We start from the raw sequence: 57,247 nt of genomic DNA on the forward strand, positions 1-57,247 counted from the left end.
GCGTGGATCAACGACCCAGCAAAGCGGAGGGAACCCGCGCGACAGATCTCATAGCATTACAAGCGTCTCAATTGACTTGACATCCACCGCCCGGCTGATGGCCGAGTCGCACCCTGCGGATCGCGCCCACGAATACCTGTGGATGATCGGAGTGGCACCGGGCCACCAGGGCGAGGGCCTGGGCACCGCGCTCATCCAGCACGTCCTCGACCGCTGCGACCGTGAGGGCCTGCCCGCCTATCTGGAGGCGAGCAGCGCCCGCAGCATTCGGCTCTACGAACGCCTGGGCTTCGCCCGTAACGACCGCACCCTCGATCTGCCGGACGGCCCCCGGATGTGGCCGATGTGGCGCGATCCGCGCTGATCCGGCACACGGGGGAGCGGCGAGCCTGTACCCGCCCTACCCTGAGGGCATGGGCAGCGCGGACCAGGTCTGCCCGGCGTGCGGGCAGCCCGTCGACACCGTCGTACGGCGCCACAAGACGCTGGGCGCATTCGTCCCCGTATGGCGCCCCGGCCCCTGCCGCAATCCGGCGTGCCGGGCGTACGTGGCGCCGGAGCCCGGGGAGCCGTACCGCTCCGGGCCTAGGATGGGCGGCAGGTCCGAACCTCTGCTGCACCTCACCGAGCGCTCCCTGTGGGAGGCTGCCCGCGCGACCGGCACTTACGAGATGTCGACCCGAGGCCGCACCCTTCAGGAGGAGGGCTTCATCCACTGCTCGCTGCGACACCAGGTCCCCCTCGTGGCGAGCTGGGTGTATGGGGCGTACGAGGGTCCCGACGACCTGGTCCTGCTCGTCATCGACCCGGAGCGTCTGACGGTCCCCGTGCGGTACGAGTCCGCGAAGCCCGGCGGCGAGGAGTTCCCTCACGTGTACGGGCCGATACCGGTGTCCGCCGTGGTGGACGTGGAGGTCTGGGACCGCGGGGCGGCGGCACAGACGTGACGGGAACGGGGGGACGGCGCAGGACGTGGCGGTGGGCGACCGGGGCGTGGGTGGTGCTCGTGCTCGTGGGTGGGGGCCTCACCCTGTGGCTGCCGGGTGCGAACGAGCCGGACCCTCCGGCCCGGTGGGACCGAGCGCCGGCACCGCTGCTGTCCGCCGACGCCGACCGGTAGACGCCGTGCGACGCGGCCACGTGTCTGTGACCGTCTAGCCCGGCAGCCCGCCCGTCCAGGGGTCCCCCGTCAGGCAGTACGTGCCGCCCGCCGGGTCACGATGTGGGATCGGCTCGTGGTTCGAGTCAGTCAGCAGAGCGGCGGATCAGCCCGGCGTCACCGCACCCTCTGGCACTCCGAACCACTCCACCAGCGCCTCGTGAAGCCGTGGCGAGCTGTTAGTGCTGGTGCTCTCGCGCTTGGCAGTCAGGATGGCTGGACTTGGTCGAAGTGGGCGAGGGCTTCGGCTGGGTCCGGGCTCACTAGGCGTTCCAGACCGGCCGTCGTGATCTTCGCCCACCTGCCGGCCCGTGCCCACATCTGTTCCTCGAAGGCGCGGACGGCCTCGTCCAGATCTCCAGGGCCGGTGGCGACGGACTCGGCGAGTTCGGCGCCTTCCAGCATCGCGAGGTTCGCGCCCGCCCCCAATGGGGGCATCAGATGGGCGGCGTCGCCCAGTAGCGTCACCCCGGGGACGTGGGTCCAGGTGTGGGACACGGGCAGGACGTAGAAGGGGCGGTGGACGAAAGTGGTGCCGTGGCGGAGGAGGTCGAGGACGGGAGCGGCCCAGCCGTCGAACAGAGCCAGCAGGCTCGATCGCACGGCCTCGACGTCGGCCAGGTCCAGGTTCGTGTGCCAATCCAGCGGCGCGCGGAACTTGGCGTACACCTTGACGTGGCCGCCGCTGCTGCGCTGGGCGACGAGGGAGCGGTTCACGCCGTACACAGCCACGGAACCGTCGCCGATCAACCGGGCGAGGTCAGGGTGGCTGGTGTCGACGTCGTCGAGGGAGGTCTCGACCGAGGTGACGCCGGTGTAGTGCGGCGTCGCCGACGAGACTGCCGGGCGGATCCGGGACCAGGCGCCGTCCGCGCCGATCACGAGGTCGAACGTCTCCTGTCGCCCGTCCGCGAAATGAACCAGTACGCCATCCCGCTTCCCCGGCACCACCTGCGTCACGCTCCGGCCCCACTGGACGTCGAGAGGGCCGAGCAGCAGGTCACGGAGTTGCCCGCGGTCGATCTCGGGATTGGCCCGGTCATCTGGACGGGGGCGCCAGTCGCGCAGGACGGTCCCGTCCGCGTCCAGGATGCGCATGGCCTGCCCCTCGGGGCGAGACAGCGCCTGGAACTCCGCTAGCAGCCCCGCCTTGGCCAGCGCGAGCTGGCCCAGCCCTTCGTGCAGGTCCAGCGTGCCGCCCGGGGGGCGGGCGTCGGGGGCGGGATCGCGTTCGAGGACGGCGACGGGGTAGCTGTGGCGGTGCAGCACACGGGCGAAGGTGAGTCCGGCGGGGCCGCCTCCGACCACAGCGATACTATGTCTCATGTCGATACACTGTATTCCTTCAATGCGATGCATCGCAGCAGAACGGTGATGACCATGACTGTCTGGGACCGGCCGGAGCCGCCAGCTCGCCCCGTGCCGCTGGACCGGGAGCGGATCGTCGTCGCCGCCGTCGCGCTGGCTGACGAGGGCGGGCTGGAGGCGGTGTCGTTGCGCAAGGTCGCCGCCCGGCTGAACGCCGGCCCGATGCGGCTGTACGGATACATCTCCACCAAGGAGGAGCTGTTCGACCTCATGGTGGACGAGGTCCAAGCCGAGATTCTCCCCGAGGAGTACCCCGGTGACTGGCGGGAGGCGCTGTGCGTCCTCGCCTGCCGCACCAGGCAGGCCGCTCTCCGTCACGAATGGCTGGGCGACCTGCTCGGCGGTCGCCCGACCCTGGGCCCGAACGGCCTCGCCGTGACCGAGGCCAAGCTGGCCGCCCTCGACGGCCTCGCCGACGTCGACACCGTCATGCGCGCTGTGGAGACTGTCAGCGCCTACGTCATTGGCGCGATCAGGCGCGAGATCGCGAACTTGCGGGCCGAGCGCGCCACGGGCCTGTCCAAGCGCGACTGGCAGCGCGCCTCCGGCCCGCATGTGACGAGGATGTTGGCCACGGGCCGCTTCCCGGCGCTGACCAAGGCCGTGTACGACGGCACGGACGTGGACGCCGAGGCGTCCTTCGCGACCGGCCTGGACTGGGTCCTCGATGCTGTGGCCGCCAAACTCACCCGGCCGCCGGCGTGACGCTCAGCTCTTGCCGAAGGTGAGCGAGGTCGGGGTCGGTGTCCATGGGCCGTGCGGGCTTGCGCCGCCACCACTTCCTAACGTTTGGGCGGCCATCCCCCGATCGTCTTCGAGGAACAGGCTGGCACCTCCAGCCGCCTCCACCCGCTGGAACGACCGAAGTTCGGCGAACTGCTCGCCGACGCGCGGCCGGGCGACACCGTGCACATCTCCGAGATGTTCCGCCTCGTACGCGGCACCGGGCACATCCTCGACGTGCTCGACGTCCTCCACCGCGACCAGGTGGCGCTGCGCATCCACGAAGGGGCGTTCTCCGCGATGGACCTCACCGCCCGCCTCCCGCGCACCTGCGAGCTGCTGTCCACCGTGGAGTTCGTGGTGCAGACCCTCGCCGCCGCCGGCGAACTCCAACGCGACCTCCAGCGCGAGCTGACGGATGACGGGCTGCGGGCCGCCGAGGCGAAGGGCAACAAGGGCGGGCGCCGCCCGCCATCGCGGCCGACAAGACCGACGACGTCGGCCCCGAGCCGCCGCGCCCGCCGCCACGAGCGCGGGCACGTCCTCGACGGCGAGGTCGAGATGGGCGCCCCGCCCGTGCCCACGGCTTGCGCCTTCACACAGGCGTCGCCCGCCTGCGGCACCAGTGTGACGAACTCGCCGCGTTCGCCCCGGGGTTCGGACAGTTGCGTCGCCGTGACGGCGGTCCAGAAGTCACCGGCCCGCCGGAACTCCTGGGCGGGCCGGTCGACGAAGGCGTACGTCCAGCGGATCGGTTCGCTCACGAGGCGCTCCTGGCAGACGGTGCGGACGGTTCACGGGGCTCGGACCGCCTCCTGCCCGGCCGGCACGTGCAACGGTGTTTGCAGGCCCGGTCCCACGCGGCCGCGATCCCCGTCAGGCGGAGCGGCGCTGGTTGAAGCGCAGCAGATTGCCCGCCGGGTCACGGAAGGCGCAGTCCCGTACGCCGTACGGCTGGTCCATGGGCTCCTGGAGGACCTCCGCACCGGAGGCCTCGACGCGGGCGAAGAGGGCGTCGCAGTCCTCGGTGGAGAAGATGACGCCCCGCAGGAGGCCCTTGGCGAGCAGCTCCACCATCGTCCGGCGGTCGGCGGGGGAGGCGTCAGGGTTCGCGTCCGGGGGTTCCAGGACGATCTCCACGTCCGGCTGGAGCGGTGAGCCGACCGTCACCCAGCGCATGCCCTCGAAGCCGACGTCGTTCCTGACCTCAAGGCCGAGGACGTCCCGGTAGAAGGCGAGCGCCTTGTCGTGGTCGTCCACGGCGATGAAGCACTGCGAGAGTTTCACGTCCATGGCGCCACGCTAGATCTGCGCGCGCGGATCCGTCTGCGTATTCGGCGCTTTCCCCCGCTGTGGCCGTGTCAGTCGCTTCGCCACGCACGGTGGTATCGCCGCCCCCTGCTCGTGCGACCGCGCCCGGTACGCGCTCGGCGTCTCGCCCACCAGCTCCGTGAACCGCGAGCTGAACGACCCCAGCGAGGTGCACCCCACTTCGAGGCACACCTCCGTCACGGTGAGGTCGCCGCGCCGTAGCAGCGCCTTGGCGCGCTCGATACGGCGGGTCATGAGATAGCCGTACGGCGTCTCCCCGTAGGCCGCGCGGAAGCTGCGCTGGAAGTGCCCCGGTGACATCAGCGCGGTGCGCGCGAGCGCCGGCACGTCCAGCGGCTGCGCGTACTCACGGTCCATCCGGTCACGCGCCCGCCGCAGCCGGACCAGGTCGTCCACGTCCACGCCCACAGCATGGCACGCACCACCGACAGCAGGGGTGCGAACCGGACGGCCCGGTGTCCCGCACGGCGCCGGAACGACCCCGGAACCGTCGGCTGCGGGTGGCTGGCTTCAGGTCCGTGCTTGCGTGGGCGCGAGGACCTCGGTGGGCTGTTCGGCGGTGTCGAGTTCTCGCCGGGTCCTCGGCCACGCGTCCGCCGTCATCACGCTGCGGATCTATGCCCACCCGTGGCGGGGCGAAGAAGACCGCACCCGGACCGTCATGGACGCCGTGTTCGGCGGCCTGCGGACCGGGTGCGGACAGGCAGACGCTGCAACTAAAGAAAATCGCAGGTCAGAAGGCATAAGTGAAGATCAGGCCTTCTTGGTCTCCCAGAAGATCTTGTCGATCTGGGCGATGTAGTCCAGCGCCTTCTGGCCCGTCGCCGGGTCCGTCGACGCCTTGGCGGCCGAGAGGGCCTTCAGGGCGTCGTTGACCAGCTGGTGCAGCTCCGGGTACTTCTCGAAGTGCGGGGCCTTGAAGTAGTCGCTCCACAGCACCGAGACATGGTGCTTGGCGAGCTCGGCGCGCTGCTCCTTGATGACGGTGGCGCGAGCCTGGAAGTGCGGGTCGTCGTTGGCGGCCATCTTCTCCTGCACGGCCTTAACCGACTCCGCCTCGATGCGGGCCTGGGCCGGGTCGTAGACGCCACAGGGCAGGTCGCAGTGGGCGCTGACCTTGACCTTGGGGGCAAACAGGCGGGAGAGCATGAAGCTGTCCTTCCTCGTGATCGTCTTCTCAGGTGGGACATTACTCCGTAGGGGACGGGTTTTCGCGAGTGCCCCCATGGGCTTACGTCAAAAGTCCAGGGTGACACTGGGACTGGTGGAGGATCGGACCGGGGAGGTGCCGGGTGATGCCGGAGCTGTCACAGGAGATCGAGCGCACGAAGGCCCTGCTGCCGCTCGGGGCGGCGGAGGTGACGGGACCGTCCATGGTGCCCACGCTGCAGCACGGGGACCGGCTCCTCGTCCAGTACGGGGCGCGCGTCCGGCCGGGTGACGTCATCGTCCTGCGGCACCCTTTCCAGCAGGACCTGCTGGTCGTCAAGCGCGCCGTGGAGCTCCGTGAGGGCGGCTGGTGGGTGCTCGGGGACAATCCGTACGCAGGCGGGGACAGTACCGACTACGGCAGCGTTCCCGAGGAGTTCGTCCTCGGGAAGGTGAGGCTGCGCTACCGGCCGCGCAAGGAGGGTCAGCGCTCGCTGTTCGCCCTGGTGCGCTGGGCGCTGTCCGCCGCCAGGCCGGTGCTCTCCGACCGATCCGTCTCCAGGCGCTTGCGGGCGCGGTAGGCGGCCACGTTCGCGCGCGTGGCGCACCGGTCCGAGCAGTAGCGCCGGGAGCGGTTCGTCGACGTGTCGAGGTACGCGTTGCGGCAAGGGGTCGCCTCGCACAGGCCCAGGCGGTCCACGCCGTACGCGGTGAGGTGGAAGGCGAGCCCCATCGTGGCGATCGCCGCGTAGCCAGCGGTCGCGTTCGACGGGTGATCAGCGAGGTGCATGTGCCACAGCGGGCGGCCGTCGTCGTCCCGGTGGTCGTGGCCGGAGATCTGCGGGCTCACCGGGAACTCCAGGAGCAGCGAGTTCAGCAGGTCCACCGCGAGCGTCTCGTCGCCCGTGTCCGCCGCCTCGAAGACCGCACGAAGGCGGGCCCTGACCGAGCGGAACCGGGTCACGTCGGCGTCGGTGGCGCGGCGGGCCGCCGACTGGTTGACCCCGAAGAGGTCGCGGACGGCCTCCACCGAGGTGAGCGAGTCCTTGCCCCGGGCCGGTTCCTCACTGTTCACGAGGCGGACGGCGTAATCCGAGTAATAGGCCAGTTCCACTTGTAGTCCTTACGGAGGCGCTCTATGGTCGTGGGGCGGTCGGGTAACAGACGGTCGTGCTTCCAGGGTATTACGTGGCGGACGTAACGGAGGGCAGCGATGGCGGACACGGACACCACGGCGACGACCGACTGGCCCGCCTGGCAGGAGAGCGGGACCGCCAGCAGGAGTGGTACATGCCCGATCGTGAGGAACGCTTCCGGACCATGCTCGACATGGTCGAGGCGTTCGTCGGCAACGAGCCCCGCGTGCTCGACCTCGCGTGCGGCACCGGCAGCATCACCGCCCGGCTGCTCTCCCGCTTCCCCCAGGCCACCAGCACCTGCGTCGACCTCGATCCGGCGCTGCTCACCATCGCCCGCGGCACGTTCGCAGGCGACGACCGCGTCACCTTCGTGGAGGCAGACCTCAAGGACCCCGACTGGACCACGCGCCTGCCGTACGACGTGTACGACGCGGTCCTCACCGCCACGGCCCTCCACTGGTTGCGCACCGGCCCCCTCGAGGCCCTCTACGGTCAGGTCGCGGAACTCGTCCGCTACGCCGGTGTCTTCATGAACGCCGACCACATGATCGACGACACCACCCCCCGGATCAACGCGGCCGAGAGCGCCCAGCGGCACGCCCGCATGGATCAGGCCATGCGCAGCGGAGCCCTCGACTGGGCCGAGTGGTGGCAGCTGGCCGCCGAGGACCCCGTCCTCGCCGCACCGACCGCCCGCCGCTTCGAGATCTACGGCACCCACGCCGACGGCGAGACGCCCTCCGCCGCGTGGCACGCGCGCGTGCTGCGCGAGAAGGGCTTCTCCGAGGCCCGCCCGGTGTGGTGCTCGCCGTCGGACACGCTGCTGCTCGCGCTCAAGTAGGCCCCGCTGCGTCCTGTGCACCCTCCCACCGCACTGGAGACGTTCCCGCTGGACCGGACGCAGCTGCGCGAGCTGGCGCTGAAGCCGGAGCTGCTGCCGTAGGAGCACACGCGGAAGGGGCGGTACGCGGACCCCGGGATCCGCGTACCGCCCCTTCCCGCAGTGGTGCGTCAGAGGACCTTGGACAGGAACGACTGCGTCCGCTCGTGCTGCGGGTTCGTCAGCACGTCCCGGGGGTTGCCGGACTCGACCACCACACCGCCGTCCATGAAGACGAGCGAGTCGCCCACCTCGCGGGCGAAGCCCATCTCGTGGGTGACGACGACCATCGTCATACCGGACTCGGCGAGGTCGCGCATGACGTCGAGGACGTCACCGACCAGCTCCGGATCCAGGGCCGAGGTCGGCTCGTCGAACAGCATCAGCTTCGGGTCCATCGCGAGGGCCCGGGCGATGGCCACACGCTGCTGCTGGCCGCCCGAGAGCTGCGAGGGGTAGTTGCCGGCCTTGTCGCTCAGGCCCACACGGTCCAGGAGCTGCATGGCCCGCTCCCTGGCCTGCGCCCTGCTGATCCCCTTCACCTGGACCGGGGCCTCCATGACGTTCTCGACGGCCGTCATGTGCGGGAACAGGTTGAACCGCTGGAAGACCATGCCGATGTCACGGCGCTTCATCGCGACCTCGCGGTCGCGCAGTTCGTACAGCTTGTCGCCGTGCTGCCGGTAGCCGACCAGCTCGCCGTCGACGTACAGGCGCCCGGCGTTGATCTTCTCCAGGTGGTTGATGCACCGCAGGAAGGTCGACTTGCCGGAGCCGGAGGGACCGATGAGGCAGAAGACCTCGCCGGGTTTCACCTCCAGGTCGATGCCCTTGAGGACCTCGACCGGGCCGAAGGACTTGTGGACCCCCTCGGCCTTCACCATGGGCGTGCCGGAGCCGCTGTCCTTGACGATCTTCTCGGTCATGCCGTGACCCCCTTCCGGCCCGACAGGGAGAACACGTTCCGCTTGACCTTCTGCCACGGGGTGGGCGGCAGCTGGCGGCTGGAGCCGCGGGCGTAGTACCTCTCGAGGTAGTACTGGCCGACGCTGAAGACCGAGGTCAGCAGCAGGTACCAGGCGGCGGCGAGGAACAGCATCTCAGCGGGGGCACCGGACGTCTGGCCGATGTCCTGGGCCACCCGGAACAGCTCGGAGTACTGGACCACGGAGACCAGCGAGGTCGTCTTCAGCATGTTGATGACCTCGTTGCCCGTCGGCGGCACGATCACGCGCATCGCCTGCGGGATGATGATCCGGCGCAGGGTCTTGCCGTGGCTCATGCCCAGGGCGTGGCTGGCCTCGGTCTGGCCCTCCTCGACGGAGAGCAGACCGGCACGGCAGATCTCGGCCATGTACGCCGCCTCGTTCAGGCCGAGGCCCAGCAGCGCCGTCAGCAGCGGCGTCATGAAGCTGGACCAGTAGTCCTTGTAGATCGGGCCGAGGTTGATGTAAGTGAAGACCAGGCCGAGGTTGAACCAGACCACCAGCTGCACGAGCACCGGGGTGCCGCGGAAGAACCAGATGTAGAACCACGCGATGGACGAGGTCACCGGGTTCTTCGACAGGCGCATCACGGCGAGCAGGATGCCGCCGATGATGCCGATCGCCATCGAGGCGACAGTCAGCAGGAGGGTCTTGCCGACGCCCTGAAGGACACGGTGGTCGAAGAAGTAGTCGGGGATCGCACCCCAGTTGATCTTGCCCTGGGAGAACGCGTAGACGATCGCGAACAGCAGCGCGATCGCGACGACGGCCGAGACCCAGCGCCCGTAGTGCCGGACCGGAATGGCCTTGATGGCCTCCGGTCCGGCCGGGGGCGTGTCCGCCGGACCCGTCGTCTTGTCGATGTCAACAGTCACGGGTAGTGCCTTTCAGTGCCGCGCTGTGCGGTCACTTGCCGCCGTTGATGGCGGCGGCCGTCACGGCGCCGTCCGCGACGCCCCACTTCTTGATGATCTTGTCGTAGTCGCCGTTCTTGATGATCGCGTCGAGGGCGGCCTTCAGGGCGTCGCGCAGCTGGGTGTTGTCCTTGGCCACCGCGATGCCGTAAGGGGCGGCCTCGACCTGCTCGCCGACGAGCTGGAAGTCGTTGCCGCCGCCCGAGGTCTTCACCGCGTACGCGGCGACCGGGAAGTCGGACGAGCCGGCGTCGGCACCGCCCGCGCGCAGCCGGGTCTGGGCCTGCTGGTCGTTGTCGAACGACTCGATGGAGATCTTCTTGCCGCCCGTGCACTTCTTCGTCTCGGACTTGGCGAGGTCCTCGGAAACCGTGCCGCGCTGCACGACGATCTTCTTGCCGCACAGGTCCGACCAGGTCTTGATGCCCTGGTCCTTGCCCTTCTGGGTGTAGATCGAGACACCGGCCGTGAAGTAGTCGACGAAGTCGACGCCCTCGCCGACCTTCTTGCCCGTGTCGGAGTCGATGCCCTGCTGGCGGTCCTTGGTGTCGGTCATCGCGGACATGGCGATGTCGTAGCGCTTGGAACGCAGACCCGTGATCAGGGTGTCGAAGGTGCCGTTCTGGAAGTCGAACTTCACGCCGAGCTGCTTGCTCATGGCGGCGGCGAGGTCCGGGTCGATGCCCACCGTCGCGCCGGAGCCGTCCTTGAACTCGACCGGCGCGTACGCGATGTCCGAGCCGACCTTGATGACGCCGGCCTCGCGGATCGACGCGGGGAGCTTGTCGGCCAGCGGGGCCGAGGCCGCTGTGCTGCTGCTCGAACCGTTGTCCTTGTTCTTCGTCTGGTCACCGCAGCCGGCGACCAGCAGGGTGCCAGCGACCGCGAGGGCGCCGACCGCGGCTATCCGGGAGTGCGTGGCGGTCGTACGACGGGTGGAGCTTGCGGTCATGGTGGCTTCCTCCGGCGAGATGGGTTGTGCCGACGGGTCGACGAGAACACACACCTTCGGGTGTCGCGACCTCCTGTGACTGAGGCATCTTGCCATTTGGACTCACGCATTCAGGGGACCGGCTATGTCAAAATCGGATAACGGGTGACCCCCGAACCGCCTCGAACGGCCGATCGGCGCCGGACCTTGTGCGGGAATCCTTCCTTCCGGCCGGAAGATCTCCGGTGCATCTCACAATGCGGTCGATCGCGCTCCGTACAGGTGATCATGAGAGCGTGCATTGTTGACTTGTCCACATTTTCAGCCATGAGTCATCTCACCGGCGTGTGACCTTAGGGTTATGGACTCGTCCGGGACACCATCCGTCCGGTAAGAAGGTTCCTTACACCCCTCATCCGGGGCTCAGGGCGCGTGTGCGGCGCGCCCGTCGCGCATGCACCCGTACGCATCAGTTCTCAAGGGTCATGCGCGGTCCCGCCCACCCCTCAACCAGGAGTGGTCACCCTCAAACCATGAACATCTAAGGGGTACGACACAGTGGCAGCGGAGATCGTCAATCCTCGCAGCGACAGCAGTACGGATCAGGACGGCGGGGCCGAGCCCCACGATTCCTTCGATCCCGCGTTCGCGCTGCACCGCGGCGGCAAGATGGCCGTGCAGGCCACCGTGCCGGTCCGCGACAAGGATGACCTGTCCCTGGCGTACACGCCCGGCGTCGCCCGGGTGTGCACCGCCATCGCGGAGCGGCCGGAGCTGGTCCACGACTACACATGGAAGTCGTCGGTCGTCGCCGTGGTGACGGACGGAACGGCAGTCCTCGGCCTGGGCGACATCGGCCCCGAGGCATCCCTCCCGGTGATGGAGGGCAAGGCGATCCTGTTCAAGCAGTTCGGCGGGGTGGACGCGGTCCCGATCGCCCTCGACTGCACGGACGTGGACGAGATCGTCGAGACCGTGGTCCGGCTGGCGCCCTCCTTCGGGGGCGTGAACCTGGAGGACATCTCGGCGCCGCGGTGCTTCGAGATCGAGCGCCGGCTCCAGGAGCGGCTCGACATCCCGGTCTTCCACGACGACCAGCACGGTACGGCCGTGGTGACGCTGGCGGCGCTGCGGAACGCGGCGAAGCTGACCGGGCGCAGCCTGGGCGAGTTGCGCGCGGTCATCTCGGGTGCGGGCGCGGCGGGGGTCGCCATCGCGAAGGTGCTGGTCGAAGCGGGGATCGGCGATGTGGCGGTCGCCGACCGCAAGGGTGTCGTCTCCCCTGACCGGGACGATCTGACGCCGGTCAAGCGGGAGCTCGCCGGGTTCACGAACAAGGCGGGACTGGCGGGGTCCCTCGAACACGCCCTCGCGGGCGCCGACGTCTTCATCGGCGTCTCCGGCGGCACGGTGCCGGAGGAGGCCGTGGCCTCGATGGCCGAGGGCGCCTTCGTCTTCGCGATGGCCAACCCGAACCCCGAGGTGCACCCGGACGTCGCGCACAAGTACGCCTCCGTGGTGGCGACCGGGCGGTCCGACTTCCCGAACCAGATCAACAACGTGCTGGCGTTCCCGGGCATCTTCGCCGGAGCCCTCCGGGTGCGGGCGTCCCGCATCACCGAGGGGATGAAGATCGCGGCGGCCGAGGCGCTGGCGGCGGTCGTCGGGGACGACCTGGCGGCCGACTACGTGATCCCGTCGCCCTTCGACGAGCGGGTGGCCCCGGCGGTCACGGCGGCGGTGGCCGCCGCGGCGCGGGCCGAGGGAGTCGCTCGCCGGTAGCTCCGCCGGGTGGGCGGACCGCGTGTGCCCGCCCACCCGTGTGGGTGATCTTCCGCTGTGCGTGCAGCCTGGGCCGTTGCGCCGCCGGGGCGACAGGGTCGCCGGGCCCGAGCGGAGCCGAGAACGGGGGCGGTGGGCGCAGGGCGCCCTGCCGACGCCCGTAAGCGACAACTCCGGTCGGCGGGCGCCGCGCCGGGCACCTCGCGAACGCCGGGCGGTGACAACCCGGCCGCGCACCCCGGCGGGACGCGCGTCACAGCCGGCTCCGGTTCCGTACGGCAACCGCGGAGCCTATCGTCAAGGTCATGTTCGCTGCCTACGCCGCCCGCATCGACCGCGACCACCCCCTCACCGGCCTCGAGTTGGGAGAGCGCCCGGCCCCCGGGCGCAGGCCCGGCTGGACGACCGTGAACGTCAAGGCCGCCTCTCTCAACCACCATGACCTCTGGTCCCTCCGGGGTGTCGGCCTCTCCGAGGACAAACTCCCGATGATCCTCGGCTGCGACGCCGCCGGCGTGGACGAGGACGGCAACGAGGTCGTCCTCCACTCCGTCATCGGCCAGACGGGCCACGGTGTTGCTCCCGACGAGCCCCGCTCCATCCTCACCGAGCGCTACCAGGGCACCTTCGCCGAGCAGGTCTCCGTTCCCACGTGGAACCTCCTGCCCAAGCCGAAGGAACTCTCCTTCGAGGAGGCTGCCTGTCTCCCCACCGCATGGCTGACCGCGTACCGCATGCTCTTCACCAATGCCGGCGTGCGTCCCGGTGACTCCGTCCTCGTCCAGGGCGCGGGCGGGGGCGTGGCGACGGCCGCGATCGTGCTCGGAAAGGCGGCCGGTCTGCGGGTCTTCGCCACCAGCCGTGACGAGGCCAAGCGGAAGCGGGCCCTCGAACTGGGCGCCGTGGAGGCCCTGGAGTCCGGGGCGCGGCTGGCGCAGCGGGTGGACGCCGTGATCGAGACCGTCGGCGCCGCAACCTGGTCCCACTCCGTCAAGTCCCTGCGCCCCGGCGGCACGATCGTCATCTCGGGAGCCACCAGCGGTGACCGTCCCTCCCACGCCGAACTGACCCGCATCTTCTTCCTGGAGCTGAAGATCGTCGGCTCCACCATGGGCTCCAAGGACGAACTGGAGGATCTGCTCTCCTTCTGCTCCGCCACCGGAGTGCGTCCCGTCATCGACGAGGTCCTTTCGCTCGACCGCGCCCGGGAGGGCTTCGAACGCCTGGACGCGGGCGACCAGTTCGGCAAGATCGTGCTGACCGCCGACTGATCGCCGCTCACCTTTTCGCCCGCGGCGGGCTCGGACCACGCTTCCGAGCCCGCCGTCGGCATTTCCGCAGACTGTGCCTGTCAATCGAGGTTGACATACCCCCTCCTGTCAACCTAAGTTGACAGCATGACCGAAGCAACGGATCTCGCCGAGCGCGCGGGCGACCGCGATCCGCGGATCGGGCTGCGGGCCGTCGCCGCGCTGCGGAGGCTGCTGGAGCAGCTGGAGGCGGTGCAGGTGCGCAGCGCGCGTAATCAGGGCTGGTCGTGGCAGGAGATCGCCGCGGAACTCGGAGTCAGTAGGCAGGCTGTGCACAAGAAGTACGGGAGGCAGTGATGTTCGAGCGGTTCACCAAGGACGCCCGCGCGGTGGTCACCCAAGCGGTCGAGCACTGTGAAGCGGCCGGTGAGGAACGTGTCGACGAGGCCCACCTGCTGCTCGCCCTCCTCGACCGCGAGGGCAGCCGAGCCGCGTTCGCCCTGGCATCGCTCGGGCTCACCGGGCGGCGTGACGCGGTCGTACGGGACCTGACCGAGGCCCGCCGCCACGGTGGACTGTCACGGGCCGACGCCGATGCCCTCGCCGGACTCGGCATCGATCTCACGGAGATCGTCTCCCGGGTCGAGGAGGCACACGGCGAGGGCGTGCTCGCGGCGGGCCGAACGGGCGGCGTACGGCGATCAGGGCGCCGCCCGTTCAGCCGCGGTGCCAAGGATCTCCTCACCACGTCCCTGCGGACCGCCCTCGCACACGGGGACCGGCACATCGGCGACGAACACCTGTTGCTCGCCCTCACCGTCCGACCCGGCGTCCCCTCCGAGGTCCTCGCCGATCACGGAGTGACCTACGCGGCCGTGGAGCGCGTGCTGTGGGGCGGGGGAGAGGCGAAGGCCGGGTGAGCGCCACGGCGGTGGTCCTCGTCCTCCGGAGGGGCCCTTGGGGTGGGTACCCCGGTTGTCCCGCTTGTCTGGAGTGCCCGCTCCCGAAAGCGTGCCGTCGTCCCCGCCCGAGCCCGTGGAGTTCGTTCCCGCGGCCGCGCCCGTCCGGGAGGCGGTGACCAAGTTCGGCGGACAGCCCGTGGGACTCGCGGAGCCGCAGTGGCCGCTGTCGCGCCGGACAGGCGAACCCACACGGTTCCTCGAGCAGTTCACCCTTGCGGGTGGTGCGCTGGGCTACCTCTTCATGGCGGGGCACGACGCCGGTGAGTCCGTCGACGGGACGTACGACCCGGAGGGCGGGGAGAACGCCCTCCTCGTGCGGCCCGGCCGCCGCCTCCCCGGCTTCGTCACCGTGCGGGCCGGGGCGCAGGGGCCGACGGTGGGCGCCGACCATATGCCGCGCCCGGCCGGTGAGGGCGGGACCGGCCCGGACGGGCACGCCTGGCAGTTCCTCGGCGGACCGGGGATCGAACCCCGCCGGCTCCAGGGCGAGGAGACCCTGGGCGACGGCCGGCGCCTCATGGTCCAGCTCGAGCCGGGCCGCCTGCCCTTCCCTGTCGACTTCGGCGACTCGGGCGTCGGTTACGTCTTCACCTCAACGGAAGTCAGGGAAGGCGTTTCCTGTGGCAGTGCATATGAGGACCCCCTCGACCGGACCCGTGATCCCGGCGTCAGTCCTTCCGTGACCGCAGCGTCACCCCGATGTGCGCCGCCGCCGTCGACAGGTGGCGGCGGGTGTCGCGGAGTTGCTCTTCCGTCACACCGTGGTCACGGGCGGCATCCCGGATGTCATCGCGGAAGCGGTCCAGGAGCCGGTCGAGGGCGCGGGCCGGGTCGCCCGAGAAGTCCTCGTGCGCCCAGGAGGGTTCGTACGTACCGGGGAAGTCCTGTGGTGTCGTCGAGTACTGCGGTTGCCTGGGCGTCTTCGACGTGTCCGCCGCCCCCGTGCGCCCGAAGCCGTATTCCTTTCCGAACTCACCGAACTCCTTGGCCAGTTCGGCCAGCCCCTCCCTTACACCCGTCGGCCAGTCGCCTCGCGCGAAGTGGTCCTGCACCTGCTCCTGCACGCGGCGGGCTATGCGCTGCACGTCCTCCTGCGCCTGGGCGCGCGCCCGCTCCTGTGCCTCCTTGGCCTGGCGGCGGGCCTGTTGGGCCTCCTCACGGGCCCGCCGGCTCTCGTCCTTGGCGCGTCGCGCCTGTTCCTTCCACTCCTGCTTGACGCGGCGCATCTCCTCCTTGGCGGCGCGCCACGCCTCCTTCTCGGACTGGTCGGCGTACTCCTTGTACGCGCCCCCGTGCCCCTTGGAGCCCCGCTGGGCCTCGGAGACCGCGGCCCTCATCTCGCGGCGCAGATCGCCCGCCGCCCCCCGGACGTCCGCGCGGATCTCGGCCGCCAGCTCCGCGACCGACTCGCGGATCTCCAGTTCCAGATCAGCCAGCTCGCCGCTGCGGTCGGCCAGTTCGGCGCGGCCCGCGTCCGTGATCGCGTACACCTTGCGGCCGCCCTCGGTGGTGTGCGTGACCAGACCCTCGGCCTCCAGCTTGGCCAGCCGCGGGTAGACGGTGCCGGCGGACGGCGCGTACAGCCCCTGGAAGCGCTCCTCGAGCAGCCGTATCACCTCGTATCCGTGGCGCGGTGCCTCGTCGAGCAGCTTCAGCAGATAGAGCCGCAGACGTCCATGGGCGAAGACGGGAGGCATGTCAGAGCCCCTTCTGCTCGGTCGGCCCGGCGGTCGTGCCGTTGGAGGAACGATCGGACGAGGCGGTGGTGTCGGTGCCTGCGCCGGGGGACGCGGCCGCGGGTGGCGCGTCCCATGGCTCGTCCTCCGCGGGCGGGCGGCGGAGCAGGGCGATGGAGCCGGAGACCGTGGTCGCCTTCAGGCGGCCGTTGCCCCCGCCCAGGCGGCCGGTGATCTTCTTGGCGCCCCACTGGCCGGTCACGCGCAGGTCGTCGAAGGCGTTGGACACCGCACCGCTCGCCGTGTTCGCCTCGACCTCCGCGTCCGCCGGGTGGGGGAGGCGGATGGCTATCTCGCCGGACACGTTCGTCAGGCGGGCGTCAGTGGGGCCGCTTGTGGGATCGAGGTCCAGGATGATCGAGCCGCTCACGGAGTCGGCCTTCACGAACGGGCAGGCGCCCTCGATGACGGTCAGGTCGCCGGAGACGGAGTTGAGCCGCAATTCACCGGTGACGCCCTGGGCCTCCACGCTTCCCGACACCGTCGTGGCGCGGACCGGTCCGGACAGGCCGACGAGCGTCGTGTCGCCGGTGACCCCCTTCACGTCGGCGCCGCCGTCGATCCCGGAGACCACGGCGTTGGCCCCGACCACTCCCACCTCCACACGGGTGGACACCGGAACGGCCAGGGAGACCACCGCGCTGCGGCGCCAGCCCTTGGGGTCGAGCCACTTGAGGAGGCCCTTCCAGGGGAGGTCGTCGTACGCCACCGTGAGGGTGCCGTCCTTCTCGGTGACCGAGAGCGGCGGCCCCTCGATCTCCGAGACCTCCAGACGCGCGGAACCTTCGTCGGTGCCCACCACGTTCACCGTTCCATTGACGATGCGCACGTGGAGTGCCGTCACGGGGGCGTCGAAAGTGAGCTTCCGCGGCTCTGCGACGGACCACTCGGACATGGTGTTGACCTCCTCGGCCGGGGCGGACACGGCGTACGCGACGGACACGCCATATCGCGTCTTCTGCAATTCACGATATATCGCGGCCCCGGAAAGTCAAGGCACCCTTTCCGGGGACCTGCGAGGAGGAATGCTGACGAAACCGCCAGAGGTAGGCGCATGCCGACGGAGGGCGCGGAGCCACACCGGCTGTCTCACGGCCCGGGCGAGGGGCGACCTCGTGGCCCGTGGGCCATGTGCGACTCGCACGCGGCACCGCGGCCGGTGAGGAGTGAGGACGCGATGCGCACATCCGCGGCCCGGCCGGGACGACTCGCCCCAGGGTGAGGGCCACGCGTGAGGCCCGCACGAGGACGGAGAGGAGGTTGAGGACGCGGACGCATGCGTCCGGCCTCGCATCGGTGCGCTCAGCCGTTCGAGTGCCTGCATGCCGAGGACGGCCCACGAAGCGGCGGCGGGCTGGGCGGGGTGCGCCCCTGGCGAAAACGGCGTGCGCAGGGCCCGGTGTACGACCCGGGCCGCTACCGGGACCGACCCGGACGCCCGCCGCGGGCCGGTCCCGTCGTTCGTCGGCGCGTCGTGCCGGCCAGGCGCTATTCGTTGTGCGCGTTGTCCTCGTCGTGCTCGTCGTGCTCGTCGTCCTCGTCGTGCTCGTCGTCCTCGTTCGAGTGCCTGCATGCCGAGGACGGCCCACGAAGCGGCGGCGGGCTGGGCGGGGTGCGCCCCTGGCGAAAACGGCGTGCGCAGGGCCTGGTGTACGACCCGGGCCGCTACCGGGACCGACGCCGGACGCCCGCCGCGGGCCGGCCCCGTCGTTCGTCGGCGCGTCGTGCCGGCCGGCAGGCGCTACTCGTCGTCCTCGTCGTCTAGCCGCGCCAGCCAGGTCGCCAGCCGCTCCACCGGCACCTCGAAGTCCGGATTGAGATCGACGAACGTACGAAGCTGCTCGGCGAGCCACTCGAAGGTGATCTCTTCCTGGCCGCGCCGCTTCTCCAGCTCTTCGATGCCGCGGTCGGTGAAGTACATCGGTGGTGCTCCGTCGGTTCGCTGAAGGGGTAGGAGAGGACAAGAAAAGGATAGGCGGGAGTGCGGCGGCCCCGCGGGCCGCCGGCGGCGCTCTCGCGCGACGACCACTGTGTCGCTAGCCTGCGCACCGGCAGACGGGATCACGAGGGTCAGGGGGAACGGGGGAGGCCATGGCGGACGAGTCGACGCGGATAGCGCTCATCGAGATGCCGGACGGAACGCCTGTGTGGGCCCGGATATCAGGGGCCGAGGAACTCGCGGTTCCGTCCGGGGAGCTGTCGTACACGGACACGGGCTTCGCCGACCGGGTGGAGGCGCAGGTCGAGAGCCTTCACTCCGTCGTGACGAGCGTGGCGCGTTCGCTGGCCGGACCGCTGCGCGCGGTGCGGCCCGACGAGGTCAGCGTCGAGTTCGGGATCGAGCTGACCGCGAAGGCGGGCAAGGTGGTCGGGCTGCTGGCGGACGGTGAGGCCAAGGCCGGCATCACGGTCACCCTCACGTGGCAGGGAGCCCCCCCGTCCCCCGACACGCCCCGGGGGATTCCGGGCCCGGGGATCGACACGCCGGGGAACGCACCGGCCGCCCCGGCGGGTGACCCGCATGCGAGCGCGTCCCCCGGCGCTCGGGCGCACGGTGGCGCCGGTGACGTCGGCGCCGGGGGCGGGGCATGACGGACGGGCACGCGGGGGGCGCATCGAGCGGCCTCAACGCGGCCCATCGTGCGCTGCGTGAACTCGTCATGGCCGCGACCGTGCGCATCCATCGCGCGGGGGTCGGGTATGCCCTCGACGAGCCGGAGACGTTCCTCGGCAGCGGGTTCTTCATCGCGCCGAACTGGGTTCTGACCTGCGCGCACGTGGCACGGGGCGGGAAGGGGGGCGAGGTGACCGTGGTCTATGAGACGGGCCCTGGGCGCGGCAGGTCCGCCGTGGCCGGTGCTGTCGCGGCCACCGTCCCCGAGCACGCGGGTGCCGAGGCGCGCGGCAACTGGCCGGCCCCGGACCTCGCGCTCGTGCAGCTCCGCGAACCCGTCGACCACGACTGCGTCTACGTCTCCGAGCGGCCCGCCGCGTATTACGGCGAGGGCAGGGTGTTCTACGCGGGGTGGACCGTGATGGGCGGTCAACTGCAGGTCCTCGACGGGCCCCTCTCGGTGCAGGGCACCCTGGGAGGGTGGTCGTCGGGCGTGCAGATGCGCCTCGGCCAGAACGACCTGCCGCGGGGTGTCTCCGGAGGGCCCGTCATCGACCCGGTCCGCGGCGAGGTCATCGGCGTCCTGAAGTCGAGGTCGGACCAGGGCAACGGCGGTACGTCCACGGGGATCGAGCAGTTACGGGCGCTGTCCGTGCCCCGGGACGGGATACGGAGCGAGCACGCCGACCTCTACCAGGCCGTCTTCCACGCCCATGACCGCTACCACCGGGACCGGCAGCGGCACCCCGACTCCGACCGTCCGACCTGGGCCGATGTGCAGGGCGAGCTGGGGGCGCGGCCGGGACGCGCGCTCAGCCCCGACGAGCGGATCCAGCTGCTCGGGCGCCTCGCGGACCTGCCGCCGCCGGCCAGCACCCGCAGTCTGCTCGACATCCTGGAGTCCCTGCCGGACCTGCGGGCCGCTGTCCCCCAGCCGGCTCCGCGCGGCTGGCGCGACGGCCTCGGCGCGCTGTACGAGGGTGCTCGCCAGGACGGCGCGCTGGAACTCGTGCTCGACTATGCGATGCGGGTCATGTCCGCCGACCGGCCCTTCGAGACGCCCCGTACGCAGGACTCGGAACAGGCGCTGTGGGAGTGGGTGCGGCAGAGCGCGGAGGGCCTCAGCCTGCGGTACCGCAGCAGCCTGGCTCAGCGGCGCATCGAACTGCTCCGCCCGCGGCACCGCCCCGGGCCTGCCCAGCTGCCCCGTCAGCACGGGAGGCACGACCCCCTGGACCTCGTACCCGCCGCCTCCCCCGGAGCGCCTGCGGTGTCGGCCGGTCCAGCCGCACTCGCGCCCCCGAACGACCTTTCCCCCGCATTCGAACCGTATGTGGTCCAAGACCCGGCGCGCGGCGAGGTCACTCAGGCGCACACCGTCGACCGCGCACCCCGCCCGTGCGCCTTGCTCGAACTCGTGCAGCGGGGCTGGGAGCCGGACCGCTGCGACTGGCGGATCTCGGTGGCCCGTCCCGACGGAGAGGTCGTGCGCCTCGACGAGGCCGAGCGCCTGCGGCTGGACGAGTTGCCGGGCCCCCTCACGCGCTCGCTCGCGGAGGCGTTCCGCCACTGCGACCAGCCCGGACGGCCCGCCGTGCTGCAGGTGGCGCTGCCCCGTACGCTGCTCGGACTGGACGTGGACACCTGGCAGTTGGGGCCTGGCGACGCACCCCTCGGCGCCGAACGTCCCGTCGTCGTGCGGTGCGCCGACCGCGATCAGCTGCCCGACGGGGACGAGTTCGGGCCGTTCGAGAAGGAGTCGGTCGCGGCCGACGAGGAGCAACGGGAGCGCGAGGCCCGCTGGCGCTGGGTCCACTCGCACGACACCCAGCCCGAAGTCCTGGACTGCGACGACGGATTGCGGATACCCGTACCGCCACTGAACCGGCTCCGGGGCCTGCCCCATGGCGCGGTTCCGATCCTGTGCCGCTACGGAGACCAGCGGTTCGAGGACGACACGGTGGCGCTCGCGCGCATCGTGCACGGCGGCTTCGGCGTCGCCCTGTGGCGTCGTTGGAGTGGTCACCGGGACGCCGTGTGCGGAGAGTTCCACCGCCGGGCGGGCGACACGGTCGCCGGGGCGGGCAGCGCCGAACGGCTTCCGGAGTTGGTGTACAAGTTGCGGGCAGGGCTCCGTTCGGGTCGTGCGGAGACGTACTGGGCCGACGGCATCGCCCTGTTGTACGACGATCCGCACCGGCCGCTGCCGGGAATCGACGACCTGCTGGAGGCACCGTGAAGCGACCGCGGCGAAGGCCGTACCGCGCTCTTACCAGGCTTCCTGCGGATCGATACCGTGAAGCACGTTCGACGGCTGCCGTGGCGGACGAGTGACGACGAGGACCGGATCATGACCGAATCCAGTGAGTGGCTCATCTACCGAGGCGCCGGGGAACCCCACGACGGGATCGACCGGCTGCCCGCGCCTCCGCCCTGGCGGGACTTCACGGGCCGGGAGGCGGCCTCCGGGGGCGACGGGTCCGAGGACCGCAGGCTCGGCGGGCACCGGCATCTCGCCGAGCTGCACCGGCCCGGCGCCGAGGAACTGGAAATGATCAACGCGGCGCTGTATCTGCGCCGTCCCCTGCTCGTCACCGGCAGCCCCGGGGCGGGCAAGAGCACCCTCGCGCACTCCGTCGCCTACGAGCTGGGTCTCGGCAACGTCCTGCGCTGGTCCATCGTCAGCCGCTCCACGCTCCAGGACGGCCTCTACCACTACGACGCCATCGCCCGGCTCCAGGACGTGCAGATCGCGGCGCAGGGGGGATTCGGCACCGCGGCCGGTTCACCCGGCGCGGCGGAGAGCATCGGCAGCTACATCCGTCTGGGGCCCCTCGGCACCGCCCTGCTGCCCTCCGACACCCCGCGCGTACTGCTCATCGACGAGCTGGACAAGAGCGACATCGACCTGCCCAACGATCTGCTCAACGTGCTGGAGGAAGGGGAGTTCGCGATCCCCGAACTGGAGCGCATCGCCGACCGGTTGCCCGACGGGGAGGCCGAGGTGCTCACCGCCGACGGCACCAAGGTGCGCGTGCGCGACGGAAGGGTCCGCTGCCGTGCCTTCCCCTTCGTGGTCCTGACGAGCAACGGAGAACGGGACTTTCCGGCTCCGCTGATGCGCCGGTGCATCCACCTGCAGCTCGGCCGCCCCGACCACAAGAGGCTCGCCACGTTCGTACGCGCCCACCTGGGCGACGAGGCGGCCCGCGCGGGCGACGACCTGATCACCCACTTCCTGGAGCGGTCGCGCAGCGAACTCCTCGCGGCCGACCAGCTGTTGAACGCGATCTACCTCACCGACGCGGCCGCTCCGCCGAGCCGCGACCGCCTGGCCGACCTGCTCATCCAGCGACTCGACCGGCCGAGGTGACGCCGATGCCCGACGCAACGGCGCGCCACGGTCCCGTCCGCCCCGGCGAAGGGCCCGGCGCAGGGCACCTCGTCACCCCCGTGGCCGACCCGATCGCCGAACTCGTCGCCCGGCTGCGGGAGATCGGGCTCGATCCCGACGCCGAGCAGCTGTGCGACGCACTCTGGCTGGCCCGCTGGACGCGTCCGGCTCGTTCCGGGGAGGCGGCGGAGCAGCCGGCGCGGCCCGTCCCGCGGGCCGTGCGGCCCGGCGAGCAGCCCTCGGGCGGCGTCCCGGTCGCCGATCCGGCCCACCCCGCCCCGGCCCCACCCGAGCCGCTGACGTACGAGCCGGAAGGCGACCGGCGCGTCGCGCTGTACCCCGTGCCCCAGCACGGCGGGGGGCAGATCCGAGGGCGGGGACGAGCCACGGCGCTGCCGGTCGGCGTACCCGTCGCCACCGCGTTCCCGGCCCCGCTCGAACTCCAGCGCGCATTACGGCCGTTGCAGGGGTACCGGAGTGCCGCCCCACCGCTGCGGTCCGTGCTCGACGAGACGGCGACCGCGGAGCTGAGCGCCCGGGCCGGCGGTCTGGTGCTGCCCGTCTTCCGCGCGGTGACCCGGGCCGACGCACGGCTCCAGCTGGTGATGGACGCCTCGTCGTCGATGCGTGTGTGGGACCGGATGTTCGCTGAACTGGAGCAGGTTTTCAGTCAGTTGGGAGCGTTCTGGGACATCCAGGTCAGTCATCTGCACGAGGGCCCGGACCGCGAACCGGCGGTCAGCCGCAGCCCCGAGCCCCACGCCGCCCCGCTGCACTCCGCCGACCGGCTGAGCGACCCCACGGGCCGCCGCATCACCCTCCTGGTCAGCGACTGCGCGGGTCCGCTCTGGCGCAGCGGCCACGCCCACCGGCTGCTGCACCACCTGTCCCGGCAGGGTCCCGCCGCCGTGCTCCAGCCGCTGCCGCAACGTATGTGGAACCGCACCCGGCTTCCCGTCACCTACGGTGAACTGACCCGAGGCGAGACGCTGGCCGGCGCCGCCGCGCTGCGGGTGCGCACCCCGGCCGGCCCGTCCCCGGAGGCCCGGCGGGGTGCCCTCCCGGTGCCGGTGCTGCCGCCCGAGCCGGTGGCTCTCGGCGCCTGGGCACGGCTGCTGTCCGGGTCGGGCGCGGGTCCGGTGGCCGGCGCCGTGGGCTGGGTGCGCGCCGATCAGCCCCCCGCCCCGGCGGCGCGCCCCGGCCGCCGCCCGTCCGCGCTCGAACTGGTCAGCCGCTTCCGCTCCACCGCCTCCCCGGCCGCGGGCCGGCTGGCCGTCTATCTCGCCGCTGCCCCGCTGTGCCTGCCGGTGATGCAGTTGGTGCAGCGGACCATGCTTCCGGACTCCGGACCTTCCGAGCTGGCCGAGGTCCTGCTCAGCGGCGTGCTCTCGCGTGCCAAGGAGGACTACGGCACCGACGGCGTCCAGTGGTACGAATTCGCGCCCGGTGTCCAGGAGTCGCTGCTGTCACCGCTCGGCCGGGACGAGGCCATGCTGGTGCTCAAGCACTGCTCGGAGTACATCGAACAGCGCTTCGGAAAGGGCGGTCCCAACTTCCCCGCCCTCGCCCTTGCGCAACTGGGCAACGGCGGTTCGGGCCGCCCCTACGTGCCTGGAGCCGCGTATCCCGAGGAGAACGGGGACAACGGCGGCGCGACCCTGGTCCCCCAGCCCTTCGCCGAGGTGGCGGCACGCGTCCTGGAGCGTTTCATGCCGCTTCCCCGGCAACTGGCCCTCTACGGCAGTCGGGGCCGCCCGGGGCAGGCCGCGGAACGCCCCACGCACCCGGCCGTCGTCCGGGCCCGCTCGCTGGTCGAGCAGTTCGACCAGGAAGGCATGGTGCAGGACCTCATCGACGCGGTGCAGCTGCTGCGCGGTGCCACCGAGCACGAGCCGGGCATCGGCACCGACCCCGAGCTGTGGGCCGAGTACGCGCACTGTGTGCTGCGGTTGTGGGAGGTGCTGGGCGGCGCGGACCTGCTGCGCGAAGCGGAGACGGCGGCGGACCGCGCGGTGGCCCACCCCCGTGCCCTGCGTGAGCGCGCCGTGCTCGCCCGGGTGCTGCGCGCCGCCGCGGCCGACCGCAGGCGCCACGGCGACCAGCACGGGGCACTCGAACTCCTGCGCCGTGCGGACCGGGAGTACGCCGTCGCCTGCGCGGCTCCCGAGCTCGACGAGAAGGAGGCGCTCAGGCTCACCCTGGAGCGCGTCGGCGCACTGGAGTCGCAGTGGCGCCTCGGCGGCGACAGCGCGCTGCTGCAGGGTGCGGTCGGCATGCTCGAGGCGTTCGCCGACGCCTGGCCCGACCGGCGCCACCGGCCGCCCGAACTGCTGCTCGCCCACGGCCGCATCCTGCTGCGCCTGTCGGGCGCCACCGTCGACCCCAAGCAGGCCCGTCTCTACGCCGAACAGGGCGCGCAGTCGCTGCGCAACGCGCTGGAGACCGGCCCGGACACGGGCGACGGGGCCTCCGCGGAGAGCGCGCGTGAGCGGGTCCGCATCCTCCTCGACCTGGTCGACGCGCTGCTGAGGTCCGGCGGCGCCCTGGACGACGCTCAGGCACGCGTCGACGAGGCGCTGGGCCTCACCCGGGAGCAGGGCCTGCGCGCCTCCCTCCTGGTGCGCGCCGGACGCATCAGCGCGGCCCGCTACGCCGAGACGGGTGATCCGCGCGAACTCCAGGAGGCCGCGGACCGCTTCGCCCAGGCGGCCCAGCGCATGTCGCGGGACGCGCCCGCGCACGCCGACGCGCTCGCCGAGTGGGGCGAGGTGCTGCTGCGCCGGGCCGCGCTGGAGACCGGCCACCGCTCCTTGGAGCCGCTGTCCCGGGCGATCCGGGTGCTGAGGGACTGCCGCACGGAGACCCCGGCCGGCAGCCCGCACCTCGGACACCGGCTTCTGCTGCTCGGCCGGGCGCTGATGCTCCGCTACCGGGCCCGGGGCGACCGGGTCGACCTGCGCGAGGCCGAGCACCTCTTCGGGCTCGCGGCGGCGGAGGCGGACGACCCGCTGCTGGCCGCCCGCTGCTGGCTGGAGGTGGGTCAGGTCCAGTTCGAGGCGTACCAGAGCCTGGGGCGCCCTTCACGCCTGGACGAGGCGGTCGACGCGTTCCGGGCGGCCGCCCAGACGGCGCGGGAGGCGGAGGAGGACGGGGAGACGAACCGCCGGCGTCAGGAAGCCGTGGAACTGGGCGCGCAAGCACACCACTGGCGGGGTATGTCCTACGAGGCGGCGGCCCGTCCGCGCGCGGCACGTGAGGCGTACCGGGCGGCCCGGGCGGAGTGGTCGAGGCTGCCGGAGGACCACGTGGGCACGGGCGAGCCGACGGCACGGCAGACGGCCCAGCGGTTGGCGGAGTTGGAGTGAGCGGGGCGAGGGGAGAGGGACGGGCGATGGACATACGGGACGAGGAGTCTTCCGGGGCGTCGGATGGGGGAGCGGGCCCGGCGGTTGCGCAGGAGCCGCTGCCGGACCTGCTGGAGCTGGATCTGGGGGAGCTGAGGACGATCGAGAATCCGGTGCTGCATGCGGTGCTGGAGGAACTGCGGGAGCGGGCGGCGCAGCCGAGCGAGATGCTGTGGGGGTTCAACAACGCCTTCTGAGGGGGCGCGGCACGAGGAACCGTCAGAAGCGCTCGTCGAATGTGTTCATTGCGCATCACTTTCGGTCGAATCGATTGCTCAATCGGTCAACTTCGAACGCATGGCGTTTGCGTCGGCTCGCGGGCAGGCATGTGCTCCCATACGGGTAGGGGGCCGTGCCGCGGTGGTCGTACCGCCCGAGCGCGAGCCGTACGGCATGGGGGTGCTGGAGTGTCGCCGAACACCGGGCTGCCCCAGGAACCCTCGCCCTTCCGGCAGTTCATCGTGAAGGTGCACGGTCGCTGCAACCTGGCCTGCCGCTACTGCTACCTCTACGAGGGCCCCGACCACACCTGGCGCGACCGTCCCACCGCAGCGTCGTCCGAGGTCCTGGACCGCGCCGCACACCGCATCGCCGAACACGCCCACGCCCACGAACTGACGGCGGTGTCGCTGGTCCTGCACGGGGGCGAACCATTACTGGCGGGCGCGGAGACGCTCGCTCGCTTCGCCGACCTCGTGCGCGGCCGGGTCCCGGCCACCTGTGCCGTGCACCCCACGGTGCAGACCAACGCCACTCTCCTCACCGAGCGGCGCGTGGCCACGCTGGCCCGGCACGGCATCCGCATCGGCATCAGCCTCGACGGCGGTCTCGCCGCCCACAACGCACGGCGCGTCGACCGTTCGGGCCGCCCGTCCTGGCCGGCGGCCTCGCGCGGGGCACGCCTGGTAGCCGACCGGTACCCGCAGTCGTATGCCGGCATCCTCACGGTGGTGGACCCGACGCTGGATCCGCTGGAGACCTACGAGTCCCTGCTCGCCCTGCGCCCGCCGGCCCTGGACCTGCTCCTGCCGCACGGGAACTGGTCGGCCCCCCCGCCGCACATGGACGGCGGCGGTGTTCCCTACGGCGACTGGCTGTGCACCGTCTTCGACCGCTGGTGGGGCGCGGGGCGGCGGGAGACCCGGGTGCGGCTCTTCGAGGAGTGCCTCGCACTGCTGCTGGGACTACCGGCCGCCACGGAGTCACTGGGCCTCGCACCCTTCGACGCGGTGGTGGTGGAGACGGACGGGTCCATCGAGCAGGTGGACTCGCTGAAATCGGCGTACGAGGGGGCCGCGGAGACGGGCCTGGACGTCTTCCGGCACGGCTTCGACGAGGCACTGCGCCATCCCGGCGTGGCGGCCCGGCAGGCGGGCGCGAGCGCGCTAGCGGCGCAATGCCGGGCGTGTCCCCTGCTCACCGTCTGTGGCGGCGGCCACTACGCCCACCGCTACCGAGCCGGAAACGGCTTCGTCAACCCGTCCGTGTACTGCGCTGACCTGCAGCGTTTCATCCGCCATGTGGCGAAGCGGCTCGCCGACGGCGCAGCACCGGCACCCCGGGCGTCCGTCCCCGCCGTCCCATGGGAAGGGAGCACCCCGTGATACTCCCGGAGGTCCCCGACCGGGCCCTTGCCGAACTCGGCCGCACCGAGGGCGGCCCCGACACGCTTGCGCTCCTGGTGCGCGACCAGGACACCCGGCGGCTGCTGGTGCTGCGGGCGGTACTCGACGCGGTGGACGGAGCGGACAGCGCGGTGTGTCCGCCCCGGGCGCGGGCGCGGATGCGGGAGGACTGGGCACTCATGGTGTCGGCGGACCGGGCGGGGCCGCCGGGAAGCGAGGAGTTGATGGTGGGTGGGAGCGCAGCGGGCTCTCGCGCGCCGGGCCCCGCACGCCTCCCGCAGGGCGTGGCCGATCGCCGCCGTTCACCCGCTCGCGACCGGCTCCTGCATCCGCTGATCGGCCCATGGGCCAGGCGCTGTCTGCGCGGCCTGGACGCGGGGACGGGAGCGCCGACGGAGGAGCGAGCCCAGGGACTGGCACGAGACCTCGCCCACTTCAGCAGCTTGGCCGTCGTGGCAGCGGCCCGCGCCGGGATCTCCTTCACCGTACGACTGACGGCGCGGGACGGGGTGCTCACTCTGCCGTCTCTCGGAGCGCTGCATACCGTGGTGGGTGGGGATGCGGTGGTGGAAGTCGCCTGTCGGGAGGGTCGCCTGACCATGCGTCAGCCCGGCGCCGCGGACGTCGTGGTCCGACTGGAGGCCGGAGTCGGTGCCTGGTCGGGCGCACCTGCCTGGACACCCGCGTACGCCTTGCCGGGCCTCGTACCCGGCGCCGCACCGATGCCGTTGGACGACCTCGACCCGTATCGCACGGTGGGGTCCGGAGCGCGCCACCACGGGCTGAGCGGCGCGACGTCCTTGGACGAGAGCGAGCGGAAGCGTTGGGCGCAGGCCTGGGCGGGCACCGCCGGGGCGTTGGGGACGGGGGGAGAGGGCAGGGTGGCGGAAGCCGTCGGCCTGCTGCGCTGTCTGGTCCCGCTGGCTTTCCCAGCGGGCGCTGACCCCGACGGCCGGGGCGGCGGCAGTTGCAGCGGCACCCGACGTGAGTCCTTCGGCGCCGTTCTGAGCAGTATTCCGGCGACGCCGATGATGTTCGCGGCCACGCTCGTACACGAGCTGAACCACACCAAGCTGGCGGCCTTGAGCGACATGGTCGTACTCCATCGGGCCGGCCCCGAAGAGCGGTACTTCGCCCCCTGGCGGCCGGACCCGAGGCCATATGACGGCTTGTTGCACGGCGCCTATTCGCACTTGGCGCTCGCGGACTTCTACCAGCGCTACGCACTCGCCGTCGCGCACCCGGGTGACCAGGAGGCGGCGTGGGCTCTGCACGCCCGCTGCCGGGCGCAGGTGGGGGCGGTGTTGCCAGTGCTCGTGGGCTCACCGGAAGTCACCGCCCCGGGACGGCGGTTCATTGACGAGATGGTCATGATGTACGAGCGAATGGCGGCCCGTCCTGCACCCCGAGGTCACCTTGCCCGTGCACAGGCGTACGTCGGTGCCGCGCGCACCCTCTGGGCTCAGCGGCACGCTCCCCGGCTTTCCAAATGAGTGAAGGTCCCAACGTCGCGAGGTCTCTTGCGCAAAGATCGTCGCGACACACTACGAACCGAAGCCACAGTTGTCGGTTGCGGCCAGCGGCCTACCGGAGTAGAGCGCCGAGGTTCTAGGATTTTTTGGGATGACGCGCAGGGAGGCCGCTGCATGTCCGGAGCTCGTACGCCGGTTGGATCAACCGAGAGGGGAGCCGGGAAGCAGACTGTCACGATCAGCTTCGCCGGGTTCAACCGCGCCTGGGCGGCCTGGATCGGTGACCGGCTCGAGCGCCGCGGTCTCCGTGTCGTGTACCTGCGCTGGGACTCCCCGGCAGAGATCCCCCTCGAGGACCTGCTTCGCGACCTGAAGCTCACCGAGGGCCGCATCCTCATCGTCGTCAGCGAGTGGTACTTCCAGCTGGGTCCGCGCACCCACGAGGAGTGGAACGCGGCCCTGCGCAACATCGTGGCCCCCGACCCCTCCCGTTTCGCGGCCGTCTCGGTCACCACGAGCCCCGTGCCCACGGCCACCGCCGTGCTCGCCGCCGTCGACCTCACCAACATGGGCGCCGACGAGGCAGAGCGCCGTCTTCTGGACCGGCTGGACCTGCCGACCGATCCGCTGCCCGAGTCCGCGAACGGCGCCCGGCGCGGGCCGCGCTTCCCCGCGGCCATGCCCGAGGTCTGGGGCGGGGTCCCGCGCCGCAACACACGCTTCACCGGCCGGGAGTCGCTGCTGAACGACGCCTACCACCTCCTCCAGAGCGCCGAGCCCGGTGCGGGCGTGGTGGCGCTGCACGGCATGTCGGGCGTCGGCAAGACGCAGCTGGCCGCCGAGTATGTGTACCGCTTCGGCTCCGAGTACGACGTGGTGTGGTGGGTCAACGCCGAGAAGAGAGTCAGCTACCGCCGCGTCCTCGCGGAACTCGCCCCGAAGCTGGGACTGTCGACGGGTCAGGAATACGGCGAGCGCCTGCGCGCCGTCCGCGACTCGCTGCGCCGGGGCGACCCGTACGCCCGCTGGCTGCTGGTCCTGGACGGAGCGGACGAGCCGGACCAGATCTGGGACCTGGTGCCGACGGGCCCAGGACATGTTCTGATCACTTCACGGAACCCGGAGTGGACCGAGCACAACAGCAAGCTGCTGGAAGTGCCCGTGTACGAACGCTACGAGTCCGTGGCCTTCATCCGCCGCCGCGCACCGCGGCTGACCGACGCCGAGGCCGACCAGCTCGCCGAGGCTCTCGAGGACCTTCCGCTCCTGCTGGACCAGACGGCCGGCTGGCTCAACGACTCCGACCTGTCGGTCGAGGACTACATCGCACTCCTCGAGGGCGGCATCGACCAGGATGTGGTCAAGGTGTCCGCGGACTTCCCGATCGCTTTCCAGACGGCGTGGTCGATACTGCTGAACAAGCTGCGCGAGACGGTCCCGGAGTCCGTGGACCTGCTGCGCCTGTGCACGTTCTTCGCGCCCGGATTCGTCCCCGTGCGACTGCTCAAGGAGATGCCGCACGACGAGCTGCCCGAACAGGTCGCCGGGCTGCTCAACGACCCGCTTCTCTGGAACAAGGCGATCAACCAGCTGCGCCAGTACTCTGTGGTCCGCCTGGAGTCCCACGACACGACCTCCGACGACGCGGCGGCCTCCGGTGAGTCGTTGTATCTGCACCGCATGGTGCACCAGATCGTCGGCAAGGACATGCCGGACGAGGACCGCGAGGAGTTCATCGAGGTGGTACGCCAGGCACTGGCGGCAGCGGACCCACGCAGGCCGACGGACCCGGACCTGTGGCCCGTGTACGCGGAGATCGTCCCGCACCTGAAGTACGCGGACGTCCTCAACAGCACCGACCCGGCCATTCAGCGCCTGGTCTTCAACTGCCTTCGCTACATGTTCTTCTCGGGCGAGTACCAGGCGGGAATCAAACTCGGCGAACGCGCCCTGGAGACGTGGCGGTCATTGCTGGGGGAGACCCACCCCCGGATCTGGGAGCTGACGTACCACTATGCCAACCTGCTGCGCGCGGTCGGCGATTACGGTCGTACGGAGGCCATCGAACGTGTCGCTGTCGAGCACCTCAGGTCGGAACGTGGGCCGCAGGACCTTGAACACCTCCGCGCGGCTGGCGGCCTCGCAGCCGATCTGCGAGGCCTGGGCCGCTACGACGAGGCGCTCGAACTGTCCCAGTGGATTCTGACGGCATATCGCGAGCTCCTCGGCGAGCAGGACTCCCGTACGCTCAACGCCCAGAACAACCTCGGTGCGACACTGGTGTTGCTCGGCAGGTACGAAGAGGCCCTGGACGTCCACCGCCGGACTCTGGAGGCGCGGCGGCTGCTGCTGAGGGCCCGGCACCCGTGGACGCTCTACTCGGAGATGGTCTACGCCACCGTCCTGCGTCTTCTGGGCCGGTACGGCGAGGCCGAGTCGATCCAGGCGAAGAACGTGCGCGAGCACCGCCTCGTGATGGGCACCAACAACCCGTACACGCTGCGAGCCGAACTCAACCTTGCACTGTGCCACTACCGGAGCGGCGAACGTGACAAGGCGGGGACGCTCCTTGCCGGTGTGCTGGAGCGGTCGGAGCGCGTTCTGGGCGAAACGGATCCGGACACGCTCAGTTTCGCGACCAGCCAGAGTTGCTTCACTCGCGAGCACGGCGACATCGACCAGGCACGGGAGCTCAGTGAGGGCATCGTCGCCCGCTACGAGTTGATGCTCGCCGAGGGGCACCCCTTCATCGCCGGAACCCGTGCCAACCACGCGCTGGTCCTCCGCGGCGTGGGCGAGCGCGACCACGCCCATGTGCTCGTCGAGCAGGCACTGACGGACATGACCGCGGCCGTGGGCGAGAACCACCCCTGGACCTTGGGCTGTGCCATCAACGCCTCGGCCCTGCGCAACCTCGTCGGTGACCCGGAGTCGGCGGCCGAACTGAGCACGGTCACCGCCGCCCGCGCTGCGGAGGTACTCGGCCGCACGCACCCGCTGACCCTCTCCGCCCGTATCGCCCAGGCCGCCGACCTCCGTGGTCTGCGGGACCGACAGCAGGCCGAGAAGCTGGAACAGGAGGCTTTGGCGGACCTGGCCGCCACCCTCGGGCCGCAGCACGTCCACACGGTCTCGGCCCGTTCCCGTAACCGCCCCTTCTGGGACTTCGAGCCCCAGTCCATCTGAGCGCGGTGCACCGAACCGGTGCGCCCGAGGTGTTCCCGCAGCGGCACGCCAAAGGGCCCGGACCCGGGAGAAAATCCCGCGTCCGGGCCCTTTGCAGGGGGTCAGAGGCTCACGCCTCGAACACCTCACGCACCAGCTGCTCCTGCTCCGCCTGGTGCCGCTTCGCCGAGCCCACCGCCGGCGACGAGCTGTGCGGGCGGGAGATGCGGCGCAGGCGCTCGCCGGGCGGGATGTCCGCGCCGACCGCCAGGTCCAGGTGGTCGATGAGGTTCAGGGCGATGAACGGCCATGCGCCCTGGTTCGCCGGCTCCTCCTGGGCCCACAGGTACTTCTCCGCGTTCGGGTACTTCTTGATCTCCGCCTGGAGCTCCGCGCCCGGCAGCGGGTACAGGCGCTCGAGGCGGATGATCGCCGTGTCGGTCACGCCGCGCTTCCGGCGCTCCGCCTCGAGGTCGTAGTAGACCTTGCCCGCGGTGAAGACGACCTTGCGGACCGCGGCCGGATCCACCGACGCGTCGCCGATGACCGGGCGGAACTGGCCCGTCGTGAACTCCTCGGCCTTCGATGCGGCGGCCTTGAGGCGCAGCATCGACTTCGGAGTGAAGACCACCAGCGGCTTGTGGTGCGGGTTGTGCACCTGCCAGCGCAGGAGGTGGAAGTAGTTCGACGGGAGCGTCGGCATGGCGACCGTCATGTTGTTCTGCGCGCACAGCTGCAGGAACCGCTCCGGGCGGGCCGAGGAGTGGTCCGGGCCCTGACCCTCGTAGCCGTGCGGGAGCAGGAGCGTGACGCCCGACGTCTGGCCCCACTTCTGTTCCGCCGCCGAGATGTACTCGTCGACGACGCTCTGCGCGCCGTTGACGAAGTCGCCGAACTGCGCCTCCCACATCACGAGCGCGTCGGGGCGGGCCAGCGAGTAGCCGTACTCGAAGCCCATGACCGCATACTCGGACAGCAGGGAGTCGTAGACGTTGTAGCGCGCCTGGTCCTCCGACAGGTACTGCAGCGGGGTGTAGTCCTCGCCCGTCTCGCGGTCGATCAGTACCGCGTGGCGCTGGCCGAAGGTGCCGCGGCGGGAGTCCTGGCCGGAGAGGCGGACCGGCGTGCCCTCGAGGAGCAGCGAGCCGATGGCCAGGGTCTCGCCCATGCCCCAGTCGATCGTGCCGTCCTCGACCATTGCCGCCCGGCGCTGCAGCTGCGGCAGCAGACGCGGGTGGACGGTGAAGTGGTCGGGGATGTTGACCTGGGACTCGGCGATGCGCTTGACGACCTCCGAGGAGATGGCCGTGCCGACCGCGACCGGGAAGCCGTCCTGCGGCTCCTGCGACGCGGCCGAGGCCGGCTGCGACGTGGCCTCGCGGACCTCCGTGAAGACCTTCTCCAGCTGGCCCTGGTAGTCCTGCAGCGCCTGCTCGGCCTCTTCCAGCGTGATGTCGCCCCGGCCGATCAGCGACTCGGTGTACAGCTTGCGCACCGAGCGCTTCTTGTCGATCAGGTCGTACATCAGCGGCTGCGTGAACGCCGGGTTGTCCGACTCGTTGTGACCGCGGCGGCGGTAGCAGATGAGGTCGATCACCACGTCCTTGTTGAACGCCTGGCGGAACTCGAAGGCCAGCCGTGCGACGCGGACCACGGCCTCCGGGTCGTCGCCGTTCACGTGGAAGATCGGGGCCTCGATCATGCGGGCCACGTCCGTCGCGTACATGGAGGAACGCGAGGACTCGGGGGCCGCGGTGAAGCCGACCTGGTTGTTGATGACGATGTGGACCGTGCCGCCCGTGCGGTAGCCGCGCAGCTGCGACATGTTCAGGGTCTCGGCCACCACGCCCTGGCCCGCGAAGGCCGCGTCGCCGTGGATGGCCACCGGCAGGACCGTGAAGTCCGTGCCGCCCTTGTTGATGATGTCCTGCTTGGCCCGGGTGATGCCCTCGATGACCGGGTCGACCGTCTCCAGGTGGGACGGGTTGGCGGCGAGGGAGACCTTGATCTGCTCGCCGTCGAGACCGGTGAAGGTGCCCTCGGCGCCCAGGTGGTACTTCACGTCGCCGGAGCCGTGCATCGACTTCGGGTCGAGGTTGCCCTCGAACTCGCGGAAGATCTGCGCGTACGACTTGCCGACGATGTTCGCCAGCACGTTCAGGCGGCCGCGGTGGGCCATGCCGATGACGACCTCGTCGAGGCGGGACTCGGCCGCGCTGTCGATCACCGCGTCGAGCAGCGGGATGACCGACTCGCCGCCCTCCAGGGAGAAGCGCTTCTGGCCGACGTACTTGGTCTGCAGGAAGGTCTCGAAGGCCTCCGCCGCGTTCAGGCGGCGCAGGATGCGCAGCTGCTCCTCGCGCTCCGGCTTGGAGTGCGGGCGTTCCACGCGGTCCTGGATCCACTTGCGCTGCTTGGGGTCCTGGATGTGCATGTACTCGATGCCGGTGGTGCGGCAGTACGAGTCGCGCAGCACGCCGAGGATGTCGCGCAGCTTCATCATCGACTTGCCGGCGAAGCCGCCGACGGCGAACTCGCGCTCCAGGTCCCACAGGGTGAGGCCGTGCTCGACGATGTCCAGGTCGGGGTGCTTGCGCTGGCGGTACTCCAGCGGGTCGGTGTCGGCCATGACGTGGCCGCGGACCCGGTAGGAGTGGATCAGCTCGAAGACGCGGGCGGCCTTGGTGACGTCGTCGTCGTGCGAGGCGTCGATGTCCTTGAGCCAGCGGACCGGCTCGTACGGGATGCGCAGGGACTCGAAGATCTCGTCGTAGAAGCCGTTCTCGCCGAGGAGGAGGTTGGCGACGACGCGCAGGAACTCGCCGGAGGCGGCGCCCTGGATCACCCGGTGGTCGTAGGTCGACGTGAGCGTCATGACCTTGGAGATGCCGAGCTTGTTCAGGGTGTCCTGGGAGGTGCCCTGGAACTCCGCCGGGTAGTCCATCGAGCCGACGCCCATGATCACCGACTGGCCGGGCATCAGACGCGGGACCGAGTGGACGGTGCCGAGGCCGCCGGGGTTGGTCAGCGAGACGGTGACGCCGGTGAAGTCGTCCATCGTCAGCTTGCCGTCGCGGGCGCGGCGGACGATGTCCTCGTAGGCCTGCCAGAACTCGAAGAAGTTCAGCGACTCGGCCTTCCTGATCGCCGCGACGACGAGCTGGCGGTCACCGTTCGGCTTGACCAGGTCGATGGCCAGGCCGAGGTTGACGTGCTCCGGCTTGACGAGGGTGGGCTTGCCGTCCTTCTGCGCGAACGACCAGTTCATCGACGGCATGGCCTTGATGGCCTGGACCATCGCGTAGCCGATCAGGTGCGTGAAGGAGATCTTCCCGCCCCGGGCGCGCTTGAGGTGGTTGTTGATGACGATGCGGTTGTCGAAGAGCAGCTTCACCGGGACCGCGCGCACGGACGTGGCCGTGGGGATCTCCAGCGAGGCGTTCATGTTCTTCGCGACGGCGGCGGAGGGGCCGCGCAGGGTCACCAGCTCGGGACCCACGGGCGCCTGGGCCACGGGCTCGTCCTTCTTGGGCTTGGCAGGCGCCGCGGCGGGCTTCGCTGCGGCAGGTGCCGCGGGCGTGGCCGGGGCGGGCGCGGGCGCGGCGGCAGGCTTCGCCGGGGCGGCGGCCGGAGCGGCCGGGGCCTGCGGTGCAGCGGGAGCCGCGGGGGCGGCGGCCCGGGCGGTGGGCGCGGCGGCGGTGGATGCGGCCTGGGCCGACGCGGTGGTCTCCGCGGCCCCCGCGGCCGCGGTACCCGCCGGAGCCGAGGAGGCAGCGGCCCCCGGCTTGTAGTCGGCGAAGAAGTCCCACCAGGCGCGGTCTACCGAATTCGGGTCCTGGAGGTACTGCTGATAGATCTCGTCGACGAGCCACTCGTTGGGACCGAACGCGGCCGCGGGGTTCTTCCCGGCTTGGTCGTCGGTCGTGGTGGCACCTCCCGGCCGAAGGCTGGGGGAGCTCGAGTTACTGGGGGACTGTGGCGACACGGCGGCAACCGCCCTCTTCCGCTTCACAAGATGATTGGACAGCGGGAATAAAGGCTACGCCTCCCCGGCCGTGAAGGTCAGGTCGGGCCGGTTCATCGTCGCGTAAGTCACATCGGAAAGCGTGTTTCGGGCGTGGAAATGGCGGGAAACAAGCGTGGTTCCGGTTTGAAGCGGGTGCGACGACCCCGGCCCGGCCCGGGGAGCGCGCGGGCCTCTGCCTGATCACACGTGTCCGTCAGCGGGGACGCACATGGATCTTGGTGCTCGGCTTCGAACTTTACGTCAACTTGGCAGAGACGACTCTCCCGGAAGGGTGACCTGGATCCGGCAGCCGCGGGGGGATTCGGCCACACCGATCCGGCCACCGTGCAGGTCCACCGCCCAGCGGGCGATCGCCAGCCCCAGGCCGGTGCCGCCGTCGCTGCCCGGCCCGTGCGGCCGGCTCACCGCTCCGCGGTTGAAGCGCTCGAAGACCCGGTGCCACTCCGACTTGGGGATGCCGGGTCCCTCGTCGAGCACCTCCAGCTCCAGGGACTCGGGGGCGGAGCCGCGCCGGGCCTTCACTGTGACGCGGCCGTGCGGAGGGCTGTGCTTGACCGCGTTGTCGATCAGGTTGGCGACGACCTGATGGATGCGCTCCGGGTCCGCGTGCGCGGTCAGCTCCGGCGGGGAGACGTCGAGGTGCAGATGGACGTCCGTACGGGTGTGGCTGCCGGAGCCCGAGGCGATGCCCGCACGGGCGGAGGACACCATCTGGGCCTCCTTGAGGACACCCGAGAGGTAGGGCCACACCTCGAAGCGGCGCTTCTTCAGCGGGACCACACCGTTGTCCAGGCGCGAGAGGTCCAGCAGGGTCTCCACCAGACGCCCGAGCCGCTCCGTCTGCTTCAGTGCCGTGCGCATCGTCTCGGGGTCGGCGGCCGATATGCCGTCCACGATGTTCTCCAGCACCGCGCGCAGGCCTGCGATGGGCGTGCGCAGCTCGTGCGAGACGTTCGCCACCAGCTCCTTGCGCTGGCGGTCCTGGGCCTCCAGATCGTCGGCCATCAGGTTGATCGTGTGAGCCAGGTCGCCCAGCTCGTCCCGGCGGTGGTCACGCACCCGACGGGTGTAGTCGCCCTGTGAGAGGGAGCGCGCCACCGCGTTCATCTCGTCCAGTGGCGCGGTCAGCGAATGTGCCACGAACTGTGTTATCAGCAGCGTGGCGATCATCGAGAAGACCGTGATGAAGCGCAGCTCCGTCTTGGTGTGCACCGCGATCATCGACAGACCCGTGGTGATCAGCACCGAGATGACGACCAGCGCGCCCAGCTTGGTCTTGACCGAGAACGGGCGTACGCCGCCCCAGGGCTCTCCGGGGCTTCTGCGCGCGGGCGGCCCGCCGCTCATGGCGTCGGGGTCTCCAGCGCGTAGCCGACGCCGTGCACGGTACGGATGCGCTCCGCGCCGATCTTCCGTCGCAGGGCCTTGATGTGGCTGTCCACGGTGCGGGTGCCGGAGGCGTCGGCCCAGTCCCACACCTCCGCGAGCAGCTGCTCGCGGGAGAGGACGGCGCGCGGTGTGTTCGCCAGGCACACGAGCAGGTCGAACTCGGTGGGTGTGAGGTGGACGTCCTCGCTGCGCACCCGGACCCGGCGCTGCGCGTGGTCGATCTCCAGCTCGCCGAGGCGCAGGATGCCGCTGCGCGGCGTCGCGGCGGCCAGCGCGGCCCGCTCCACCCGGCGCAGCAGCACGTGGACGCGCGCCGCCAGCTCACGCATCGAGAACGGCTTGGTCATGTAGTCGTCGGCGCCGACGCCGAGCCCGACCAGCATGTCCGTCTCGTCGTCGCGCGCGGTGAGCATCAGCACCGGCACCGGGCGCTGTGCCTGCACGCGGCGGCAGACCTCCAGGCCGTCGAAGCCGGGCAGCATGATGTCGAGGATCAGCAGGTCCGGCTGCCATGCCTCGGCCGTGTCGACCGCCGCCGGACCGTCGCCTGCCGTTTGCACGAGGAATCCCTCGGCGCGCAAGCGGGCGGCGATGGCGTCGACGATCGTCGGGTCGTCCTCGACCACCAGAACCCGCCGTTGAGCGCCGGGGGTCGCCGTCGTGCCGTTGTGCGAGGTGTGTGTCTGCTCCATCGCCCGCCCCTGGGGTTGCTTTCCGGAATCCGTGGGGTGATCCCATGACTGCGTTTGACGCTTGAATGATCCGCGTCAGGGAAGCAGCGTACGGGGAGTTACCGCCGGTCGGCTATCCAGGTCTGACAGCGAGGTGCACGACGTCGGGAACGCCCCGGGCAACGTGGACCTCTTCGGTACGCACCTGCTGGAACCCGGCATTCCTGAGGGTTCCTTCAAAATCCGGAGAGGGCTGCGCCGACCACACCGCGAGTACCCCGCCGGGCCTCAACACCCGTGCGCAGCTTGCCAGTCCGGCCGCCGAGTACAGGCTGTCGTTGTCGTCCGTGACGGTCCAGCCGGGCCCGTTGTCGATGTCGAGGCACAGAGCGTCGTACGTGTCCGATGTCTCATTGACGTAAGCGACGAGATCGGCGGCCAGGACGCGGGTGCGCCGGTCGGCGAGCGCGTCCGCGGACAGCACGGACAGCGGGCCGTCGAGGTGCCAGTCGATGACGGCCTGCTCCCTTTCGACGACGGTGATCCCTCCCCAGCGTCCGTCCGCGGCGGCGTGTGCGAGCGAGAAGCCGACGCCGAGCCCGCCGATCAGCACGTCCGGCCCCGGGCGCCCGTCCAGGGCGTCGTACGCGACGTCGACCAGCAGCCGCTCCGAGCGCCCGTCGGAGGTGTCCATCAGAAAGCAGCCGTTGGCGATGATCTGCAGCAGCTCACCGTGGCGTCGCAGGACGACCTCGCCATGGGGGCCCTCCCGCCGGTCCAGGACTTCCGGGGCGTCGTAGGTGTCGTACGGATGAGGCATGGGCCACATTCTGGTGACGGAGGCCGCCGGAGACGAGGGGTTTTCCGCGTCCGTGGGCGCGCCTTCGGCTTTTCCGTCCGCTGCACCGTGAACCGTCGTCTGCCGTCCCGGCGCGCCGCAGCCCGGAAGCTGACGTTCCGCCATGCGTGAACAGCGAGCGAACATCCGCTTGTATGTCCGCCCCGGACGCTCAAAACGCCTGAGAAGTTGCTGTGAATCGCCTCTCTGGTGGCGTCGGTCATAGACAGCGACCCGCGGGGCGCCAAGGGTGGTGCGTGACGGAAGGAGCGCCGCGCCTTGGAACGTACGGTCTCGGCGGCTGACGCCATGTTCACGGCCCCCGAGACGGGCGCGCCACTCCTGGACGGCATGCCGCGCCAGCGCACGGCACCCCTGCCCGCCGCCCCTCCCGCCTCCGTGCCCGCGCCCCCGGCGCGGAAGGCGGTCCTGCGCCCCTGGCTGCTCCTGCCGACCCCCACCGGCACGCCCTTCACCTTCGGCTACGCCGCCGTCCTCGTCGTGACGTCCTTGTTCGCCGCGTACGCCGCCCCGTCCCTGGTGCACACCCTCTACCAGCAGTCCAGCACCGACGTCGCCCATCTGATGCGGACCCCGGCGCTGGTGCTGGTCGCCAGCGCGCTGTGGATCGCGGGCGGGATCACGTCGTCGTACGCACTCGTCTTCCTGCTGGCGCTCACAGCGCTGGAGCGGCGCATAGGCGGGCGGCGCACGGCCGTCGTCTTCCTGCTCGGGCATGTGCTCGCGACCCTGGCCACCGAGGTTCCGGTCGGTGTCTCGGTCCTGGTCGGCGGCCTGCCGAACAGCTCCCTGCACCGCCTCGACTACGGCATCAGTTTCGGTGTCGCGGCGAGCGTCGGCGCGCTTGCGGGCCTGCTGCGACCGTGGCTGCGCTGGACGGTGCTCATCGTGTTCGGCGGCATACTGCTCCAGGACCTGGTCGAGTTCACGGACCCCCTGAGCGACTGGGGCCACCTGCTGTCCCTGGTGATCGGCATCGGGACGTGGCCGCTGGTACGGCGGTGGCGGCGCACGGCCCCGGAGACCGTTCCGGCGCCGGTCCGGTAACGCCGGCCGCCGGTCGGGCGGTTCGTTCAGCGCTCCGGCGGCGTCCACACGTACGGCGTCGTCGTGGTCACCGCCCGGAAGCCCAGACGGCGCAGGATCGGCGCGCTGTCGTCGGACGCGTCCACCTGGAGATAGCGGACGCCGCGTTCCGCGGCGAGGGCGGCGCGCACCGCGACCAGGGCCCGGTAGACACCCTTGCCCCGCCACCGGGCCAGCGTCGAGCCGCCCCACAGGCTCGCGAACTCAGTCCCCTCGCGGAAGACCAGCCAGGCCGCCGAGACGACCTCCCCGTCCGCTTCGGCGACATGGACCGCGATCTCGTCCGGCGCGGCGGCGACCCGGCCGCTCAGATCGTCGGCGAGCCAGCTCCAGTCCTGCCCCCAGACGGCCGACTCCATGGCGGCGATGCGGCGCATGTCCGCCTCGGCCGTGACGCGCCGCAGCCCGACGCCCTCCGGGAGGTCGGACCGTCGTCCGGCCATCTCCTCGGCGTGCCCGATGACCACCGTCTCCCGGTCCTCGGGCACGAAGCCCGCGGCGCGCAGCCGGTCGACGAGGTCGGCCGGGGTGTCGTGCCCGCGCGTCTTCCACTCCAGCGCCTCGCCCCGGGCGGCGAAGCGGTCGCGCTGCCGGGCGATCAACCGGTCCAGCTCCGCCCCGCGGATCCCCAGGTCACGCGGCCCGCTGACGAGCCCTCGGGGCTGACCGACGATCCGCAGCAGCGGGCCGTCGTACTCATAGGTGACACCCGCCGGCGGGGTGGGCGGGGCGCCGCGCATCTGGTCGTCATAGGCGGCGAGCAGTATCTCCGTTTCCGTCATGGCGTGACCGTAGGGGGATCGGCTCGGGACGGGGCAACCGCTTTCCGACGGCGGACGCCCATGGAGCCGGCGGACGCCCACGGAGCCGACGGCCGCTCACGGAGCCCGCCGACGTGATCGCTCAGGGCGAACACCCCCTGGGGAACAATCGAATCCTGCCGGGCATTGAGTCCGCATAGCTCAACTTGACTGCCGAAGGGGAGATCATGGCTTCGACGTCCACACCGCTCACCCTGCCCGTGCTGCCGCTCGACGACGAGGTCGTGCTGCCCGGAATGGTGGTTCCACTGGACCTGAGCGATTCCGAGGTGCGCGCGGCGGTGGAGGCCGCGCAGGCCGCCGCCAGGTCGGAGCCCGGGAAGCCCCGGGTTCTGCTGGTACCGCGCATCGACGGGACCTACGCGAGCACCGGCGTGCTCGGCACGGTCGAGCAGGTCGGCCGGCTGGCCGACGGTGATCCGGGCGCCCTGATCCGCGGCCGCGGCCGTGTGAAGATCGGCGCCGGCACCACCGGGCCGGGTGCGGCGTTGTGGGTGGAGGGTACGAGGATCGACGAGAGCGTTCCCGACCCCCAGCCCGGACACGTCGCCGAACTGGTCAAGGAGTACAAGGCCCTCGCCACCAACTGGCTGAAGAAGCGCGGCGCCTGGCAGGTGGTGGACCGCGTCCAGGCGATCGACGACGTCTCCGCGCTCGCCGACAACTCCGGCTACTCACCCTTCCTGACCACCGAGCAGAAGGTGGAGCTGCTGGAGACGGCCGACCCGGTCGCCCGGCTGAAGCTCGCCACCCAGCAGCTGCGCGACCACCTCGCCGAGCAGGACGTCGCCGAGTCCATCGCCAAGGACGTCCAGGAAGGCGTCGACAAGCAGCAGCGCGAGTTCCTGCTGCGCCGTCAGCTGGAAGCCGTTCGCAAGGAACTGCGCGAGCTGAACGGCGACGCCAAGGAAGGCGAGGAGTCCGACGACTACCGGGCGCGCGTCGAGGCCGCCGACCTGCCCGAGAAGGTCCGTGAGGCTGCCCTCAAAGAGGTCGACAAGCTGGAGCGGGCGAGCGACCAGTCGCCCGAGGGGTCGTGGATCCGCACCTGGCTGGACACCGTGCTCGAACTGCCGTGGAACGAGCGCACCGAGGACGCGTACGACATCCGCGGCGCCAAGGCCGTCCTCGACGCCGAGCACGCGGGCCTGGAGGACGTGAAGGAGCGGATCACGGAGTACCTGGCGGTGCGCAAGCGGCGCGCCGACCGGGGTCTCGGAGTGGTCGGCGGGCGGCGCGGGGGTGCCGTTCTCGCGCTCGTCGGCCCGCCCGGCGTGGGCAAGACGAGCCTCGGCGAGTCGGTCGCGCACGCCATGGGACGGAAGTTCGTCCGGGTCGCGCTCGGCGGCGTGCGCGACGAGGCCGAGATCCGCGGCCACCGGCGTACGTACGTCGGCGCCCTGCCCGGCCGTATCGTCCGCGCCATCAAGGAGGCCGGTTCGATGAACCCGGTCGTCCTGCTCGACGAGATCGACAAGGTGGGCTCCGACTTCCGGGGCGACCCGGCGGCCGCCCTCCTCGAAGTCCTGGACCCGGCGCAGAACCACACCTTCCGTGACCACTACCTGGAGGTCGAACTCGACCTTTCCGACGTCGTGTTCCTCGCGACGGCGAACGTCCTCGAAGCCATCCCGGAGGCTCTGCTCGACCGTATGGAGCTGGTCCGCCTGGACGGCTACACCGAGGACGAGAAGGTCGTCATCGCCCGCGACCACCTGCTCCCGCGCCAGCTGGAGCGAGCCGGTCTGAACAAGGACGAGGTCACGCTCGACGAGAGCGCGCTGCGCAAGCTCGCCGGCGAGTACACCCGGGAGGCGGGCGTACGGAACCTGGAGCGGTCGATCGCGCGTCTGCTGCGCAAGGTCGCGGCCCAGCACGAACTGGGCGCGAAGGAGCTGCCCTTCACGGTCCGGGACGAGGACCTGCGCGCCCTGATCGGGCGTCCGCACCACGTGCCCGAGTCCGCCCAGGACCCGGCCGAGCGGCGTACGGCCGTCCCCGGCGTGGCGACCGGTCTCGCGGTCACCGGTGCCGGCGGTGACGTCCTCTACGTGGAGGCGTCGCTGGCCGACCCGGAGACGGGCGCGGCGGGCCTGACCCTCACCGGTCAGCTCGGGGACGTGATGAAGGAGTCGGCGCAGATCGCGCTGAGCTTCCTGCGCTCCCACGGCGCCGAACTGGAGCTGCCGGTCGGCGACCTGAAGGACCGGGGTGTGCACATCCACTTCCCGGCGGGCGCGGTCCCCAAGGACGGCCCGAGCGCGGGCGTCACGATGACGACCGCGCTGGCCTCGCTCCTGTCGGGCCGTCTGGTCCGTACGGACGTGGCGATGACGGGTGAGGTCTCGCTGACCGGCCGCGTCCTGCCCATCGGCGGGGTGAAGCAGAAGCTGCTCGCCGCGCACCGGGCGGGTGTGACGACCGTCGTCATCCCGAAGCGCAACGAGCCCGACCTGGACGACGTCCCGGCCGAGGTGCTGGACAAGCTGGACGTCCACGCCGTCACGGACGTCCGCCAGGTCCTGGAGCTGGCGCTGGCACCGGCCACGAGCGGCGCGGCGCCGGAGGTTCCGGTGGCGGCGTGACGGACGCGGCCGGATGAGGGAAGGCCCGGGTTTCGTGAGGGAGACCCGGGTCTTCGCCATGCCTGCCGTTCGTCAGCCGTTGGCGAGCGCCTGCACCCGGTCCAAGGCCCCGTTGAACTTGTCGTGGTCCCCGACCGTCGGGCCGGACGACGTGTACTGCCACATGGTGTAGTACGCCCAGCCGGCCGGCAGCGTGCCCGGGTCGGAGGCGTAGCGGGCGATCCACAGCGGGTTGGCGGAGGCGAAGCCGCCGTAGTTGCCGGTGCACTGCGTCCACCAGCTGGTGGCCGTGTAGATCACGGCGTCCCGGCCGGTGCGGGCCCGGTAGGTGTTCAGGAAGTCGGCGATCCAGCTGACCATCGCGCCGGCCGACTTGCCGTAGCAGGCGGCGCCGTACGGGTTCCACTCGATGTCCAGCGCACCGGGCAGCGTCTTGCCGTCCCTGGACCAGCCGCCGCCGTGGTCGACGAAGTAGTTGGCCTGGGTGGCGCCGCTTGTGGTGTCCGGGGTGGCGAAGTGGTAGGCGCCGCGGATCATGCCGACGTTGTACGAGCCGTTGTACTGCTGGGCGAAGTAGGGGTTCGTGTAGTACGTCCCCTCCGTCGCCTTGGTGTAGGCCCATCTGACCCCGCTGTTCCACAGGGTCGTCCAGGCGACGTTGCCCTGGTAGCCGGAGACGTCCACACCTTCCGTCTGCGTGGCGTCACCGCTGCTGGGCGTGCCGTTCCGGCCGTCGTGTGCCAGGACGCCCATACCCATGTACGCGGTGCCACGGGCGGGTGTGCCGGCGGCGTGGGCCGGGAGGGTGAACAGGAGAGACAAGGCGGCGAGCAGGATTCCGACCGAGAACAGGCGCGGGCGCCGGACCGGTCCGGGTCTGTGCACGGGCATACGTGCCTCCGAGTGACTCGGTTGAGCTCGGTGGGGGGACGTGCTCGGGCATGCTCCGTGCCGGGTGGTGGGGTACGGGGCCTCGTCGCCCCTGTGGTGGCGTGAGCATGCCAGGAGATTGCCTGGTGAAGAAGCTACGCACGTAGACCGCGTGCTGGGAAGGGGGGTCGGAGGACGCCGTTGGTCTAAGCCTGCGAAATACTGACAGAGCTGCGGCAATGACGACGTTTGGCAGAAACTTTCAGGAACGGGAAACCGGGCAGGGGTGCTGACGTGCACGAGGGCGGAAACGGCGAGGGGCGTACGGGCGAATCCGGCGCGTCGGGCAGTGGTGTGGACCGGAGCGGCGCGGACCGGGAATTCCTGTCCTTGGAGCGCGAGCTGACGGTGTTCCTTCGGCGGGCCCGGGCCAACCAGGGCGAGATGGCGCGCGAGGTGCACCCGGACCTGGAGCCCGCGGCGTACGGCCTCCTGGTACGCCTGGACGAGTACGGCCGTCAGCGCGCGACGGAACTCGCGGCCTACATCGGCGTCGGCAAGGCCACCATGTCCCGTCAGCTGCGCGCCCTGGAGGAGCTGGGCCTGGTGGCCCGCGAGCCGGACCCGGCGGACGGCCGGGCATGGCTGGTCCACCTCACCGAGGAGGGGCGCAGCCGCGTCGGGAAGGTGCGCGAGGCGCGCCGTGCGCGGTATGTGAGCGAGCTCTCTCACTGGGACCGGCGCGAGGTGGCCGAACTGGCACGCCTGCTCAACCAGTTGAACCGGAGCATGGAGAAGTAGGACGCCCGGCCGGCGTCCCTCACAGCTCCACGTACACCACCGTCGCGTCGTCGTGCGTCTTGCTGTGCCGCAGGTACGTCCGCTCTTCGCGGTCGGCGGTCTCCAGGGCCCGTACCCGCTCCACCAGTGCCGTCGCCCCCTCCTTGCGCACGAAGGTGAACAGGTCGGCCCAGTCGCCCTGGCGGAACTTCTCCGTCCATCGGGTCGCGCCGTCCGTCAGGGCCGTGAGCGTGCGCACCGCCGCGCGCGGCAGTTCGCCGGTGACGGCGCGGGCCGCAACCGACGGGTCCGCGGCCGCCGTGAAGAAGCCGCCCTCCTTGTTGCGGACAGTGGTGTCCGCGACCGCGTCCGTCGCAAGACTCGCGCGCGGTATGCGGGCGAGGCGGTCGTCCAGGAGGGCGGTGACCGTGCCGTCAGGTGCCTCGGTCAGCAGGGCCGAGTCCGAGAGGACCAGATACTCCACCGTGGCCTCGGACCAGCGGGCGAGGACCACGGTCGCCTGAGGAGTGCGCGGGTGAGAAAGGTCACAGGTGGCCGCATGGGTCCCGGCGGTGCGGAGGATGGCGTGCGAAAGGACCTCCGACAGAGTCAGATCCCGGCGGGAACCGGACAGTTCGGTCAGTGCTCCACCGAGCCGTGCGCAGAACCAGTGGACGGAATGAAGACAGCCGTCGTCACTCCGCGGTGGAGTCACTCCGTCCAGGACGACCAGCGCCCCGCCCCGTCCTGAGGCCGGAAGGGCGAGCGCGGCGAAGTCCTCATTGGGGCGGGTCGGGTCGCCGGGCTCGGAAATCAGTTCAGTACGCATCCGGCCAGTCTGCACGAGCCCTTCACAAGGTCCACGAAAGGCTGGCAACGGTCGTCGAATCGGTGCGATCGACCAGGTCAGGCGCCTGGTTTGGTACGGAATGATCGACTCCGGTGAAGCGTGGTGGCGAATATTGCCAAAGTGCGCCGCCGACGTCCAACCGGCCCACCGGGCAAGTCCCCCGCAAGGGCCGGAGGAACTTGCCCGCCAACTCCTCGCCGAGGTTCACTCCTTCGGGTGGCGGGGCAGGCGAAGCGAGACCTCTGCCCACCGGCACTGGGAGGGTCGGAAGCCGTCGTACCGGGTCGACGTCCCAGTTGACGGACCGTCACCCGGGCCCATGGGTACACGAGTCAGGAATGCGAGCACCGGTGCAGAAGACGCGGCCTCGGCGCACAGGCAAGCAGACGACCCCCGATCGGGACGCCTCGTCCGAGTCCGCGGGCAGCGGCCGTCCCGCCCATGTGCGCAACCGGCTCATCGTCGCGGTGGCCGTGGTCGCCGCCGCGATCGCCGGCGCCGGGACGCCGGGCGTCGTCGCCGCCTCCGGCGCGCTCAACGACTCCCAGAACCTGGTGACGCTCGCCGGGCAGACGCAGGACGCGCTCACCCTCGCCCACTCGCTGGCCGACGAGCGCGACGCGGTCACCTCATGGGTGGCCGCCGCGCGCCCCAAGTCCACGGTGCCCGCCGAGCAGCAGAGCGCCCGCGTCGACCGGGAGATCGAGGACTTGCGCGCCGATCCCGACATTCCGGCGGCGCTGCGCAAGGACCTCGACGACGTCGGCTCCGTACGGAGAGCGGCGCTCGTCGGGAAGAGCACCGCTCTCGAAGCGCATCAGGCGTACTCCGCCGCCATCACCGAGCTGCACGCCCTCGCCGACCAGCTGGCCGGGAAGATACCGCCCCGCGCGGGTTCCGGGGCCTATGCGCTCGCCGAACTCGACAGCGCCGTGCAGCAGTCCGCCGCCGCCCGGGGACTGCTCCTCGCGGCCCTGAGCATCCCGCGCACCACCCAGACCACCATCGACCCGATCACCGGTCTGCCGACCACCACCACGAGCTCCTCGGCCGCCGACACCAAGCAGCGCGACGCGCTCACCGCCGCCGCCCAGCAGGCCGCCGTGCGCTCCGACGCGGCCGTCGCCGACTTCCGCGACAACGCGCCCGCCGCCGCCAAGAACTCTTACGACTCCACGATCACCGGCCCCGAGGTCACCTCCGCCGAGACGTACCTCAAGGCCCTCACCGACCAGCCCACCCTCTCCGAGGGCGAGCTCGGCTACAGCACCAAGAAGGTCGACGCGGCCCTCTCCGCCCGTGTCGACCTGATGCGGGGCGTCGAGTCCTCGCTCTACGAGGGCCGCAGCAAGGACCTCGCACAGCTGCGCGACGACGACGTCACCGCGCTGGAGATCCGCATCGCCGTCCTCGGCGCGCTCATGCTCGTCGCCGTCGGCGTCGCCATGGCCATGGCCCGCAGCCTCACCCGCCCGCTCGCCGTCCTCCGCCTCGGCTCGGCCCGGGTGGCCGCCGACCCGGCGACCGAGGAACCGGTGAAGTTCACCGGGCGCAACGACGAGTTCGCCCAGGTCGTCCGCTCCGTCAACGCCCTGCACGCGCATGCCGTCGCACTTCAGGAGCGTCTGGCCACCCTGGAAGCCGACCGCAAGCACCTCGTCGGCCAGCGCCAGACGATGGCCGACGAGCGCGCCAGGCTGCGTACCGAACTCGTCGAGGCCTCCGTCCAACTGGAGCAGGTCCGGCACGGTATCCACTCCACCTTCGTCAACCTCGCCCTGCGCACTCTCGGTCTGGTCGAGCGCCAGCTCACCGTCATCGAGGGCCTGGAGGAGCGCGAGCAGGACCCGGAGCGGCTCTCCACGCTCTTCAAGCTCGACCACTTCGCCACGGTCATGCGCCGCCACAGCGAGAACCTCCTCGTCCTGGCCGGCACCGAGCACGTCCAGCAGCACGCCGGGCCCGTGCCGCTCGTCGACGTCGTGCGCGCCGCGGTCAGCGAGGTCGAGCGGTACGAGCGCGTCCGCATCGCCGCGCTGCCGCCGCACGGGCACGTCGCGGGCTTCGCCGCCGACGACCTCTCGCACCTCGTGGCCGAACTCCTGGAGAACGCCACATCCTTCTCGCCGCCGGACGTCGCCGTCGAGGTCTCGGGCTGGCTCCTGGAGAGCGGCGAGGTGATGCTCTCCGTCCAGGACGAGGGCATCGGCATGACCGCCGAGCGGATGAGCCGGCTCAACGCCAGGCTCGCCGACTTCGACCCGAACGACCCGTACGACCAGGAGAGCGGCGAGGGCCTCGGGCTCGGCCTGTACGTGGTGGCCCGCCTCGCCCACCGGCACGGTGTCCGCGTCCAGCTGCGGGAGCAGAAGCAGGGAGGTGTCGCGGCGGTCGTGGTCCTGCCCAAGCCCCTGCTCGCCGGGGCGCCGGCGGCCGCCGTGCCCGCCGCGAGCACGGCGGCGGGCGGTGCGCACGCCATGTCCCTGCCGGGCGCCGACGCGGAGGCCAACTCGAACGTCCTCAGCAGCCGTCCGAGGCTGCCCGTCCAGGAGCCCGAGGGCGACGAGGACCCGCTGATCGCGGCGGCGGAACAGGCCGTGCGGGAGCGCCAGGAGAGCGAGGATCCGCGCGAGCCCGTACGGGGCGAGGGCGCCGTACGAGAGGAGTGGGGTGTACGGGACGAAGGCGCCGTGAGCGAGGACGGGCCCGTACGGGACGGCGGCTTTGCACCGCACGGCGAGCCCGCCGGGGCGCCCGCGGTGTCCGTGCCGGAGCCCGCCGTCGCCGAGGCCGGCCCCGACACCACGATGGAACTGTTCCTCCCGTGGCCCCGGGTGGAGGAGCCCGCCCCCGCTCCCGCCGCCGACATCCCCGCGCAGAAGTCGGCCGACCCCTATGCCATCGACCCGTACGCCATAGGCCCCGACGCCCACGAACGCACCGCCGACGAGGGCGAGGCGCGGCCCACCCCCGCGCCGCAGGAGTCCGAGGCAGAGCCCCAGGCGCCCCAGGAGCCCGAGACGCCCCGGCTCACCGCCAAGGGCCTCCCCAAGCGCACCCCGAAGATCTCCGCGCCCGCCCCGGCCCCCCGGCCGCGCGCCGGCGGTGTGGACGCCGAGGCGCTGCGCCGCAGGCTCGGCGGGTTCCACCGCGGCGCCAAGGAGGGCTACCGCCACGTCGAGGCGGAGATCGCCGAGCGGACGGGGGAGACGACGGCACCCACGCACCGGTCCACGGCACCACCGCAGCACGCAACACCCGGCACGGCACACGACGTAGAACCATCGGGGGGCACAGTCGAGGAGGCAAGCAGTTGACCGCGCCCAGTACCTTCGGACTGAGCAGTGAGGCACGCAACCTGCACTGGCTGCTGACGAACCTCGTCGAGGAGGTGCCGGGACTGCTGTCGGTCGCGGTGGTCTCCTCCGACGGCCTGCTCCTGCTCTCCTCCGACCCCGGCCGGAACGCGGAGGCCCGCGCGGGCCGGGACGGGAAGCCCAGCGGCCCCAGGGGGTCCTCCGCCGACCTCGCCACCGTCATCTCCGGCATCGGCAGCCTCACCATCGGTGCCGCGAAGCTGATGGACTCCGGCCGCGTCAAGAACACGATGGTCGCGATGGACGAGGGCAGCCTCTTCGTCATGTCCATCAGCGACGGCTCGCTGCTCGGCGTGCACGGCTCCGCGGACTGCGACATGAGCGTGGTGGCCTACCACATGGCCCTCTTCGTCGGCCGCGCCGGACATGTCCTGACCCCCGAACTCCGCAGCGAACTGCGTAAATCGCTGGAGGCCGAATCGGCAGGGAGCGCCCGATGAGCAGCACACCGAAGAAGCTTCCCGTCCGCGGCGGCGAGCGCAAACCCGCCCGTGTGCGCCCCTATTCGCTCACCGGCGGACGCACCCGCTTCGGCCACGTCCTGCTCGTCGAGACCTTCGTGGCCGCATTGGACGCCCCCGAGGATCGGCGCGAACTGACGAATGGTTCACTGGCCACCCGGGTGATGCCCGAGATGCGGGCCATCGTCGAACTCTGCCGTCGTATGCGCACGGTGGCCGAGATCGCGGCGCTGCTGAGGATGCCGCTCGGGGTGGTCCGCGTGCTCCTCAGCGACCTTGCGGACCAGGGAAAGATCCGTGTGTACGGAACCGGTCACGGCCCGGGACAGCCGGACCGCGCTCTGCTGGAAAGGGTGCTGAGTGGACTCCGTCGTCTCTGACGCCTCCCCGGGCGTCTCCCCGCTCCTCGATGGAGAGGAGCAACTACAGGCCTGGCAGACGGACCGTACGCGCGCCCCGATCGCCACGAAGATCGTGGTGGCGGGCGGGTTCGGCGTGGGCAAGACCACCCTGGTGACCGCCGTCTCGGAGATCACGCCCCTTCAGACGGAGGCGCTGATGACCGAGGCCAGCGAGGAAACCGACGACCTCACCGGGACGCCCGAGAAGCTCACCACCACGGTGGCCATGGACTTCGGCCGCATCACACTCGACGACGACCTGGTGCTCTACCTCTTCGGCACGCCGGGGCAGCAGCGGTTCTGGTTCATGTGGGACGACCTGGTGCGCGGCGCGATCGGTGCGGTGGTCATGGCCGACACCCGGCGGCTCGCGGACTGCTTCCCGGCGCTCGACTACTTCGAGAGCAGCGGCCTGCCCTACCTGGTGGCGGTCAACCACTTCGACGGCAGCGAGCGGTTCGAACCCGACGATGTGCGCGAGGCCCTCACGATCCCCGCACACATACCTGTCATGATCATGGACGCGCGCCGCCGGATCTCGGTGATCGAGACCCTCCTGGCCCTCGTCGGCCACGCGCTCGACGTCACCCCCGAGTAGTCCTGTTAGGAGCACCACCCGCATGCGGAAGATACTCGTCGTGGGAGCCGGTCAGTCCGGACTCCAGCTCGCCCTCGGCCTCCAGTCGAACGGCTACGAGGTCACCCTGATGTCCAACCGGACCGCGGACGAGATCCGCACCGGCCGGGTCATGTCGACTCAGTGCATGTTCCACACGGCGCTGCAGCACGAGCGCGACCTGAAGCTGAACTTCTGGGAGTCCCACGCCCCGAAGATCGAGGGGCTCGGCGTTTCCGTGGCCGGACCGGAGTCCGGGGATACCCCCGGCGGTAGCTCGGGGAGGGTCATCGACTGGGTCGGGAAGCTCGACGGGTACGCCCAGTCCGTGGACCAGCGCGTGAAGATGGCCGGCTGGATGGAGACGTTCGCGCAGCGCGGCGGCCAGCTGGTCATCCACGGCGCGGCGGTCTCCGACCTCGACTACTTCTCCCGCACCTACGACCTGGTGCTGGTGTCGGCGGGCAAGGGCGAGCTGGTGTCGATGTTCGGCCGTGACGCCTCGCGCTCGCCGTACAGCGAGCCGCAGCGCGCCCTCGCGGTGGCGTACGTCCACGGGCTCGGCCCCCGCCCGGAGCACCCGGACTACGACGCGGTCCGCTGCAACCTGGTCCCCGGTGTCGGCGAGCTCTTCGTCATGCCCACCCTGACGAACTCCGGCCGCGCGGACATCCTGTTCTGGGAGGGCATCCCGGGTGGCCCGCTGGACGTCTTCAACGGCGTCAAGGACCCGGCGGAGCACCTCTCCCTGACCCTGGAACTCATGGAGCGGTTCACGCCGTGGGAGTACGCACGGGCCACCAAGGTGGAGCTGACCGACGCGAACGGCACGCTGTCGGGGCGCTACGCGCCGACCGTCCGCAACCCGATCGGCCGTCTCCCCGGCGGCGGTCTGGTGCTGGGCGTGGCCGACGTGGTCGTGGCGAACGACCCGATCACCGGCCAGGGCTCCAACTCGGCGTCCAAGTGCGCCGCCTCCTACCTCGCCTCGATCCTCGAACACGGGGACAAGGAGTTCGACGAGGCCTGGATGCAGCAGACCTTCGACCGCTACTGGGACGTGGCCCAGTACGTCACCAAGTGGACGAACGCGATGCTCGGCGTGCCGCCGGAGCACGTCCTCAACCTGATCGGCGCCGCGGGCGCGTTCCAGCCGGTCGCCGACCGCTTCGCCAACGGCTTCGACGACCCGGCCGACTTCGAGAACTTCTTCTATGAGCCGGAGAAGACGGAGGCGTACCTGGCGTCGGTGGCCGGCGCCTGACGGGCTTCGGACCAGCCGTCGAGGTTCGGGTGGGGGCACTGCCGCGGCCATCGGCCATGCGCCCCCAGCCCCGCGCCGTTCGATGACCAAGAGTGCTCATGTCATTCAAGTAGAGCGATGATCACTTGGCTGCGTCAAGGATCGGCGAGTGACGGTTCTCCGCTCGCCCTGCCCCGGGTGCGGCGGGGTGGCGTCGCGCGGCGGCGTCGCATGGCTGAGTGCTTCTCGGTCGGATGTCAGCCTTCCGCTTGTGGAGGCCGGGTATGTCGCGAGCTGGATCAAATGATCATTTCGTAATGCGCCGATTGCCTGTTATTGTCCGATTTCGTGATGACGGAGTCGGTGTGGGCGCCGACACTGAGCGCTACGGAACGGTTGGTGCACGCCACGGCGGATCGGCCGGCCCGTGGGGGCGGTGCGGCGCTTTCGACTTCTGTCGGGGAACGGACGCCCGGCGACGGAGGCCGGGCCGGCGCGGTGACGGGCTCAGAGTGCGTGGTGGTGGTCGCTCGGCTCGACCAGCTTGCCGCGCCCCACATCACCCCGGCCGTCCGCCATGCATCTCGAAGATGGGATGACTGCGATGGACGGCTCTGAGGGTCTGGTCGCGCACGGGTCCTCAGAGATGACCGGCGCCGCGATAGCCGTGCTCGACGCGGCGGGGACGGTGGTCGGGTGGACTCGGGCCGCTCAGCGGCTGGTCGGCTACGTTGCCGCGGAGGTGGTGGGCGCACCCGCCTCGTCGCTGTTGCCGCCCGGGGATCTGGCAAAGGCTTCGGCATTGGCGCAGCGGTGCCGGGCGCGGGGCGGCTGGTCGGGCCTTGCGGCGGTCCGGCACCGCGACGGCCGCAGGCTCGACTTGAGCCTGCGGGTCAGCGCCCTGTCGGGGCGGGACAGCGGCGCCCGCTGGCTGGTCTCGGCAACCGACATGGCGGCGGTCTCCTCCTGGGCGGTCAACGGAGTGGTGCTGGACTCGCTTCTCACCCGCGCGCCGGTCGGGATCGTCGTCCGCGACCTTGACCTGCGTTGCACCTGGGTGAACGACACCCTGGCGCGCCAGGACGGCGTACCGCGCGAACAGCGGCTGGGCCGCAGGCTGACGGACGCGCTGCCCCTTGCCGAGGCGGCCCAGGCGGCCGAGAGAGTGATGCGCCAGGTGCTGGCCAGCGGCATCCCGGTGATCGACTTCCACTACCGGCTACGGCTGCCTGGGGACAGGCGTCGCGAACACGCGTACTCGGCCTCGCTCTTCCGTCTGGAGGACGCGGACGGCAAGGCGATCGGCGTGTGCACCATGTTGGTGAATGTCTCCGACAGAGAGCGGGCGCGCGCGCGTCTGGCGATCCTCAACGAGGCCAGCACGCGTATCGGCAGCACCCTGGACGTCATGCGGACCGGGCAGGAACTGGCCGAACTCGCGGTACCACTCATCGCCGACTTCGTCAGTGTCGATGTGGCGGAATCGGTTCCGCTGGGTGAGGAGCCCCTGGCCCGGCTGGGGCCGACGGGCCACGGTGTCCCCACGCTGTGCCGCGCGGGCCTGGCATCGATCCGCCCCGGGGTCCCGGAGGCCGTCCTCGGGCGGGGGGAGAGGGTCGACGTCCCACCGGACTCGCCCTACACCCGCGTCCTGGCCTCCGGGAAGTCGCTCCTGGAGCCGGTCGTGGACTCGTCCGCCGGCACGTGGTTCGACCACGACCCGGCACGCAGGGAGAGGATCCTCCGGTTCGGCATGCACTCCGCGATGGCCGTGCCGATCCACGCGCGCGGCGCGGTACTGGGCGTGGCGATGTTCATGCGCACGGAGGATCCGGTGCCGTTCGAGGAGGACGACCTGCTTCTGGCCGAGGAACTCGTCAACCGGGCCGCGCTCTGCCTGGACAACTCCCGGCAGTATGCGCGCGTACGCGCCACGGCCCTCGCCCTTCAGCGCAACCTGCTCCCGCGCTCCCTGACGGGCGGCTCCGCCGTCGAGGTGGCCTCGCGCTACCTGCCGGCCGACCTCCATGACGGCGTCGGCGGTGACTGGTTCGATGTGATCCCGCTGTCCAGCGCCCGGGTCGCCCTGGTCGTCGGCGACGTGGTCGGTCACGGCATCAACGCCGCCGCGACCATGGGACGGGTCCGCACCGCCATCCATGCGCTGGCCGACATGGACCTGCCTCCCGACGAACTGCTCGCCCGGCTCGATGACCTGGTCATCCGTCTCACCGAGGAAGAACACAGCCAGGACGAGGAGGCCCTTGCCGCAGCGGTGCTCGGGGCCACCTGCCTGTACGCGATCTACGACCCCCTGACCCGGCGCTGCACGATGGCGGCAGCGGGCCATCCCCCACCCGCGATCATCGACCCACACGGCCACGTCAGCTTTCCCGATCTTCCCCCAGGAACCCCGCTCGGCCTCGGTCTGGTTCCCTTCGAGGCCGTCGAGATGGAACTGCCCGAGGCCAGCGTGCTCGCCTTCTACACCGACGGCCTGGTGGAGAGTCGCGACCAGGACATCGACGTCGGGATGGAGCGCCTGAGCGCCGCCCTGGCGCAGCCCGGACGACCGATGGACCAGCTCTGCGCGTCCGTGGTCGACACCCTGGCGCCCCGAGCGCCGTTCGACGACGCCACCCTGCTCCTCGCCCGGACCCGTACCCTCGGACCGGGCGACGTCGCCTCCTGGGAGCTGAGCGCCGATCCGAGCCTCGTCGGCATCGCCCGGTCCCTGGCCGTCCGCCAACTGGCCGCGTGGGGACTGCAGAATCTCGCACCGACCACCGAGCTGATCGTCAGCGAACTCGTCACCAACGCCATCCGCCACGGCACCGGCCCGATCCGCCTGCGCCTGCTCCGCCACCAGGTCCTGACCTGCGAAGTCCACGGCACGAGCAACGCCCTCCCACGCCTGCGCCATGCCCGGACCAGCGACGAGAACGGCCGCGGCCTGTGGCTCGTCGCCCAGCTGACCCACCGACGGGGCACCCGCTACACAACCGGAGGCAAAATCGTTTGGGCCGAACAGGAACTGACGTCGCGTTGATCCCTGCCCGGGTCGGCAAGCCTGTTCATCGGTGACGAAGTGTGCGTGGCCGACACGGCAGCCACGGTTCCGAGCCGGAGAAGACAGAGGCCTACCTCGCCACGGTCGCGGGTGGCAGCCTCCCGTAGCCCTCACCGGAGCCGCCCGGGGCGGCGGGGGGAAGCGTCGGCGGCGCGTAGCGGTTGAGGGTCTGTGCGCCGGGATCCGGGCGTACGGCTCCGAGTACGGGGTTGGCCGCGATCGGGGACACCTTGACCTTCGTCCCCGGCCGCGGTGCCTGGACCACCATCCCCTTGCCCAGGTACAGGGCCACGTGCGTGGCCTCGGGGAAGTACACCACCAGGTCGCCGGGCCGCAGATCCCTCAGCGGCACATGCGGCAGCTCGGCCCACTGCTCCTGGCTGGTCCGGGGGACGGCCCGCCCCGCGCGTTGCCAGGACTGCGAGGTCAGCCCCGAGCAGTCGTATGCCGTCGGTCCCTCGGCGCCCCACTGGTACGGCTTCCCGATCTGTTCCACGGCGTACTTCAGGGCCCGGTCGCCCTGCGCGGACGGCGGGCCCTCGGCGCCGAGGGCGCCGGACGCCATGAACGTCTGCTGTGCGGCGGCGGTGCTGTTCCTCTCGAACTCGGCGAGTGCGGCGAGCTGTTCGGGGCTGAGCGAGGCGAGCAGCTTCTCGATGTCCCTCAGCTGCCGCTCGACGTCGTCCCGTGTCTTCTTCTGCTGGTCGGAGAGGGTGAGCTGGTCGTCGAGAGCCTTGCGTGCCCGGTGGGCCAGCTCGTCGGCCTGTCTCTCGGTGCCGGCCAGTTGCTGCACGCTCTCGGCCCGCTCCCGCATCAACTGCCCGATCACATGGCCCTCGTCGAGTGCGTGCTGCGGATCGCGGGCGAGCAGCAGGCGTACGTACGGGGAGATCTGCGTGCTGCTCTGATACTGCTGCCGGGCGAGCCGGCCGATCAGTCCGCGGCTGCTCTGCAGGGCGAGCCGGGTCCTGACGAGGTGCTCGTCCAGCCGCGCGACCTCGGCCTGCTGCTTCTTCAGTTTCTCGGAGGTGGCGTTGTAGGTCTCGGTCGCCCGCTCGGTCTCCCGGTAGCGTTGCTGAAGATCCGTCAGGAGGTCTGAGATCGGGCGGGCGTTCGGTTGCGCTGTCGTGCTGGTGCTGGTGCTGGGGCTGGTGCTGGGGCTGGTGCTGGGGCTGGGGCTGGGGCTGGGGCTGGTGCTGGTGCTGGTGCTGGTGCTGGGGCTGGGGCTGGGGCTGGGGCTGGGGCTGGGGCTGGTGCCGGTGTCGGTGCCGGGATCCGGGACGGCCACCGCGGGTGCCGGGACAAGCAGGATCGAGGCGGTCATCGCCGCCGTACACACCAGGCGCAGCAACATTTCTGACACGTCATCACCTCCGGTGCGGGGGTGGTCCGTCCACCTCGCACCGGCAGAATGAGGCGCGCGCAACCCGGGCGCCCGCCCGGTGGTCGGTTCGGCGCAGGAAGGTCACTCGTCGGCGGTGTCCCGGCCGCCACCCGGCGTGGCGCCTGGCTTTGGGCGCGGCTTGGACCACGGCCGGCGCAGTCGGCCGCCGCGGTTCCCCTCGGGGTCGTACTCGTACTTCCAGCCCGGGTGGAGGCCGAACCTCCCGGGTGGGCCCGCCGGGACGCGCCGGTAGACGAGCACGGTCGGCGGACCGCCGGCCGCGTCCGGGACCGGGACGCGGAACGTCTTCGGCGGGTGGCCGGTCGGACCCAACAGGACCGGAAGGACGCGCCCGTCCAGGGGGCCGCCCACGAACGGGGTGTCTTGGCTCTTCACGGCACCAGTGTCCTCTTCACGGGGCCGGTGTCCTCTTCACGGGGCCGGTGCCCTCGGCGCGGTCCTCTCCGCCCGGTGCCGTGTCACAGCAGGTGGTCCGCGTCGGCGACCACGGGCAGGACGCGCCGGACGAACGTGCCGACCGGACCCTCGGCGCTCTCCAGGGCCAGCGCGCCGCGCACCACGGCGGTCGTCTGCGCGTCGCGGCCGGAGCCCGCCACCAGGCACGCCACGAACTGCTCCACGAGCCAGTCCCGCAGTTCGTCGACCGGTGGCTGCTTGTCCTCGTCGAGCCAGATCAGGGAGGCGGCCTCCACTGCGGTGATCCACATCCGCACGGTCATCCGCAGCCGCGTCCCGGGTTCCTCCACGCCGA

45 protein-coding genes and 4 pseudogenes (1 of these 49 cut by a window edge) are annotated in these 57,247 nt (G+C 71.0%); 27 read left to right on the forward strand and 22 right to left on the reverse strand.

What is annotated here, in order from left to right; genetic code table 11:
- Positions 1-88 precede the first annotated feature (88 nt).
- Both ACZ3TS_RS28640 and ACZ3TS_RS28645 read left to right on the forward strand, forming a co-directional pair.
- Positions 89-364: pseudogene (locus ACZ3TS_RS28640) on the forward strand (GNAT family N-acetyltransferase); the annotation flags it as partial.
- Positions 365-590: 226 nt separating this feature from the next.
- Positions 591-947, forward strand: a complete 357-nt coding sequence (locus ACZ3TS_RS28645) for a DUF952 domain-containing protein (protein WP_467623654.1) — start codon at positions 591-593, stop codon at positions 945-947.
- A gap of 419 nt (positions 948-1,366) precedes the next feature.
- On the opposite strand, the gene ACZ3TS_RS28650 is transcribed toward ACZ3TS_RS28645, so the two are convergent.
- Positions 1,367-2,485, reverse strand: a complete 1,119-nt coding sequence (locus ACZ3TS_RS28650) for an FAD-dependent oxidoreductase (RefSeq protein WP_467623499.1) — start codon at positions 2,483-2,485, stop codon at positions 1,367-1,369.
- A 54-nt stretch (positions 2,486-2,539) separates the two neighbouring features.
- Between ACZ3TS_RS28650 and ACZ3TS_RS28655 the strand changes: the two genes are divergently transcribed.
- The gene (locus ACZ3TS_RS28655; RefSeq protein ID WP_467623502.1) at positions 2,540-3,232 is read left to right on the forward strand and encodes a TetR/AcrR family transcriptional regulator; all 693 of its coding nucleotides are present in this window, start codon (positions 2,540-2,542) and stop codon (positions 3,230-3,232) included.
- 84 nt (positions 3,233-3,316) lie between these two features.
- Positions 3,317-3,643, forward strand: a pseudogene (locus ACZ3TS_RS28660) (recombinase family protein); the annotation flags it as partial.
- A 98-nt stretch (positions 3,644-3,741) separates the two neighbouring features.
- On the opposite strand, the pseudogene ACZ3TS_RS28665 reads toward ACZ3TS_RS28660, so the two are convergent.
- The 4 genes and pseudogenes from ACZ3TS_RS28665 to sodN all read right to left on the reverse strand — a co-directional run.
- A pseudogene (locus ACZ3TS_RS28665) lies at positions 3,742-4,014 on the reverse strand (VOC family protein); the annotation flags it as partial.
- 112 nt (positions 4,015-4,126) lie between these two features.
- Entirely contained in the window at positions 4,127-4,543 is a 417-nt protein-coding gene (locus ACZ3TS_RS28670; protein ID WP_467623504.1) for a VOC family protein, read from the reverse strand.
- A 9-nt stretch (positions 4,544-4,552) separates the two neighbouring features.
- Complete coding sequence (locus ACZ3TS_RS28675; protein ID WP_467623507.1) at positions 4,553-4,984, reverse strand: helix-turn-helix transcriptional regulator; 432 nt, start codon at positions 4,982-4,984, stop codon at positions 4,553-4,555.
- 351 nt (positions 4,985-5,335) lie between these two features.
- Positions 5,336-5,731 carry a superoxide dismutase, Ni gene (gene sodN, locus ACZ3TS_RS28680; RefSeq protein WP_067129094.1) on the reverse strand — a complete coding sequence of 132 codons (396 nt, stop codon included), beginning with the start codon at positions 5,729-5,731 and terminating at the stop codon, positions 5,336-5,338.
- A 146-nt stretch (positions 5,732-5,877) separates the two neighbouring features.
- Here sodN and sodX point away from each other — a divergent pair, with 146 nt between their 5' ends.
- Positions 5,878-6,312: a nickel-type superoxide dismutase maturation protease gene (gene sodX, locus ACZ3TS_RS28685; RefSeq protein WP_467623510.1), complete on the forward strand. Its 435-nt coding sequence runs from the start codon at positions 5,878-5,880 to the stop codon at positions 6,310-6,312.
- On the opposite strand, the gene ACZ3TS_RS28690 is transcribed toward sodX, so the two are convergent.
- The gene (locus ACZ3TS_RS28690) at positions 6,216-6,845 is read right to left on the reverse strand and encodes a CGNR zinc finger domain-containing protein (RefSeq protein ID WP_467623513.1); all 630 of its coding nucleotides are present in this window, start codon (positions 6,843-6,845) and stop codon (positions 6,216-6,218) included. The genes sodX and ACZ3TS_RS28690 overlap by 97 nt on opposite strands.
- A 99-nt stretch (positions 6,846-6,944) precedes the next feature.
- Here ACZ3TS_RS28690 and ACZ3TS_RS28695 point away from each other — a divergent pair.
- Positions 6,945-7,711: pseudogene (locus tag ACZ3TS_RS28695) on the forward strand (class I SAM-dependent methyltransferase).
- 170 nt (positions 7,712-7,881) lie between these two features.
- Here the strand turns inward: ACZ3TS_RS28695 and ACZ3TS_RS28700 are convergent.
- From ACZ3TS_RS28700 to ACZ3TS_RS28710, 3 genes are read right to left on the reverse strand one after another with little or no spacing between them, the layout of a single operon-like run.
- Positions 7,882-8,634 (reverse strand): amino acid ABC transporter ATP-binding protein, encoded by a 753-nt coding sequence (locus ACZ3TS_RS28700; RefSeq protein WP_467623657.1) that lies wholly within the window; start codon positions 8,632-8,634, stop codon positions 7,882-7,884.
- Between the two features lie 38 nt (positions 8,635-8,672).
- Positions 8,673-9,611, reverse strand: coding sequence for an amino acid ABC transporter permease (locus ACZ3TS_RS28705; RefSeq protein WP_467623516.1), 939 nt, complete (start codon positions 9,609-9,611; stop codon positions 8,673-8,675).
- Between the two features lie 31 nt (positions 9,612-9,642).
- The gene (locus tag ACZ3TS_RS28710; protein ID WP_467623519.1) at positions 9,643-10,602 is read right to left on the reverse strand and encodes an ABC transporter substrate-binding protein; all 960 of its coding nucleotides are present in this window, start codon (positions 10,600-10,602) and stop codon (positions 9,643-9,645) included.
- Between the two features lie 537 nt (positions 10,603-11,139).
- On the opposite strand from ACZ3TS_RS28710, the gene ACZ3TS_RS28715 reads away from it, so the two are divergent.
- The 4 genes from ACZ3TS_RS28715 to ACZ3TS_RS28730 all read left to right on the forward strand — a co-directional run bounded on the left by ACZ3TS_RS28715 (position 11,140) and on the right by ACZ3TS_RS28730 (position 14,533).
- Positions 11,140-12,363, forward strand: coding sequence for an NAD(P)-dependent malic enzyme (locus ACZ3TS_RS28715; protein ID WP_467623521.1), 1,224 nt, complete (start codon positions 11,140-11,142; stop codon positions 12,361-12,363).
- 305 nt (positions 12,364-12,668) lie between these two features.
- Entirely contained in the window at positions 12,669-13,634 is a 966-nt protein-coding gene (locus tag ACZ3TS_RS28720; protein ID WP_467623524.1) for a zinc-binding dehydrogenase, read from the forward strand.
- A 126-nt stretch (positions 13,635-13,760) separates the two neighbouring features.
- Entirely contained in the window at positions 13,761-13,970 is a 210-nt protein-coding gene (locus tag ACZ3TS_RS28725) for a helix-turn-helix domain-containing protein (protein ID WP_040248424.1), read from the forward strand.
- On the forward strand, positions 13,970-14,533 hold the full coding sequence (locus ACZ3TS_RS28730; RefSeq protein ID WP_467623527.1) for a Clp protease N-terminal domain-containing protein: 564 nt from the start codon (positions 13,970-13,972) through the stop codon (positions 14,531-14,533). The genes ACZ3TS_RS28725 and ACZ3TS_RS28730 overlap by 1 nt, the downstream gene beginning before the upstream one ends.
- 710 nt (positions 14,534-15,243) lie before the next feature.
- On the opposite strand, the gene ACZ3TS_RS28735 is transcribed toward ACZ3TS_RS28730, so the two are convergent.
- The 3 genes from ACZ3TS_RS28735 to ACZ3TS_RS28745 form a co-directional block, all read right to left on the reverse strand.
- A complete protein-coding gene (locus tag ACZ3TS_RS28735; protein WP_467623530.1) occupies positions 15,244-16,272 on the reverse strand; it encodes a helix-turn-helix transcriptional regulator in 1,029 nt (342 codons plus the stop codon).
- 1 nt (position 16,273) lies between these two features.
- A complete protein-coding gene (locus ACZ3TS_RS28740) occupies positions 16,274-17,206 on the reverse strand; it encodes a DUF4097 family beta strand repeat-containing protein (protein ID WP_467623658.1) in 933 nt (310 codons plus the stop codon).
- An 846-nt stretch (positions 17,207-18,052) separates the two neighbouring features.
- Entirely contained in the window at positions 18,053-18,232 is a 180-nt protein-coding gene (locus tag ACZ3TS_RS28745) for a DUF6104 family protein (protein ID WP_467623533.1), read from the reverse strand.
- A 170-nt stretch (positions 18,233-18,402) separates the two neighbouring features.
- Here ACZ3TS_RS28745 and ACZ3TS_RS28750 point away from each other — a divergent pair, with 170 nt between their 5' ends.
- From ACZ3TS_RS28750 to fxsT, 8 genes are all read left to right on the forward strand, one after another.
- On the forward strand, positions 18,403-18,903 hold the full coding sequence (locus ACZ3TS_RS28750) for a CU044_2847 family protein (protein WP_467623536.1): 501 nt from the start codon (positions 18,403-18,405) through the stop codon (positions 18,901-18,903).
- Complete coding sequence (locus tag ACZ3TS_RS28755) at positions 18,900-21,164, forward strand: VMAP-C domain-containing protein (RefSeq protein WP_467623539.1); 2,265 nt, start codon at positions 18,900-18,902, stop codon at positions 21,162-21,164. The genes ACZ3TS_RS28750 and ACZ3TS_RS28755 overlap by 4 nt, the downstream gene beginning before the upstream one ends.
- A gap of 111 nt (positions 21,165-21,275) precedes the next feature.
- Positions 21,276-22,298, forward strand: a complete 1,023-nt coding sequence (locus tag ACZ3TS_RS28760) for an AAA family ATPase (RefSeq protein WP_467623542.1) — start codon at positions 21,276-21,278, stop codon at positions 22,296-22,298.
- Positions 22,299-22,303: 5 nt separating this feature from the next.
- A complete protein-coding gene (locus ACZ3TS_RS28765; RefSeq protein ID WP_467623545.1) occupies positions 22,304-25,684 on the forward strand; it encodes an SAV_2336 N-terminal domain-related protein in 3,381 nt (1,126 codons plus the stop codon).
- A 26-nt stretch (positions 25,685-25,710) separates the two neighbouring features.
- Positions 25,711-25,920 (forward strand): FxSxx-COOH cyclophane-containing RiPP peptide, encoded by a 210-nt coding sequence (gene fxsA, locus ACZ3TS_RS28770; RefSeq protein WP_467623548.1) that lies wholly within the window; start codon positions 25,711-25,713, stop codon positions 25,918-25,920.
- A gap of 210 nt (positions 25,921-26,130) precedes the next feature.
- On the forward strand, positions 26,131-27,327 hold the full coding sequence (locus ACZ3TS_RS28775; protein WP_467623551.1) for an FxsB family cyclophane-forming radical SAM/SPASM peptide maturase: 1,197 nt from the start codon (positions 26,131-26,133) through the stop codon (positions 27,325-27,327).
- Positions 27,327-28,841 (forward strand): aKG-HExxH-type peptide beta-hydroxylase, encoded by a 1,515-nt coding sequence (locus ACZ3TS_RS28780; RefSeq protein ID WP_467623661.1) that lies wholly within the window; start codon positions 27,327-27,329, stop codon positions 28,839-28,841. The genes ACZ3TS_RS28775 and ACZ3TS_RS28780 overlap by 1 nt, the downstream gene beginning before the upstream one ends.
- Positions 28,842-28,994: 153 nt before the next feature.
- Positions 28,995-32,006 (forward strand): FxSxx-COOH system tetratricopeptide repeat protein, encoded by a 3,012-nt coding sequence (gene fxsT, locus ACZ3TS_RS28785; RefSeq protein WP_467623554.1) that lies wholly within the window; start codon positions 28,995-28,997, stop codon positions 32,004-32,006.
- A gap of 109 nt (positions 32,007-32,115) precedes the next feature.
- Here fxsT and ACZ3TS_RS28790 read toward each other — a convergent pair whose 3' ends face one another.
- The 4 genes from ACZ3TS_RS28790 to ACZ3TS_RS28805 form a co-directional block, all read right to left on the reverse strand.
- Positions 32,116-35,970, reverse strand: coding sequence for a multifunctional oxoglutarate decarboxylase/oxoglutarate dehydrogenase thiamine pyrophosphate-binding subunit/dihydrolipoyllysine-residue succinyltransferase subunit (locus ACZ3TS_RS28790; protein WP_467623664.1), 3,855 nt, complete (start codon positions 35,968-35,970; stop codon positions 32,116-32,118).
- A gap of 282 nt (positions 35,971-36,252) precedes the next feature.
- Positions 36,253-37,359 (reverse strand): HAMP domain-containing sensor histidine kinase, encoded by a 1,107-nt coding sequence (locus ACZ3TS_RS28795; protein ID WP_467623557.1) that lies wholly within the window; start codon positions 37,357-37,359, stop codon positions 36,253-36,255.
- The gene (locus tag ACZ3TS_RS28800; RefSeq protein ID WP_055492513.1) at positions 37,356-38,093 is read right to left on the reverse strand and encodes a response regulator transcription factor; all 738 of its coding nucleotides are present in this window, start codon (positions 38,091-38,093) and stop codon (positions 37,356-37,358) included. The genes ACZ3TS_RS28795 and ACZ3TS_RS28800 overlap by 4 nt, the downstream gene beginning before the upstream one ends.
- A gap of 112 nt (positions 38,094-38,205) precedes the next feature.
- Positions 38,206-38,892, reverse strand: coding sequence for a spermidine synthase family protein (locus tag ACZ3TS_RS28805; protein ID WP_467623558.1), 687 nt, complete (start codon positions 38,890-38,892; stop codon positions 38,206-38,208).
- A gap of 297 nt (positions 38,893-39,189) precedes the next feature.
- Between ACZ3TS_RS28805 and ACZ3TS_RS28810 the strand changes: the two genes are divergently transcribed.
- The gene (locus ACZ3TS_RS28810) at positions 39,190-39,978 is read left to right on the forward strand and encodes a rhomboid-like protein (RefSeq protein ID WP_467623560.1); all 789 of its coding nucleotides are present in this window, start codon (positions 39,190-39,192) and stop codon (positions 39,976-39,978) included.
- A gap of 26 nt (positions 39,979-40,004) precedes the next feature.
- Here ACZ3TS_RS28810 and ACZ3TS_RS28815 read toward each other — a convergent pair whose 3' ends face one another.
- Positions 40,005-40,799 carry a GNAT family N-acetyltransferase gene (locus tag ACZ3TS_RS28815; protein ID WP_467623563.1) on the reverse strand — a complete coding sequence of 265 codons (795 nt, stop codon included), beginning with the start codon at positions 40,797-40,799 and terminating at the stop codon, positions 40,005-40,007.
- 206 nt (positions 40,800-41,005) lie between these two features.
- Here ACZ3TS_RS28815 and lon point away from each other — a divergent pair, with 206 nt between their 5' ends.
- The gene (lon, locus tag ACZ3TS_RS28820; protein WP_467623566.1) at positions 41,006-43,423 is read left to right on the forward strand and encodes an endopeptidase La; all 2,418 of its coding nucleotides are present in this window, start codon (positions 41,006-41,008) and stop codon (positions 43,421-43,423) included.
- A gap of 72 nt (positions 43,424-43,495) precedes the next feature.
- Here lon and ACZ3TS_RS28825 read toward each other — a convergent pair whose 3' ends face one another.
- Positions 43,496-44,314 (reverse strand): lysozyme, encoded by an 819-nt coding sequence (locus ACZ3TS_RS28825; RefSeq protein WP_467623569.1) that lies wholly within the window; start codon positions 44,312-44,314, stop codon positions 43,496-43,498.
- A gap of 273 nt (positions 44,315-44,587) precedes the next feature.
- On the opposite strand from ACZ3TS_RS28825, the gene ACZ3TS_RS28830 reads away from it, so the two are divergent.
- Entirely contained in the window at positions 44,588-45,094 is a 507-nt protein-coding gene (locus ACZ3TS_RS28830; RefSeq protein WP_467623571.1) for a MarR family winged helix-turn-helix transcriptional regulator, read from the forward strand.
- A 19-nt stretch (positions 45,095-45,113) separates the two neighbouring features.
- Here ACZ3TS_RS28830 and ACZ3TS_RS28835 read toward each other — a convergent pair whose 3' ends face one another.
- Positions 45,114-45,902: a protein phosphatase 2C domain-containing protein gene (locus ACZ3TS_RS28835; RefSeq protein ID WP_467623574.1), complete on the reverse strand. Its 789-nt coding sequence runs from the start codon at positions 45,900-45,902 to the stop codon at positions 45,114-45,116.
- A 359-nt stretch (positions 45,903-46,261) separates the two neighbouring features.
- Between ACZ3TS_RS28835 and ACZ3TS_RS28840 the strand changes: the two genes are divergently transcribed.
- The 6 genes from ACZ3TS_RS28840 to ACZ3TS_RS28865 all read left to right on the forward strand — a co-directional run bounded on the left by ACZ3TS_RS28840 (position 46,262) and on the right by ACZ3TS_RS28865 (position 55,070).
- Positions 46,262-49,240, forward strand: a complete 2,979-nt coding sequence (locus tag ACZ3TS_RS28840) for a sensor histidine kinase (protein ID WP_467623577.1) — start codon at positions 46,262-46,264, stop codon at positions 49,238-49,240.
- Entirely contained in the window at positions 49,237-49,740 is a 504-nt protein-coding gene (locus tag ACZ3TS_RS28845) for a roadblock/LC7 domain-containing protein (protein ID WP_467623580.1), read from the forward strand. Before ACZ3TS_RS28840 ends, ACZ3TS_RS28845 begins: the two co-directional genes overlap by 4 nt.
- Positions 49,737-50,141 (forward strand): DUF742 domain-containing protein, encoded by a 405-nt coding sequence (locus tag ACZ3TS_RS28850; RefSeq protein WP_467623583.1) that lies wholly within the window; start codon positions 49,737-49,739, stop codon positions 50,139-50,141. Before ACZ3TS_RS28845 ends, ACZ3TS_RS28850 begins: the two co-directional genes overlap by 4 nt.
- Positions 50,122-50,760 (forward strand): GTP-binding protein, encoded by a 639-nt coding sequence (locus ACZ3TS_RS28855; RefSeq protein WP_467623586.1) that lies wholly within the window; start codon positions 50,122-50,124, stop codon positions 50,758-50,760. Before ACZ3TS_RS28850 ends, ACZ3TS_RS28855 begins: the two co-directional genes overlap by 20 nt.
- Before the next feature lie 22 nt (positions 50,761-50,782).
- Complete coding sequence (locus ACZ3TS_RS28860) at positions 50,783-52,042, forward strand: styrene monooxygenase/indole monooxygenase family protein (RefSeq protein ID WP_467623589.1); 1,260 nt, start codon at positions 50,783-50,785, stop codon at positions 52,040-52,042.
- Between the two features lie 583 nt (positions 52,043-52,625).
- Complete coding sequence (locus ACZ3TS_RS28865; protein WP_467623592.1) at positions 52,626-55,070, forward strand: SpoIIE family protein phosphatase; 2,445 nt, start codon at positions 52,626-52,628, stop codon at positions 55,068-55,070.
- A gap of 91 nt (positions 55,071-55,161) precedes the next feature.
- Here the strand turns inward: ACZ3TS_RS28865 and ACZ3TS_RS28870 are convergent, their stop codons facing one another.
- The 3 genes from ACZ3TS_RS28870 to ACZ3TS_RS28880 form a co-directional block, all read right to left on the reverse strand.
- Positions 55,162-56,454, reverse strand: coding sequence for a C40 family peptidase (locus ACZ3TS_RS28870; RefSeq protein WP_467623595.1), 1,293 nt, complete (start codon positions 56,452-56,454; stop codon positions 55,162-55,164).
- 102 nt (positions 56,455-56,556) lie between these two features.
- Entirely contained in the window at positions 56,557-56,871 is a 315-nt protein-coding gene (locus tag ACZ3TS_RS28875) for a hypothetical protein (RefSeq protein ID WP_467623598.1), read from the reverse strand.
- A gap of 83 nt (positions 56,872-56,954) precedes the next feature.
- Positions 56,955-57,247 carry the 3' portion of a TetR/AcrR family transcriptional regulator gene (locus tag ACZ3TS_RS28880; RefSeq protein ID WP_467623601.1) on the reverse strand. 433 nt of this gene lie beyond the right edge of the window, so the window shows 293 of its 726 coding nt (coding positions 434-726); its start codon lies off the right edge, out of view; it ends in the stop codon at positions 56,955-56,957.

The sequence above is a fragment of the Streptomyces sp. NPDC022910 genome, assembly GCF_055561075.1.

Bases quoted from the DNA above. Each gene is read 5' to 3' on its own strand.
- ACZ3TS_RS28645 (WP_467623654.1), top strand. From the start codon at position 591: ATGGGCGGCAGGTCCGAACCTCTGCTGCACCTCACCGAGCGCTCCCTG.
- ACZ3TS_RS28650 (WP_467623499.1), bottom strand. From the start codon at position 2,485: ATGAGACATAGTATCGCTGTGGTCGGAGGCGGCCCCGCCGGACTCACC.
- ACZ3TS_RS28655 (WP_467623502.1), top strand. From the start codon at position 2,540: ATGACTGTCTGGGACCGGCCGGAGCCGCCAGCTCGCCCCGTGCCGCTG.
- ACZ3TS_RS28670 (WP_467623504.1), bottom strand. From the start codon at position 4,543: ATGGACGTGAAACTCTCGCAGTGCTTCATCGCCGTGGACGACCACGAC.
- sodN (WP_067129094.1), bottom strand. From the start codon at position 5,731: ATGCTCTCCCGCCTGTTTGCCCCCAAGGTCAAGGTCAGCGCCCACTGC.
- sodX (WP_467623510.1), top strand. From the start codon at position 5,878: ATGCCGGAGCTGTCACAGGAGATCGAGCGCACGAAGGCCCTGCTGCCG.
- ACZ3TS_RS28700 (WP_467623657.1), bottom strand. From the start codon at position 8,634: ATGGTGAAGGCCGAGGGGGTCCACAAGTCCTTCGGCCCGGTCGAGGTC.
- ACZ3TS_RS28710 (WP_467623519.1), bottom strand. From the start codon at position 10,602: ATGACCGCAAGCTCCACCCGTCGTACGACCGCCACGCACTCCCGGATA.
- ACZ3TS_RS28720 (WP_467623524.1), top strand. From the start codon at position 12,669: ATGTTCGCTGCCTACGCCGCCCGCATCGACCGCGACCACCCCCTCACC.
- ACZ3TS_RS28725 (WP_040248424.1), top strand. From the start codon at position 13,761: ATGACCGAAGCAACGGATCTCGCCGAGCGCGCGGGCGACCGCGATCCG.
- ACZ3TS_RS28730 (WP_467623527.1), top strand. From the start codon at position 13,970: ATGTTCGAGCGGTTCACCAAGGACGCCCGCGCGGTGGTCACCCAAGCG.
- ACZ3TS_RS28735 (WP_467623530.1), bottom strand. From the start codon at position 16,272: ATGCCTCCCGTCTTCGCCCATGGACGTCTGCGGCTCTATCTGCTGAAG.
- ACZ3TS_RS28740 (WP_467623658.1), bottom strand. From the start codon at position 17,206: ATGTCCGAGTGGTCCGTCGCAGAGCCGCGGAAGCTCACTTTCGACGCC.
- ACZ3TS_RS28745 (WP_467623533.1), bottom strand. From the start codon at position 18,232: ATGTACTTCACCGACCGCGGCATCGAAGAGCTGGAGAAGCGGCGCGGC.
- ACZ3TS_RS28750 (WP_467623536.1), top strand. From the start codon at position 18,403: ATGGCGGACGAGTCGACGCGGATAGCGCTCATCGAGATGCCGGACGGA.
- ACZ3TS_RS28755 (WP_467623539.1), top strand. From the start codon at position 18,900: ATGACGGACGGGCACGCGGGGGGCGCATCGAGCGGCCTCAACGCGGCC.
- ACZ3TS_RS28760 (WP_467623542.1), top strand. From the start codon at position 21,276: ATGACCGAATCCAGTGAGTGGCTCATCTACCGAGGCGCCGGGGAACCC.
- ACZ3TS_RS28765 (WP_467623545.1), top strand. From the start codon at position 22,304: ATGCCCGACGCAACGGCGCGCCACGGTCCCGTCCGCCCCGGCGAAGGG.
- fxsA (WP_467623548.1), top strand. From the start codon at position 25,711: ATGGACATACGGGACGAGGAGTCTTCCGGGGCGTCGGATGGGGGAGCG.
- fxsT (WP_467623554.1), top strand. From the start codon at position 28,995: ATGTCCGGAGCTCGTACGCCGGTTGGATCAACCGAGAGGGGAGCCGGG.
- ACZ3TS_RS28795 (WP_467623557.1), bottom strand. From the start codon at position 37,359: ATGAGCGGCGGGCCGCCCGCGCGCAGAAGCCCCGGAGAGCCCTGGGGC.
- ACZ3TS_RS28800 (WP_055492513.1), bottom strand. From the start codon at position 38,093: ATGGAGCAGACACACACCTCGCACAACGGCACGACGGCGACCCCCGGC.
- ACZ3TS_RS28805 (WP_467623558.1), bottom strand. From the start codon at position 38,892: ATGCCTCATCCGTACGACACCTACGACGCCCCGGAAGTCCTGGACCGG.
- ACZ3TS_RS28815 (WP_467623563.1), bottom strand. From the start codon at position 40,799: ATGACGGAAACGGAGATACTGCTCGCCGCCTATGACGACCAGATGCGC.
- lon (WP_467623566.1), top strand. From the start codon at position 41,006: ATGGCTTCGACGTCCACACCGCTCACCCTGCCCGTGCTGCCGCTCGAC.
- ACZ3TS_RS28825 (WP_467623569.1), bottom strand. From the start codon at position 44,314: ATGCCCGTGCACAGACCCGGACCGGTCCGGCGCCCGCGCCTGTTCTCG.
- ACZ3TS_RS28835 (WP_467623574.1), bottom strand. From the start codon at position 45,902: ATGCGTACTGAACTGATTTCCGAGCCCGGCGACCCGACCCGCCCCAAT.
- ACZ3TS_RS28840 (WP_467623577.1), top strand. From the start codon at position 46,262: ATGCGAGCACCGGTGCAGAAGACGCGGCCTCGGCGCACAGGCAAGCAG.
- ACZ3TS_RS28850 (WP_467623583.1), top strand. From the start codon at position 49,737: ATGAGCAGCACACCGAAGAAGCTTCCCGTCCGCGGCGGCGAGCGCAAA.
- ACZ3TS_RS28860 (WP_467623589.1), top strand. From the start codon at position 50,783: ATGCGGAAGATACTCGTCGTGGGAGCCGGTCAGTCCGGACTCCAGCTC.
- ACZ3TS_RS28865 (WP_467623592.1), top strand. From the start codon at position 52,626: ATGGACGGCTCTGAGGGTCTGGTCGCGCACGGGTCCTCAGAGATGACC.